Source organism: Streptomyces sp. NPDC043896, from assembly GCF_056435605.1.
This window is the reverse complement of record NZ_JBWKEE010000010.1, coordinates 56,449-113,079: the sequence shown is the minus strand read 5'-3', so window position 1 is coordinate 113,079 and position 56,631 is coordinate 56,449. Positions and strand designations below refer to the sequence as shown.

General features: G+C 70.1%; 61 protein-coding genes (2 of these 61 cut by a window edge). 27 read left to right on the top strand and 34 right to left on the bottom strand.

Annotated elements, in window-relative coordinates; translation table 11 throughout:
• The 8 genes from AC069X_RS17055 to AC069X_RS17020 all read right to left on the bottom strand — a co-directional run.
• A protein-coding gene (locus AC069X_RS17055) for a hypothetical protein (protein ID WP_478729375.1) crosses the window boundary here: on the bottom strand, positions 1-114 show its start. The gene continues 657 nt to the left of window position 1, outside the view; 114 of the gene's 771 nt are visible here — the first part of the coding sequence; it begins with the start codon at positions 112-114; its stop codon lies off the left edge, out of view.
• A gap of 31 nt (positions 115-145) precedes the next feature.
• Positions 146-1,636 (bottom strand): ATP-binding protein, encoded by a 1,491-nt coding sequence (locus AC069X_RS17050; RefSeq protein ID WP_478729374.1) that lies wholly within the window; start codon positions 1,634-1,636, stop codon positions 146-148.
• Between the two features lie 31 nt (positions 1,637-1,667).
• Positions 1,668-2,129 carry a DUF6238 family protein gene (locus AC069X_RS17045; protein ID WP_478729373.1) on the bottom strand — a complete coding sequence of 154 codons (462 nt, stop codon included), beginning with the start codon at positions 2,127-2,129 and terminating at the stop codon, positions 1,668-1,670.
• A gap of 57 nt (positions 2,130-2,186) precedes the next feature.
• Positions 2,187-3,647 carry an SCO6880 family protein gene (locus tag AC069X_RS17040; protein ID WP_478729372.1) on the bottom strand — a complete coding sequence of 487 codons (1,461 nt, stop codon included), beginning with the start codon at positions 3,645-3,647 and terminating at the stop codon, positions 2,187-2,189.
• 81 nt (positions 3,648-3,728) lie between these two features.
• Positions 3,729-5,051 carry an SCO6881 family protein gene (locus tag AC069X_RS17035; protein ID WP_478729371.1) on the bottom strand — a complete coding sequence of 441 codons (1,323 nt, stop codon included), beginning with the start codon at positions 5,049-5,051 and terminating at the stop codon, positions 3,729-3,731.
• A gap of 30 nt (positions 5,052-5,081) precedes the next feature.
• Positions 5,082-5,762: a hypothetical protein gene (locus tag AC069X_RS17030; RefSeq protein WP_478729370.1), complete on the bottom strand. Its 681-nt coding sequence runs from the start codon at positions 5,760-5,762 to the stop codon at positions 5,082-5,084.
• Positions 5,762-6,064: a DUF6112 family protein gene (locus AC069X_RS17025; RefSeq protein ID WP_399491196.1), complete on the bottom strand. Its 303-nt coding sequence runs from the start codon at positions 6,062-6,064 to the stop codon at positions 5,762-5,764. The genes AC069X_RS17030 and AC069X_RS17025 overlap by 1 nt, the downstream gene beginning before the upstream one ends.
• A 167-nt stretch (positions 6,065-6,231) precedes the next feature.
• Complete coding sequence (locus AC069X_RS17020) at positions 6,232-7,344, bottom strand: C40 family peptidase (RefSeq protein ID WP_478729369.1); 1,113 nt, start codon at positions 7,342-7,344, stop codon at positions 6,232-6,234.
• 772 nt (positions 7,345-8,116) lie between these two features.
• Here AC069X_RS17020 and AC069X_RS17015 point away from each other — a divergent pair.
• From AC069X_RS17015 to AC069X_RS16930, 18 genes are all read left to right on the top strand, one after another.
• Positions 8,117-8,872 carry a DNA-methyltransferase gene (locus AC069X_RS17015; RefSeq protein ID WP_478729368.1) on the top strand — a complete coding sequence of 252 codons (756 nt, stop codon included), beginning with the start codon at positions 8,117-8,119 and terminating at the stop codon, positions 8,870-8,872.
• A 132-nt stretch (positions 8,873-9,004) separates the two neighbouring features.
• Complete coding sequence (locus tag AC069X_RS17010) at positions 9,005-9,670, top strand: DUF4913 domain-containing protein (protein ID WP_478729367.1); 666 nt, start codon at positions 9,005-9,007, stop codon at positions 9,668-9,670.
• Positions 9,667-10,167 carry a hypothetical protein gene (locus tag AC069X_RS17005; protein WP_478729366.1) on the top strand — a complete coding sequence of 167 codons (501 nt, stop codon included), beginning with the start codon at positions 9,667-9,669 and terminating at the stop codon, positions 10,165-10,167. The genes AC069X_RS17010 and AC069X_RS17005 overlap by 4 nt, the downstream gene beginning before the upstream one ends.
• The gene (locus tag AC069X_RS17000; RefSeq protein WP_478729365.1) at positions 10,164-10,802 is read left to right on the top strand and encodes a DUF3631 domain-containing protein; all 639 of its coding nucleotides are present in this window, start codon (positions 10,164-10,166) and stop codon (positions 10,800-10,802) included. Before AC069X_RS17005 ends, AC069X_RS17000 begins: the two co-directional genes overlap by 4 nt.
• Positions 10,799-11,473 (top strand): hypothetical protein, encoded by a 675-nt coding sequence (locus AC069X_RS16995; protein ID WP_478729364.1) that lies wholly within the window; start codon positions 10,799-10,801, stop codon positions 11,471-11,473. Before AC069X_RS17000 ends, AC069X_RS16995 begins: the two co-directional genes overlap by 4 nt.
• 56 nt (positions 11,474-11,529) lie before the next feature.
• A complete protein-coding gene (locus AC069X_RS16990) occupies positions 11,530-12,237 on the top strand; it encodes a hypothetical protein (RefSeq protein WP_478729363.1) in 708 nt (235 codons plus the stop codon).
• 162 nt (positions 12,238-12,399) lie between these two features.
• Entirely contained in the window at positions 12,400-12,705 is a 306-nt protein-coding gene (locus AC069X_RS16985) for an SH3 domain-containing protein (protein ID WP_478729362.1), read from the top strand.
• Positions 12,706-12,743: 38 nt separating this feature from the next.
• A complete protein-coding gene (locus AC069X_RS16980; RefSeq protein ID WP_478729361.1) occupies positions 12,744-13,187 on the top strand; it encodes a hypothetical protein in 444 nt (147 codons plus the stop codon).
• Entirely contained in the window at positions 13,184-13,627 is a 444-nt protein-coding gene (locus tag AC069X_RS16975; RefSeq protein WP_478729360.1) for a hypothetical protein, read from the top strand. Before AC069X_RS16980 ends, AC069X_RS16975 begins: the two co-directional genes overlap by 4 nt.
• On the top strand, positions 13,628-14,041 hold the full coding sequence (locus AC069X_RS16970) for a hypothetical protein (protein WP_478729359.1): 414 nt from the start codon (positions 13,628-13,630) through the stop codon (positions 14,039-14,041). It abuts the gene before it with no gap.
• Positions 14,042-14,091: 50 nt separating this feature from the next.
• Entirely contained in the window at positions 14,092-14,949 is an 858-nt protein-coding gene (locus AC069X_RS16965) for a winged helix-turn-helix transcriptional regulator (protein ID WP_478729358.1), read from the top strand.
• A gap of 97 nt (positions 14,950-15,046) precedes the next feature.
• Positions 15,047-16,342, top strand: a complete 1,296-nt coding sequence (locus tag AC069X_RS16960) for an MFS transporter (protein WP_478729357.1) — start codon at positions 15,047-15,049, stop codon at positions 16,340-16,342.
• An 83-nt stretch (positions 16,343-16,425) separates the two neighbouring features.
• Positions 16,426-17,685, top strand: a complete 1,260-nt coding sequence (locus AC069X_RS16955; protein WP_478729356.1) for an MFS transporter — start codon at positions 16,426-16,428, stop codon at positions 17,683-17,685.
• A gap of 35 nt (positions 17,686-17,720) precedes the next feature.
• Positions 17,721-18,929, top strand: coding sequence for a hypothetical protein (locus AC069X_RS16950; RefSeq protein WP_478729355.1), 1,209 nt, complete (start codon positions 17,721-17,723; stop codon positions 18,927-18,929).
• Positions 18,930-18,994: 65 nt separating this feature from the next.
• On the top strand, positions 18,995-19,807 hold the full coding sequence (locus AC069X_RS16945; RefSeq protein WP_478729354.1) for an SPDY domain-containing protein: 813 nt from the start codon (positions 18,995-18,997) through the stop codon (positions 19,805-19,807).
• Positions 19,808-19,827: 20 nt separating this feature from the next.
• Positions 19,828-20,304: a hypothetical protein gene (locus AC069X_RS16940; protein ID WP_478729353.1), complete on the top strand. Its 477-nt coding sequence runs from the start codon at positions 19,828-19,830 to the stop codon at positions 20,302-20,304.
• A gap of 105 nt (positions 20,305-20,409) precedes the next feature.
• The gene (locus AC069X_RS16935) at positions 20,410-22,098 is read left to right on the top strand and encodes a SpaA isopeptide-forming pilin-related protein (protein ID WP_478729352.1); all 1,689 of its coding nucleotides are present in this window, start codon (positions 20,410-20,412) and stop codon (positions 22,096-22,098) included.
• A gap of 80 nt (positions 22,099-22,178) precedes the next feature.
• Positions 22,179-23,231 carry an MSCRAMM family protein gene (locus AC069X_RS16930; RefSeq protein WP_478729351.1) on the top strand — a complete coding sequence of 351 codons (1,053 nt, stop codon included), beginning with the start codon at positions 22,179-22,181 and terminating at the stop codon, positions 23,229-23,231.
• A gap of 344 nt (positions 23,232-23,575) precedes the next feature.
• On the opposite strand, the gene AC069X_RS16925 is transcribed toward AC069X_RS16930, so the two are convergent.
• The gene (locus AC069X_RS16925; RefSeq protein WP_478729350.1) at positions 23,576-24,694 is read right to left on the bottom strand and encodes a DUF3644 domain-containing protein; all 1,119 of its coding nucleotides are present in this window, start codon (positions 24,692-24,694) and stop codon (positions 23,576-23,578) included.
• Between the two features lie 302 nt (positions 24,695-24,996).
• On the opposite strand from AC069X_RS16925, the gene AC069X_RS16920 reads away from it, so the two are divergent.
• The 3 genes from AC069X_RS16920 to AC069X_RS16910 all read left to right on the top strand — a co-directional run bounded on the left by AC069X_RS16920 (position 24,997) and on the right by AC069X_RS16910 (position 26,623).
• Positions 24,997-25,359 carry an SPDY domain-containing protein gene (locus AC069X_RS16920; protein WP_478729349.1) on the top strand — a complete coding sequence of 121 codons (363 nt, stop codon included), beginning with the start codon at positions 24,997-24,999 and terminating at the stop codon, positions 25,357-25,359.
• Positions 25,360-25,529: 170 nt separating this feature from the next.
• Entirely contained in the window at positions 25,530-25,826 is a 297-nt protein-coding gene (locus AC069X_RS16915; protein ID WP_478729491.1) for a hypothetical protein, read from the top strand.
• A complete protein-coding gene (locus AC069X_RS16910; RefSeq protein ID WP_478729490.1) occupies positions 25,742-26,623 on the top strand; it encodes an SPDY domain-containing protein in 882 nt (293 codons plus the stop codon). The genes AC069X_RS16915 and AC069X_RS16910 overlap by 85 nt, the downstream gene beginning before the upstream one ends.
• A gap of 100 nt (positions 26,624-26,723) precedes the next feature.
• Here AC069X_RS16910 and AC069X_RS16905 read toward each other — a convergent pair whose 3' ends face one another.
• From AC069X_RS16905 to AC069X_RS16860, 10 genes are all read right to left on the bottom strand, one after another.
• Positions 26,724-27,083 (bottom strand): hypothetical protein, encoded by a 360-nt coding sequence (locus AC069X_RS16905; protein ID WP_478729348.1) that lies wholly within the window; start codon positions 27,081-27,083, stop codon positions 26,724-26,726.
• A 37-nt stretch (positions 27,084-27,120) separates the two neighbouring features.
• Positions 27,121-27,654, bottom strand: coding sequence for a hypothetical protein (locus AC069X_RS16900; protein ID WP_478729347.1), 534 nt, complete (start codon positions 27,652-27,654; stop codon positions 27,121-27,123).
• A gap of 237 nt (positions 27,655-27,891) precedes the next feature.
• A complete protein-coding gene (locus tag AC069X_RS16895) occupies positions 27,892-28,323 on the bottom strand; it encodes a hypothetical protein (RefSeq protein ID WP_478729346.1) in 432 nt (143 codons plus the stop codon).
• A gap of 103 nt (positions 28,324-28,426) precedes the next feature.
• The gene (locus AC069X_RS16890; protein ID WP_478729345.1) at positions 28,427-30,139 is read right to left on the bottom strand and encodes a relaxase/mobilization nuclease domain-containing protein; all 1,713 of its coding nucleotides are present in this window, start codon (positions 30,137-30,139) and stop codon (positions 28,427-28,429) included.
• Between the two features lie 14 nt (positions 30,140-30,153).
• On the bottom strand, positions 30,154-30,687 hold the full coding sequence (locus AC069X_RS16885) for a plasmid mobilization protein (protein WP_478729344.1): 534 nt from the start codon (positions 30,685-30,687) through the stop codon (positions 30,154-30,156).
• A 238-nt stretch (positions 30,688-30,925) separates the two neighbouring features.
• Entirely contained in the window at positions 30,926-31,117 is a 192-nt protein-coding gene (locus AC069X_RS16880; protein ID WP_478729343.1) for a hypothetical protein, read from the bottom strand.
• Positions 31,114-32,106: a DUF2637 domain-containing protein gene (locus AC069X_RS16875; RefSeq protein ID WP_478729342.1), complete on the bottom strand. Its 993-nt coding sequence runs from the start codon at positions 32,104-32,106 to the stop codon at positions 31,114-31,116. Before AC069X_RS16875 ends, AC069X_RS16880 begins: the two co-directional genes overlap by 4 nt.
• 82 nt (positions 32,107-32,188) lie before the next feature.
• Positions 32,189-32,836, bottom strand: a complete 648-nt coding sequence (locus AC069X_RS16870) for a WhiB family transcriptional regulator (protein ID WP_478729341.1) — start codon at positions 32,834-32,836, stop codon at positions 32,189-32,191.
• Positions 32,837-32,951: 115 nt separating this feature from the next.
• Positions 32,952-33,656: an ATP-binding protein gene (locus tag AC069X_RS16865; protein ID WP_478729489.1), complete on the bottom strand. Its 705-nt coding sequence runs from the start codon at positions 33,654-33,656 to the stop codon at positions 32,952-32,954.
• A gap of 47 nt (positions 33,657-33,703) precedes the next feature.
• Positions 33,704-34,843 carry a hypothetical protein gene (locus AC069X_RS16860; protein WP_478729340.1) on the bottom strand — a complete coding sequence of 380 codons (1,140 nt, stop codon included), beginning with the start codon at positions 34,841-34,843 and terminating at the stop codon, positions 33,704-33,706.
• A gap of 1,032 nt (positions 34,844-35,875) precedes the next feature.
• Here AC069X_RS16860 and AC069X_RS16855 point away from each other — a divergent pair.
• Both AC069X_RS16855 and AC069X_RS16850 read left to right on the top strand, forming a co-directional pair.
• The gene (locus AC069X_RS16855) at positions 35,876-37,225 is read left to right on the top strand and encodes a helix-turn-helix transcriptional regulator (protein WP_478729339.1); all 1,350 of its coding nucleotides are present in this window, start codon (positions 35,876-35,878) and stop codon (positions 37,223-37,225) included.
• A gap of 228 nt (positions 37,226-37,453) precedes the next feature.
• Positions 37,454-37,879 (top strand): acyl-CoA thioesterase, encoded by a 426-nt coding sequence (locus AC069X_RS16850; protein WP_478729338.1) that lies wholly within the window; start codon positions 37,454-37,456, stop codon positions 37,877-37,879.
• Between the two features lie 96 nt (positions 37,880-37,975).
• On the opposite strand, the gene AC069X_RS16845 is transcribed toward AC069X_RS16850, so the two are convergent.
• The 14 genes from AC069X_RS16845 to AC069X_RS16780 all read right to left on the bottom strand — a co-directional run bounded on the left by AC069X_RS16845 (position 37,976) and on the right by AC069X_RS16780 (position 51,477).
• Positions 37,976-38,764, bottom strand: a complete 789-nt coding sequence (locus AC069X_RS16845) for a 3-deoxy-manno-octulosonate cytidylyltransferase (protein WP_478729337.1) — start codon at positions 38,762-38,764, stop codon at positions 37,976-37,978.
• A gap of 4 nt (positions 38,765-38,768) precedes the next feature.
• Entirely contained in the window at positions 38,769-39,890 is a 1,122-nt protein-coding gene (locus AC069X_RS16840) for an adenosylhomocysteinase (protein WP_478729336.1), read from the bottom strand.
• Between the two features lie 27 nt (positions 39,891-39,917).
• Positions 39,918-40,868, bottom strand: a complete 951-nt coding sequence (locus tag AC069X_RS16835) for an NAD-dependent epimerase/dehydratase family protein (protein WP_478729335.1) — start codon at positions 40,866-40,868, stop codon at positions 39,918-39,920.
• A gap of 82 nt (positions 40,869-40,950) precedes the next feature.
• Positions 40,951-41,787, bottom strand: a complete 837-nt coding sequence (locus AC069X_RS16830; RefSeq protein WP_478729334.1) for a phosphotransferase — start codon at positions 41,785-41,787, stop codon at positions 40,951-40,953.
• Positions 41,784-42,440, bottom strand: coding sequence for a histidine phosphatase family protein (locus tag AC069X_RS16825; RefSeq protein ID WP_478729333.1), 657 nt, complete (start codon positions 42,438-42,440; stop codon positions 41,784-41,786). The genes AC069X_RS16830 and AC069X_RS16825 overlap by 4 nt, the downstream gene beginning before the upstream one ends.
• Positions 42,437-43,195 (bottom strand): phosphotransferase, encoded by a 759-nt coding sequence (locus AC069X_RS16820; protein WP_478729332.1) that lies wholly within the window; start codon positions 43,193-43,195, stop codon positions 42,437-42,439. The genes AC069X_RS16825 and AC069X_RS16820 overlap by 4 nt, the downstream gene beginning before the upstream one ends.
• Complete coding sequence (locus tag AC069X_RS16815; RefSeq protein ID WP_478729331.1) at positions 43,192-44,037, bottom strand: class I SAM-dependent methyltransferase; 846 nt, start codon at positions 44,035-44,037, stop codon at positions 43,192-43,194. Before AC069X_RS16815 ends, AC069X_RS16820 begins: the two co-directional genes overlap by 4 nt.
• Before the next feature lie 31 nt (positions 44,038-44,068).
• Entirely contained in the window at positions 44,069-44,581 is a 513-nt protein-coding gene (locus AC069X_RS16810; RefSeq protein ID WP_478729330.1) for a P-loop NTPase family protein, read from the bottom strand.
• Between the two features lie 96 nt (positions 44,582-44,677).
• Positions 44,678-45,742: a glycosyltransferase family protein gene (locus tag AC069X_RS16805; protein ID WP_478729329.1), complete on the bottom strand. Its 1,065-nt coding sequence runs from the start codon at positions 45,740-45,742 to the stop codon at positions 44,678-44,680.
• Positions 45,727-47,454, bottom strand: coding sequence for a carbamoyltransferase family protein (locus AC069X_RS16800; RefSeq protein ID WP_478729328.1), 1,728 nt, complete (start codon positions 47,452-47,454; stop codon positions 45,727-45,729). The genes AC069X_RS16805 and AC069X_RS16800 overlap by 16 nt, the downstream gene beginning before the upstream one ends.
• Positions 47,454-48,410: a thymidylate synthase gene (locus tag AC069X_RS16795; protein ID WP_478729327.1), complete on the bottom strand. Its 957-nt coding sequence runs from the start codon at positions 48,408-48,410 to the stop codon at positions 47,454-47,456. Before AC069X_RS16795 ends, AC069X_RS16800 begins: the two co-directional genes overlap by 1 nt.
• Positions 48,407-50,260, bottom strand: coding sequence for a hypothetical protein (locus AC069X_RS16790; protein ID WP_478729326.1), 1,854 nt, complete (start codon positions 50,258-50,260; stop codon positions 48,407-48,409). The genes AC069X_RS16795 and AC069X_RS16790 overlap by 4 nt, the downstream gene beginning before the upstream one ends.
• Entirely contained in the window at positions 50,257-50,967 is a 711-nt protein-coding gene (locus tag AC069X_RS16785) for an HAD family hydrolase (RefSeq protein ID WP_478729325.1), read from the bottom strand. Before AC069X_RS16785 ends, AC069X_RS16790 begins: the two co-directional genes overlap by 4 nt.
• 36 nt (positions 50,968-51,003) lie before the next feature.
• Positions 51,004-51,477, bottom strand: coding sequence for an ATP-binding protein (locus AC069X_RS16780; RefSeq protein ID WP_478729324.1), 474 nt, complete (start codon positions 51,475-51,477; stop codon positions 51,004-51,006).
• Between the two features lie 672 nt (positions 51,478-52,149).
• Between AC069X_RS16780 and AC069X_RS16775 the strand changes: the two genes are divergently transcribed.
• The 4 genes from AC069X_RS16775 (at position 52,150) to AC069X_RS16760 (ending at position 56,366) form a co-directional block, all read left to right on the top strand.
• Entirely contained in the window at positions 52,150-53,205 is a 1,056-nt protein-coding gene (locus AC069X_RS16775; RefSeq protein ID WP_478729323.1) for a Tat pathway signal protein, read from the top strand.
• Between the two features lie 75 nt (positions 53,206-53,280).
• Positions 53,281-53,766, top strand: coding sequence for a TrmO family methyltransferase domain-containing protein (locus AC069X_RS16770; RefSeq protein ID WP_478729322.1), 486 nt, complete (start codon positions 53,281-53,283; stop codon positions 53,764-53,766).
• A 1,017-nt stretch (positions 53,767-54,783) separates the two neighbouring features.
• Complete coding sequence (locus AC069X_RS16765) at positions 54,784-54,981, top strand: helix-turn-helix transcriptional regulator (protein WP_478729321.1); 198 nt, start codon at positions 54,784-54,786, stop codon at positions 54,979-54,981.
• Positions 54,972-56,366: a tyrosine-type recombinase/integrase gene (locus AC069X_RS16760; protein WP_478729320.1), complete on the top strand. Its 1,395-nt coding sequence runs from the start codon at positions 54,972-54,974 to the stop codon at positions 56,364-56,366. The genes AC069X_RS16765 and AC069X_RS16760 overlap by 10 nt, the downstream gene beginning before the upstream one ends.
• A gap of 161 nt (positions 56,367-56,527) precedes the next feature.
• On the opposite strand, the gene exaC is transcribed toward AC069X_RS16760, so the two are convergent.
• Positions 56,528-56,631, bottom strand: the 3' end of a protein-coding gene (gene exaC / locus AC069X_RS16755) for an acetaldehyde dehydrogenase ExaC (RefSeq protein WP_478729319.1). 1,420 nt of this gene lie beyond the right edge of the window; the window shows 104 of its 1,524 coding nt (coding positions 1,421-1,524); its start codon lies off the right edge, out of view; its stop codon occupies positions 56,528-56,530.

Below are 56,631 nucleotides of genomic sequence, written 5' to 3'. Positions count from 1 at the left end.
GGCGAACTGGTCCGGGTAGGTGTGATGTTGCTGGTAGTCGGTAGTCCACTGCCCGGGGAGGCGGGCGGCGAGCGCGGAGGCGAACAGGGACAGGTCGGCGCGTGCGGAGGGCATGGGCTCCCGGGTGGGTTGAACGATTCTGCGGTCAGTGCATGCGGGCGTCTGTATCGAAGAGCTGCAGCTCAGCGGGGTGCAGCTGGTGCTGAACCACGAAGCTGCGGCCTGCGACCTTCCACAGGCCGCGGCCCCGGCTGAGGTGGGACAGCGCGGCGGTTTCGACGCTGGTCAGTCCGAGGAGTCCGGCGGCGGCGTGCAGCTGGTCGGTCTCCTGGCGGTAGATCACGCGGGTGCTGCAGTCGGCGAGCAACCCCTCGGCCAGTGCCCGGCTTTGGCTGCCGGCGTCGCCTGCGGTCAGCAGGTCTGACAGCCGGTGGATGACCATGGCGTTGGCGATGCCCAGGCCGCGGGAGAGCTTCCACTGGGCCTGCATGCGCATCAGGAGGGCCGGATGCCTCATCAACCTCCATGCCTCGTCGTAGATCACCCACCGCCGGCCGCCGTAGGGGTCGGTGAGCGCGGCTTCCATCCAGGCCGAGGCGCACGTCATGGCCAGGACCAGGGCGGTGTCGTCGCTGCCGCCGAGGCGGGAGAGGTCGATGGACAGCATCGGGCTGTACGGGTTGAAGGCGCTGGTGGAGGGTGCGTCGAACATTCCGGCCAGGTCTCCGAAGACCAGGCGGCGCATGGCATGGGCGAGGTCGCGGGCGGCCTCCCCGAGTCGTCCCGCCAGCAGGCCGCCGGCGAGGTCGAGGCCGGGTCCGTCGGCCAAGGCGTAGGCGATGTCGCCGAGCAGCGGGGGCCGGCCACTGGCCGCCGCGCGGGTGGCGGCGGCGTCGAGTGCGACGTCCAGGACGGTGTGCTCCATGGGCAGCAGGTCCCGGCCCAGGACGGTGCGGGCCAGTGAGCCGAGGAGCAGCAGACGGCGTTTGCGGACCTCGCCCTCCCACTCCGCCTCCGGTACGGACGGCGGACGGGGCGCCGAGTCCAAGGGATTCAGTCTGCCGGGCAGACCCGGCCCCAGCGCAATGGCCGTGCCGCCCAAGGCGGCGGCTACCGCGCTCCATTCACCCTTCGGGTCGCACGGCACGTACACCCTGTGTCCGAACGCGACGCTGCGCAGGGCCAGGCTCTTGGCCAGGGCGCTTTTGCCCTGCCCGATCACCCCCGCGAGCAGCAGGTTCGGGTTGGTGAAACCCTCGACCTTCCCGTAAAGGCTGAACGGGTCGAACGTGAACGACCCTTCCGCGTGCAGGTCGCGGCCGATGTAGATGCCGTCCGCGCCGAGCCCGCCTTCGGCGAGGAAGGGATAGGCGGCACTGGCCACGGCCGTGGTCATGCGGTGGGCGGGCAGTTTGAGGCGGCTGCCGCGGGCGGACGCGGGTCCGGGGCGGCCGGCGAGCGGATAGATGGCGTCGGGGTAGGCGGCCTCGGTGGGGTGCTGGCCCGCTTCGGGGCCTGCGGCGGTGCGCGCTCGGGCTTCGGCGCGGGCTGTCTGCTTGCGAAGGGCCCGGCGCTGGGCGCGGTCGATGTTGTGCGGGGTGAACAGGGGGGTCGCGCTGGCGCGGCGGTGGGACAACGGTGCTCGCTCGTTTCCGGGGCGGGGGTGTTCAGGACGCCGGGGCGGCGAGGTCGGCGGCCGTGGTCTTGCGCCGTACGGCGTGGGAAGCGGCCAGGTGGCGCTGGCAGATGGTCAGTACACGCGGGCCTTCGGGGAGCCGCTCGGGGTGGCAGTCGCTGCCGCCGGGGGCTGAGGCGGGAAGCAGGTGGAACGCGGCGTGGACGGAGTCGGCTGCCTGCCAGAGGCGGGCGTGGGCGGTGGCCAGGTGCCGCCCGGAGGCGGGGCGTTCGGGACGGGTGCGTTCAGCGAGCTGGTCCAGCAGGCGGTGCAGGGCGGTGAGGTGGGCGTGCAGGCTGTCGAGGTGAGGCCGGTCGGCGGGTCGGCCGCTCTCGCCGGTGGAAGACTGTGCGGTGAGGGTGCGCGTGTGGTGGCGTAGGCCGGCGGTGGCCGCCCGGAGATACGGGTGGGCGTCGCTCGTGGGGAGGGCGTCGCGGCGGTCGTCAGGTGACAAGGGCTTCTCGCTGGGGATGGACGCCAAGATGGCGGACGGGCGGACGGGCGGGTCGGGTTAGAGGGTGTTGCGGGCAAGCGGGAGAGCGCCGGCGGTGAAGGCGTCCGTCTGCTGGTAGATCAGGCGCCGCAGGTCCACCTGGGCGCCGGCGGCAGCCGTTTCGATCTGTGCGCAGGCGGCGTCCAAGTGGGCGTCGGTGTCGGCGGAGACGGTGAGCAGTCCGGTCAGCGCCACGTCCGCGTGCCCGGAGATCAGCTGCTTCTCGCGGGTCTTGACGTCCGCGTACTCGACGTTGTCCGCCTCTGACTCCACCTGGCCGCGGCGGCGGCGCTCGGACGCGTCCGCGATGATCGCCGCCTTGCGGCGCTGGACATCGCGCAGCGCGGAGTCGATCCCCTGGGGGGCGTAGATGAGGGAGAAGGTCCGCCGCACGCCGGTGCTGAACATGATGTTGTGCAGGAATCCGGCGTGGGTTTCGGTCCTGGGCCAGTTCTCGATCCAGTAGGTGGTGTGCCGGGCGGAGTCGGTGATCACCCGGTCGGTCTCCTCGACCTGGGCGACGGGGCCTGCGGCGGCCGGGTCGGCTTCGGCGCGACCGGTGGAGGACCACTGCTGGAGACGGGCGGTGGAGGCGGGGTCGTAGGCGGTGCGCAGCACGGCTGCGATCTCCCGCGGCCCCAGCCAGCCGGTGACGGTGAGCCCGGCGGTGCGGGCGGCCTGGGTGACGGACGCGGTGGTCTGCGCCATGACGGTGAAGGCACCGTCGAGTCCGCCACCGGCCTGGCTGACCAGCCGCTTGGCGGCCTTGAGGTCCAAGGCGATGGCGAGGTAACTCTCGTGCGGGGCCGTGGCCGGGCCGGCGGATTCGACGAGAGCGGAGTAGATCTGTCCGGCGACGGGTGCCTGGGGGTTGCCGTGCTCGGCCCAGTGCCGGGCGAGGCTGTCTCCGGAGTCCGGCACCGTGCGTTCCAGGACCTGGACGGTGGCGACGTGCCCGGTGCGGGCGATACCCGCCAGCGCCCGGCCCCAGGCGGAGACGTTGCTGTTCTGGGTGGCGGGATCGAGCAGGGCGAAGGCGCGGGAGCTGACCTTGGCGACGGCGGTCAGGGTCTGCCGGTGGGGATCGTGGACGGCGGCGGCACCGGAGGCGGCCGTGGCCACCCGCAGCGACGCGGTCGTTCCCGGCAGGTGGAGGAGCCCTTCGACCCTGGGCCGGGAGACGGGCCGGGACCGCCACACCGTCTGCCCGGTCCGGCTGCGCTGGGCGTACCGGGCGACCAGCGGCGCCCAGTCGATCAATGACCGGCCCTCCCGTCGTACGCCGACCAGGACGGCGGTGGTGATCCACAGGGGAGCCAGGACGACGGCGCCCATCAGGCCGGAGGTCACCACGGTGACCAGGAGAAGCACGAGGGCCGAGGAGACGAGAACGAGCTGGGGGAGGCTCAGGCCCAGCAGGATGCCGCGCCGGGACCGGTGGGGGAACTTGACGGTGAGGGGGAGAACTTCGGAAGACAAGGTTCGGGTCCGGGTCGGGTCGGGCCGGGGCAGGGCGCGCGGTTGAGAGGGCGGGCCCTGCCCCGGGCGGGGCTGGTGGGGTTACAGGCCGGTCGGCGAGGAGGACTGGGTGCTGTCACCGGCGGAGGGGGCTCCGTGGGCCGGAGGCATCGGATCGGAGGGAGCACTGCTGCTCCACTCGCCCTGCTGACCGCCCCCGCCGCCCCAGCTCGGCGGACCGCTGTCCTGGCTGCCGCCCTGACCCGTGTTGCTCTGGTTCTGCGGGGTGCCGGACTGCTCCATGAGGTCACGGAAGCCGCCGCCGGAGCTGTCGCTTCCGGAGTCGCCCTTGTCCATGCTCATGCCGCCGGTGGGATTGGCGGCGATGTCGCCGGGGAAGCCTCCGCCGCCTGCGGCCTGGGTGCCGCCCGCGGCCCCGGCGCCTGCCGCCGCGCCGCCAGTACCTGCGGTGGCTGCTGCGGAGGCAGCCTTGCGCCCGGCGTTCTCGGCGTGCTGGCGGGCCATCTGGGCGCCCGCGCCACCGGCTCGGTGAATCGATTCGCCGTCGGTGCCTTCGCTCGCCCAGTGGACGAACTTGAACACCATGTACGGGCAGAGCAGTACCAGGAGCATGATCACCATGCCTGCGGCCATGTCGGCGAGGGCGGACACGCCGTCCTTGGCTTCGGTCTTGCTCATGGCCGCGATGCCGAGCACGAAGATGATCGTCATCAGCAGCTTCGACACCACGAGCGTGGCGGTGGCTTCGATCCAGCCGCGCCGCCAGCGACGGGCGACTTCCCAGCCGCCGCCGGCCCCCGCGAAGACCGCGAGGGTCACCAAGATCAGGATGCCGACCTTGCGGACCATCATCACGCCCCAGAAGAGGAACAGCCCGATCGCGCTCGCGCAGGCGGCGACGACGGCGACGAGCCAGCCCATGCCCGAGATGGCGCCGATCTGGGAGATCTTGACGACGCGCCTGACGGCGGTGGACATGTCTGTCCCCGATGCCTTGAACAGTCCGTCGGACAGCGCGTCGACGACTTCGAGGGCCACCGTGGTGAAAGCGATGGCGCAGAACGCGAACAGCACGCCGGAGGCTGTGCCGGTGACGGCCTGGGTCAGGGCCTGGCCGTCACGTTTGATGGCCGCCCGTACGAGCTGGGCGCAGAACGTTGCGACGAGGAGGAGCAGGCCGATGGGCAGGATCGTCTCGTAGTTGTCGCGGAACCAGCCTGCACCGAGGTCGATGTCGGTGGTCCGGTTGATGGCCTTCGCGGCGAGGTCGGCCGCGGCGGCGGCCAGGTCGCCGGCGCTCTTCGCCATCCAGTCCCCGATGGCGCCGACGGGGTCGGATGCGAAGTCGATCACGTCGCCGACTTTGCAGAGGTTGCCGGCGACGGGCAGGTCACAGAAGCCCACGCGGGCGTCCTTTCGGGGAGAGGGGAGCGGCTACGGGGCGACGCGCGGGGCCACGGCGACCAGGCGGCAGTCCTTGCCGGGGCGGCACTGGACCGCGAGGGTGATCTGGCGGTCCTCGGCGCCGCCTCCGCCGCCGTTCCAGGCGAGCTGTGCCTTGCCGCGGACGGTGACGGCGTAGATGTACGCCTCGGTGATCGCCTGCGGGTTCTCGGCCAGGGCCTGCTTGAACGCCGAGGGGAAGTGCGCCTCGGAGGTGGTGGCGCTGGCGTGCTGGGCGTTGTCCTTGAGGCGGGACCACAGGAGCGGGTCGGGAATCTGCGCCTGGACGGAATCCCAGTCCGCGTACGCGGTTTCGCCGGTCATCCAGGTGTGCATGCCGGCGAGCTGGTCGTCACGGCTGGTGGTGCGGGCGTCGAAGGTCCACAGCATCACCGCGCTCGCCCGGGCGAAGGCCAGCGGGTCGGCGATGGGCGGCGGGCCGGCGACCTTGGACCCGCCCGGAGGCGGCTTCGGCACGGGAGCCGAGGTGCTCTTCGGCGATGCCGAGGACCCCGTGTGCGGGGCGGACGCGTCGGTGGTCTGGCTGCGGCCTGTCCACCAGGCGACGGCGCCGGTCAGCACCAGGAGTGCGGCCAGGACGCCTGCGGCGAGCATGACGCGCCGGGGCGGGTGCCACCCGATACCGAGAGCGTCGAGGGAACGTTTCCTCATCAGCGGACCTGTGAACCGAGGGCACTAAAGAAGGCCACGATGCCGTTGGCTGCGCCCAGGCCGAGGGCGGCGCCCGCGCTGACGACTGCGCCCTTCTTGCCGTTGGCTTCGGCCTGGTGGCCGCCGGAGTGGTGGCCCCAGGCCCACACGCCGAGGCTGACGGCGAGCGCGCCGACCACCGCGACGATGCCGAAGAGGTTGATCGAGTTGACGACGGTGCGCAGGACTTCGAGGCCGGGCAGGCCGCCGCCTTTGGGCGAGACGCCCGGATCGTAGGCGAGCAGGGTGAGGCGTTCGGACAGGGGTGGGGTGAGGGTGGCGGGGGAGATGAGGGTGCGCTCCTTGCATGCGCAGGACACGACGGGTCCTGCCGGGGAACAGGAAGAAGGGGGAGGGGAAGGGGGCGCTCTGCGGCGCGAAGGTGGTCCGGTCCGCCCGGTGCCTCATGGGCCGGCCGGGCGGACCGGTGTCACGGGAGGCGGCGTGCGCTGTGCGCGGCGAAATCCGCGACGGTGGCGAAGCGGACCGGTTTTCCGGTGCGCGGGGCCTCGATGACGTAGCCGTGGCCGGCGTAGATACCGACGTGCTCGGGGACGGCGGGGGTGCCGCGGCTGAACAGCAGGTCGCCGGGGCGAAGCTGGTTCAGCGGGACCGCGTTGCCTTCTTTGACCTGGGTGTACGTGGTCCGGGTCAGGGTGATCCCGGCCTTCTTGTACGCCTGCTGGGTCAGCGAGCTGCAGTCGCACCGGCCCATGGGGTCCGGGCCGTGGGGCGCGAGGCAAGAGCCGCCCCACTGGTAGAGGGTGCCGAGCTGGTTCATGGCCCACGTGATGGCCGTCTTGGCGCGGGGATCGGCGTCGGCGGGGATCGAGTACCCCTTGGGGACGGCCCCTTCGGGGATCGGTCCGGAGCCGCTGCCGTCTTCGCCCGGAGTGCAGGGGTCCGTCGCCGGGAGGCCCGGGATCTGGCCGTCGGCGGGCGGCCGGGCACCCTTCAGCGTCGGGGCGATGGCCTGCTGGAGCGCGCGGGCGAGCGGCTCCCACTGGGCGTACGCGTCGGGGAAGCCGCTCAGCTGGACGGCCTGCGCGGCCTGCGTGATCGTCATGTGCTGCCAGCCGGGGACCTTCAGCAGGCCCTGGTAGAACTTCGTGCTGGCGTAGACGGGATCGCGGACCTGGGCGGGAGTGCCCCACCCCGCGCTGGGCCGCTGCTGGAACAAGCCCAGCGAGTCGCGGTCGCCGTAGTTGAGGTTGCGTAGCCGGCTTTCCTGAATGGCGGTGGCAAGGGCGACGATCTGGCCGCGCTCGGGTACGTCGAGTGTGATGCCGGTGGCGACGATGGTGCGGGCGTGGGGTATTTGCTCGTCGGGCAGGTCAAGGCCGTCGACGTGGACCTTCTGGGCGCCGGATCCGCCGAGAACGGAGGCGACTTGGCGCCGGACGGCATCGGTATCGACCGACTTGGTGAAGCAGGAGGTGCCCTGGCCCGAGGAGTCGCTCGCGGCGGCGGCGAGCACAGCGGTGCCGGCCAGCAGGAAGGGGGAGAGGCAGAGCGCGCCGATCGCGGCGGCGATGCCTTTCACTCCCGGGCGGCCTCCGGTCGGCGGGCCGCGGGGATGGTGCTCTGGGATGGGGAGGAACGGGTCACGGATGGGTCCTCGGGGGTGGGCCCCGGCCGCACGGTGTGGGAGGGGGAAGGGCCGTGCGGCCGGAGCGGTGGAGGCGGGCGGAGGGCCCCGGCCCGGGTGCGTGTTGCCTCACGCACCCGGCGGGACGTGGGGAGTTACGGGCGGAACATGGGCGGGCCTCCAGGAAGGTGCAGGGATTGGTCCGCGGCGGCGGGCCGGTGAAGAAGGGGGATGCGGGGGCGTTTTACGGGCGGAACATCAGCGGACTCCTGGAGCGGTGCGGGGCGGGAAGCCTGGGGATCTGGGTGTGCCGGGTGGGCGTTGCCTCGCGCACCAGGGCGGTGGGGTTACGGGCGGAACATCAGGGGGACCTCCAGGTCCTACGGAGTTGCGGAGTCGCGGGGGACGTGGGGCGGCGGGCGATGGCCGCGTGCGGGGTCACGGACGGAACACAGGGGCCTCCTGCGGGAATGGGAAAAGGGGGGAAGGGATACGCCATCGGCGGTGTCCGCCGGGCAGTGACATGACAGTAAGCCCGAATCCCCGGTCACCGAAATCGCCGCCGAAATCCGCGAGATTCCGGGCTTCCTGGCCCGCGATGCTTCCCAACCGGGGATTGTGACCTACAGTTTGGGCCTCCCCGCGTGCCACTGGCTTGTTCTGCCGTGTGCCTCTGCGCGGTCCGGAGCCCTTCCACCCGCATCCCTCATCGAATTGGGGTCCCCTTTTGTCGTTTTCCCTCCACCAGGGCGACGCGCTGACCGTGCTCGCGACACTGCCCGACGGCTGCGCCGACTCGGTCATCACCGATCCGCCGTACAACTCCGGCGGCCGGACGGCGAAGGAGCGCACGAGCCGCTCCGCCCGCCAGAAGTACGTCTCCGCGGACGCCCAGCACGCCCTGCCGGACTTCACCGGCGAGAACATGGACCAGCGCTCCTACACGCTCTGGCTGACGCAGATCATGACCGAAGCCCACCGTGTGACGAAGCCTGGCGGCACTGGACTGCTGTTCACCGACTGGCGCCAGCTGCCGGCCACGACGGATGCCTTCCAGGCGGCTGGATGGCTTTGGTTGGGCCTCCTGGCCTGGCACAAGCCGCAGGCAAGGCCGCAGAAGGGCAAGTTCCGCCAGGACACCGAGTACATCGTCTGGGGAGCGAAGGGCAAGATCGACGCCTCCGCGAACCCGGTCTACCTGCCGGGGATGTTCAGCGCCTCGCAGCCCTCGGGCAAGGCCCGCCGGCACATCACGCAGAAGCCCGTCGAGGTGATGCGGCAGCTGGTGCAGATCGCCCCGCCGGGCGGCACCGTCCTGGACTTCTGTGCCGGATCGGGCAGCACCGGGGTCGCAGCCCTGCTGGAGGGCAGGAGCTTCATCGGCATCGAGAAGACCAGTGAGTACGCGGCCGTCGCCTCCGACCGGCTCACCGAGACCCTCCAGCAGGTGCATTCCCAGGACGATTTCGACCTGACGTCCTGACCGGCCCGCATCACCGGCCGGATTGCGGCGGGGCGGAATATAGCGGCAGATCCCCGGTTTCCGAAACCGGGGATTCTCCGGACCATCGGAGCCACTGATTCCACGGCCCCGGCTGCAAGGAGAACCCTTTTCGTGTCCGAATCTGCTGAGACCCGTCATGGCGGGGAAATCGAGCCGGTCCGTCTGCCGGAAGGCGACCTCGAATCGATCGAGGCGTCCGTACGCAAGCTGCTGGACCAGTCGGCCGAGCAGGCCCGCCTGATCGACACGCTGGCCTCCGCCCCGCCGGCCGACCCGATGACCGCGAGCATGCCCTTCGCGGGATTCCCCGGCATGCCCCCGTACGCCGCTCCGGCCCCGCCGCCGGACCCCAAGCCCATCCTGGAGCTGGAGGGCGAGGAGTTCGAGGACGAGCTGGCCGCGCTCACCGACTGGGTGGACGACCACCTCATGGACGTCTACGGCGCTGAGATCACCACCGCCGCACCGTGGTGCGACCAGTGGCAGGAACACCTCGACGTCGTCGCGTGGCTGCACGCGCTGTGGCTGGCCTACCAGCAGCACAAGGACCCCGAGGCCGGCCTGAGCGGCATGGCCGTGTGGCACCGGGACTACCTCACCCACGCCCTGGCCTACGTCCGAGCCCCCGGCGGCCCCCTCAGCGCCTGCCAGACCGACCCGGAGCGTCTGGAGCACCGCCTACTGCGCGGCCCGGGCCCGTCCGCGAAGTCCGCCGCCCGCGATGCCGAAGCCCAGCAGGACGACGCCGGATCCTCGCCGGTCGGGGCCGCCACGTGACACACCCACCGCAGCCTCCAGCGGCGTTCGGGCTGTCCTTCCACCCCGAGGCACTGAACGACTTGTTGGCCGCCCCGGGCGACATGCGGGACCTGGGGCTCGCTCTCATCCAGGATGTGGTCCGCGCCGGGGTGAGGGGCGGCAAGCTGACCGGGGAGCTGTCCGGGTACCGCAAGCTCTACCTCGGCTCCCGCGTCGAGTGGCGCATCGTCTACGCCCACCGCCCGGCCCCGCCCGGGTCCAGCCACCCCACGGACATCCACGTCGTCGCCGTACGCCCCCGCGCCAAGCACGACATCTACGACACCGTCCGGGCCCGCGCCGGCCGCCCCCGCCCCGCAGCAGGGCCCCGCGCACACGCGGCTCGCTCCCTCTCACCGCAAGTCCGCCCGCGTCCCGGGCTCACGACGGCGCCTCCTGCCGCGGCGTACCCGGTCCCCGGACTCCCTGTACCCGCCCGCACCACAACGACTTCCCCGAAGGGTCCTTCGCGATGACCAACCTCACCGCCCAGTCCGCCCCCCTGCTCCAGACTCTGATCACGACTCTCCTCGAGCCCCGCCCGGCACCGCACCCGCGCCACCAGGCCCTGCTGGACGCGTACGAACGCCAGCTGGAACTGGAGGCGGAACTGAGCGACTGGGCCAGCCGACCGCAGCCCACCACCGACGCCGCGCAGGACAAGGAACTCGACGACCTGAGCAATCTGCTGGTCGAGCACGCCAAGGCGGGCCGGCAGGTCTCGCACCTCCTGAGCGCGGACAGCTGCTGCCCGCCGTGCGTCGACTTCGAACAGCCGCCGACCGACCCTGGCCACCCCGCCGACAACGCCGTCTCCGCCTTCGCCGCCCCATGCATCCTGGCCGCCTGCCTGGACGCCTTCGCCTTCCACGGCAGCCCCGACGCACTGCCCTCCGCCATCCTCGTCGCGGAGCTGCGCACGCTGCCCGGTATCGCCGAGGGCCGCTGGCCGTATGCGGAACTCACCCAGACCCGCCTGGCCACCCTGCTGCGCCCGTACGAAGTGGCCAGCCGCGACATTACCCACGGCGATGGCCGGCGCTGCAAGTCCTACCGCCGCTCGGCCCTCCTGGCCGCCATCCCGGCCGACTGCGACTGCCGGCCGTCGTGACCGCCCGCGAATTCCCGGCAACCGCCCTGGACGCCGCCATCGAGCAAGCGGTCGGCGACCTGGCCGTCCTGCACCACGACCACCTCCGCGGGCTGCTTCCGGCGGAGCGAGCCGCACTCGCTGCCGTGCACCGGGATCTCGTGACTGCCGAGGGCGCGGTCACCTACCACCGCAACGCACTGACACGCCTGTCGTCCGGCAGCTACCGCGTGGACATACCGCTCCTGGACCGCCTGCGCCGGACCGTGCACGATCTGGCCCAGGCCACGGCCGCCCGCGACCGGCTGCAGGAGGGCGTCGCTGCGGCCTTGGAGGCGGTCAAGGCCGCCGCCCCGGCCCTCGCCCCCGCTGACGAGGACCTGACGCCCCGCGACTTCGCCGCACTGCTCTCGCTCGCCGGCGGCGGCACGATGCGCGAACACCTCCTCACTCACCGCGTCTCGGTCCGCACCGTCCAGGGCCGGCTGGTCGAACTTCCGTCCTTCCAGCGCCTGGAGGCCCACGGGCTGCTCACCCGGGACACGTCCCGGGCTCTGACCGTCGGCCAGCCGGTCACCTTGACCGACACGGGCCGGACCGCGCTGCTCGGCACCCGCCGTTCGCCCGCCATGGCCACCCCCGTGCCTGCCCGCCCCGCCGGAGCCTGGCCGGCACCAGCACGACGCCACTGACCGCAGGTGCCCGCAGTCCGCCTTCTCCCGCCCCTGCAGAAAGCAGCCCGCCACACGTGCCTCTTCACCAACCCGACTACGAACTCGACGGTTTCGAGGCCGCCGATGACGGCCACCAGCAGCACAGCCGCGATCTCGGCATCTCTTCCTTCAAGGTGCTCGGCGCGTACCGCACGCCCGCCGACAGCTACTTCGTGCTGCTCGACGAGGGAGCCACCTGGGGCATTCCGGGAAGCCCGCAGCTGCGGGCCGTTCACGTATCCCGCGATCTACGCGCACGAACCTTCGAGGTCGACTCCAAGGAACTCCCGCTGTATGCGATGGCCCAGTCGTACCTGATAGCCCGCGGCTGTCCCGCCGACGCGCTCAGCCCGCCGGCGGGTGTACACGACCCCGCGGACGACCTCACCCGGGCCCTGGAGGCACGCGTCCGCGGAGACGGTGACCACTTCGCCCTGCTGGCCAGCTACACGGACGACATGCGCGAGTCCGTGGAGACGGTGGTGATGCTGCGCTCCCTTGATCCCCAGGCGGTGCCGGAGTTCCGGATCCTGCTGGAGCAGTTCGACTGGGACTCCAACACCCACACCCTGCGGGAAGGCGGCTTCGAGACGTACGCCGCGGCCGTGGATTGGTGGGAGGCGTGGTCGGACGAGGAGGCCCCGGCTCTGCCGCCGCCGGCTCCGGCCGTACGCCGCGCCCCGGCCCCAACGGCCCCGCCTACACCCGTGCCGCCGGTGTCCCGGCGACCTCAAGGACGCTGAACCCGGCTCGCGGCCAAGCCCGTTTCGGCCGACCTGCGGCGCGCAATATAGCCGCCGATCCCCGGTTTCGGAAACCGGGGATTCTCCGGACCCTTTGCAACACCACCGACCCACTGAGGGTGGTCACTTCCTGTTGTTCTGCCTGGTCTGGAGCCATCCGCTGTGTGCTACACGCCCGCGTTCATCACCGCCACCGTCCTGAGCGGAGCCCCATCCCGTTCCGCCGCCACCGCGGTACTCCGTCGCGTCGCTCCCCGTACGGCTCGGCGGGCCGAGCCGGTGCTCGCCGTCGTCGTCCACGCCCGTGCCGACGGTGGCTCTGCGGCTGTGGGTGTGCTGCGGCGCGGGCAGCCGTTCACGGCCTCGGTCACCGACGGGGCCTGGCTGCACGTCACCACCGCCTCGGGCGTTACCGGCTGGGTTGACGACGGCGACCTCCGTCGTGACGACCTGCTTCGCCCGAACTGATCCGCCCGTACGTTCCCTTCATTCCAGGAGCCCCTTTCGTGTCCGACATCCCCGACGTCTTCGACGGCGACGTGCTCGGCCTGTTCGCCGCGCGGATCGAGGCCCAGTTCGGCCTCGGCCTGAACGAGCTGGCCCAGGCCGTCCACGCCGCCCCCCAGGCTCATCCCGGTGCCACCCAGGCGGTCCACTGGTACGGCCTGCTCTCCCAGGCCCAGCAGGTGCTGGACGCTGCCGAAGACGCCCTGGTCGCGGCACTGGACACGGCGGTGGGGGATCAGCTGGACGATCCGGTGATGCAGCTGGCCCACCGGGTGAACCACGCTGTTGCCGCCCGTGACGGCCGGGCCATCACGCTCAGGTTCCTCCTGCAGGCCCCGGCCGAGACGGCCCGCATCCAGCATCGGTTCGGACCCCGGGTGACGACCACGCTGCCCACCCCCGTTCCGGCACAGCCCGCGCGGGTCCGGGGCGGTGTCCGATGAGCGACGGACGCAGGCCCAGCACCCAGGACGCCCGCCTGGAGGGCGTGTTCGGCAGCCCGCTGAACGAGCTCCACGAGCGCGCGGTCCGCCCCGGAGCCTCGCCGGCCCTGGTCCGGGCCCTGGAGCTGCGTGTCTTCCTCGCCCTGGCCGAGGCCCAGGTCGTACGGGTCCGTGACCGCGTTCACGCGGCGATGGCCCCCGACGGGGAGCTGGACTTGCTGAGCTCGGACGCGCTGCGTTTCGACGCCGAGTGGCTGGATGCGGCGCTGGCAGCGCGCAGCGGGTACCGGACCGCACTGGACAAGCTGCTCGCCGCGATGCCACCGCCAGCAGTCCGCCCGCTCGCCACAACGGGTCCGCTCCGGTCGGCAGCCGTGAGCAGCAGTCTCCCGCCGGTCCCCGCGGGGGCTGGAGGCGGAGCGGCAGTCCGGGGAGGCTGAGTGCCCGATCCGTACGCTGCCTCCCGTGCGGCGGGCGAGCGGATCGAAGCCCTCTACGGTCGCCCGGTTGCCGAACTCGGCGCGGACGCCGCACCCGGCAGCATGCGTCACGCCCTGCTCAACAGCTTCGACGCCCTCCAGTACGCCGACCACGCCGTCACCTTCCACGCCGAGCAGCTCCACCGGCTGACTCACCCCGACCGCGCGATCGAATCCGTGGACGTCGGCCACATCGCCGATGCCACCCGCCGCCTGGCCCACGCCGTCACCGTCCGCGACTCACACGCCCAGGTCCTCGGCGACGTGCTGAACAGTCTGGTCCGCGTCCCCGACGTCACCTCCCCGGCATCCGCCGCGCCCCAGGCTCCTGCCGTCGCACCGGCCGCGCCCTCCGAGCCCGCGCGCTCGCGCTGACCCTCCCTCCTTTCCCTTCTTCTCCACCATCCCTGTCTGGAGTTCTCGCCTTGGCCGCTGCCCGCCTGCCCTCTACCGACCTGCCCCGCGTAGCCGAGGCGCTGGAGATGATCGCGCCGCGCTGGAGCGTGTGGGTGCTGATGACGCTGGCCTCCCAGCCCGGCCCGCTGCGCTACACCAAGCTCAAGGAGCACCTGCCGTGGCTCGGCGACGGCCAGCTCCACCCCCGGCTGCGGGCGCTGTCCGATGCCGGACTCGTCGAACGCACCGCCCAGACCCGCCTGCACGTGACCTACGGCCTGACCGCCCGCGGCCGGGAACTGATGCCCTCCCTGACCGCCCTGGCGGGCTGGGGCGATGCGCACCTGGAGAAGACCCTCGTCCTCAACCGCGTGACCGGGAAGACCGAACCGGAGAGGATCTCGGCCGCGCAGAACGCCGAGGACACCCTCGCCGTGATCGGCCACCGGCACGCCACCGTGCTGCTGTGGACCCTCAAGGCCCGCGGGACCACGACCATGGCCGCGCTCTCCGCCGAGGCGATGGCCGACCACAGTCCCAGCGCGATCTACTCGCCGATCCGCCGGCTCATCGACGACGGCATCGTCTCCGTCTCCCGCGATGACGTCGCCTCCCTGCAGCTGACCGCCCCGGGCCAGGCTCTCGCCCCGATCTACCGGGCCCTGTCGTCTTGGGCCACCGCCCGCCCGCTCCCGGACGCCGAGACCCACCCGGTGTGGGGCGCACCCCGTATCCCGGCCGCCGCCCGCTCAGGGCAGTGGGCGGCTCACCAGGCCCGAAAGACCAGCCAGGCCGTCGCCGTGCGCCAGCCGCCGGCCCCCGCCCCGGCCACCGCCTGGCGGCCCGGCGAGCTGTTCTCCGCAGCCACCAGCGGCCCGAGCCGATGAACCCCCGCCGCTCCCTGCCACCTTCCGGCCGCCCGCCGCCGGTACCCCCTTCGCTTCCGGCGCCCTGGCGCTGAGCCCTGACGGAAAGCCTCGCCCGTTGACCGCTCGCTCGACCGCAACCGTTCCATCGGCCACGTACGGGGCCGTACTGGGCAGCCGGTACGTGGCCCGTCTGCTGGGCGGCACCCTGATCGGGCGCCTGCCCAACGGGATGGTCCCCGTCTCGCTGGTCTTGTGGATCACTGCGGGCGGCGGGTCGCTTGCCTTCGCCGGTCTCCTCGCCGCGCTCTACGGGCTGGCCTCGGGCCTCTCGCAGCCGGTCAAGGGGCGCCTCATGGACAAGTACGGGCAGACCCGCGTCTCCGTTCCGGCCGTCCTGCTCAACTCCTCCTGCCTGGTGGCGCTCCCGTGGATCGGGGCGGACGGACAGCCGGCAGCCGTGACCGCGGTCGTGGGGTTCGCGGGGCTGATCACCCCACCGCTGGAGGCCGGCCTGCGCGCGTTGTGGCCGACGGTCTTGCCCGATGCGGGGCGACGCCGCGTCGTGCAGGCCCTCGACACCGGCTCCCAGGGGCTGCTCTACATCGTGGGCCCCCTGCTCGCCTCGTGGCTGGCGACCGCGCACAACCCCGACACCGCCCTGTGGGCCACCGCTGTCCTCGGGCTCGCGGGATCGGCCATCGTCCTGAGCGCCGCCCCGTCGAGGTACTGGCGCCCGGCCACAGACGGGCCTTCGGGCACCGGACGGCTGGTGAGCGCGGGCTTGGTCCTGCTGTTCACCGCACTGGCCGGGACCGGGTTCGCACTCGGCGCGATGAACGTCTGGGCTGCGGACATGGCCGCCATGCACCACATCCCCACGCTCTCCGGGGTGTTGCCGGCCGCGTTCTCCACCGGCAGCTTCCTGGGCGGACTGGTCTACGCCCGCAGGACGTGGCCCGGCACCACGACCACCCAACTGATCACCACCAGCACCTTGTTCCTTCTCGGCTGGTTGCCCCTGCTGGCCGATCCTGAACCCCGAGCGGCCGTCGCCCTCGCCGGGATACCGGGGCTGTTCCTCACGTTGATCATCACCAATGGCTTCCACACGGTGGACGCCCTCGCCCCCGCCTCCCGCACCACCGAGGCGTACGCCTGGCTGATCCTGGCGGTCGGCACGGGACAGGCCGCCGGCACCGCGCTCGCCGGAGCCCTCTCGCACAGCCCGCAGGTCCTCGCCGCCCTGCCCGCGGCAGGCGCCGCCACCGCGCTGACCGTGCTGATCGTGGCCCGCCCCAAGCTCGGCCCCGGCCGTCGCCTGGGCCGCCACCGGCGTCCGCGCCGCTCCCGGCAGCACGCCCCGGCCCCTCACGAAGCATTCCCCGCGCCCGCTCACGGCCCTGGCCACTAACGGCCGTTGCCGCCCGGACCGTCGGTCACCACCCCGGTGGTCCGGCCCCCGAACGTATCCGTCCCACGCTCCCCGGAATCACGATGCCTCCCAAGCACGCCGCCCTGCGGCCACCCACCGGCCGACACGTCCGCGTCCCCGCCTTCGGACCCGTACGCGGTGTCTACGTCCCGCGCACCGCCGATGCCGGCGCCTTCGCGATGAGTACGTACGGCATCCCGCTGCTGGTCCTGGCCGTCACTGACTCGGCCACGCTGACCGGTATCGCCTTCATGCTCGAATGGGTGCCCCGCCTCGGCGCGTTCGCCCTCGCCGGTGCCGCCGTGGACCGCTTCGGTAGCACCCGCGTCCTGCGCATCGCCTCGGTCCTGCGCGCGCTCGTCGTCCTGGCCGCCGCCCTCGTGCTCCCCACCGTTGACGGCACGGCCGCCATCGCCACGGTCATGCTGCTCGCCGCGTTGACCGGCGTCCTCACGGAGTTCTCCTACATCGCGGCCGAGACCGCGGGCGGCGCCGCGAGCCGGGACGCCGGAGGCCACGCCCACCGCGTCCAGGCTGTCCTGCTGGGCATCGACCAGGGCGCCACGCTGGCCGGCCCGGCCCTGGCCGGTGTCCTGCTGCAGTACAGCGGCGCGACCGGGATGCTCCTGACCATCGCCGTCTGCTCCCTGCTCGGGGCGGCCCTGGCCCCCCGACAGCGCCCCGCCTGGCCCCAGGATGCTCCGGTCCCCGTCGCCCAGGGACTCCAGATCGGATGGCGGACCCTGCGCTCGCTGCCCGCTCTGGGCTGGCTGTGCGTCGGGCTTGTGCTCTCCAACACCGCGATCGGCCTCGTGCAGGCCGCCGGGCCTGTCCTGGTCATCCAGCAACTCGGCGGCACCAGCAGCCAGGTCGGCCTCGTCTGGTCGGCAGCCGCCGTCGCCTCCCTGGCCATGGTCGCCCTCGCCCGGTTCGCGATCGACCGGGCCGGTCTGTGGCCGGTCGGCGCCACCGCAGCCGCACTCGCCTCCCTGGCCTGCCTGGCACTGGCCGCCGCCGACACCTACACCACCTTCCTGGTCCTGGTGGCGCTGCTGATGGCCGGCGAGGCCGGCATGACCGTGGTGCTGCGCACCCTGCGCGCCCATCTCGTCCCCGCCGAGGTATTCGGCAGCACCCTCTCCCTGATCATCCTGCTGCTGCTTGCTCCGTTCCCCCTCGCTGGAGCCCTGGTCGCGCTCACCCCGCCTGACCTGCTCGGCCACGCCATCGCCGCCTGCGCCGTCCTGCAGGCCGCAGGTCTTGCCGTGTCCTTCGCGAAACTCCGCACCCATCCGGCCACCCGCCGGACGGTCCCCGCCTGACCGCCCCAGCCACCGAACCCTCGAAAAGGACCACGATGCCCTCGACCTCCGACTCTCCCCAGCCGCAGCACCGACGCCTGCGCCTGCGCGAAGTCGCCGACCTCGACGACACGGCGTTCACCGACTACCTGCAGGACCGTTTCGATCACCTGGTGGCGGCCGCGATAGCCGACGCCGCCGGCTACCTGCGCCCCGCCCAGCAGGACCTCCTCCACGCTCCCGGCCTTCTGCACGACCTGCGCGATGCGCTCACCTTCGCCGAGGGCGACCTGCAGGTTGCTGTCGAGCGGATGACCTACCGCCGAGACCTCCGCGCCGCCCGTACCTCCCGCCAGCTGCGGCAGGTACGCACTGCCCTCCACCAGGTCCACCGGGAAGCCGCTGCGCTGCGCCGAGCCGAAGCTCGTACGCGGGACGCTGCCGCGGGGACTCCGGCCACCGATACGGTCACCACCGCCCGCGGCTGGCTCGCCCACGCCTACCCGGCCCGCTTCGCCCAGCTCCTCGCCCAGGCCCAGGCCGACGCGGGCCTGCCCGCACGCCCGCTCGCCAAGGACATCTTCGACACCATCGAGGAGGGCTGGGCCGACGGTCACCTCACCGCCCCCAGCACGCCGGGCGTGGAGCAGATGCTGGCCAGGGGAGTTGTGGCCTTCCGCAGCGCCGCCGCTGACGACGCCCGCAACCAGAACGACCGTGACCCCGCGCTCCGCCACCCGCTGCTGCAGCGGCGCTGGAACACGGCACTGGAAGAACTCGCCACCCTGACCGTGCCGGTGGCCCACGCCTCCAGCCCCACCGCCCTGGGGGCCCTGCCCGGCGCCTTCTCCCACACGCCCGAACAGGACGCATTCAAGATCCTCAACGCGCGCCGGTTCCTGGTCGCCATCTGGCAGCGCCGAGCCGAACACACCCGCCTGGTCCGCCAGTACGCGGGGACAGTCACCGACCGGCGCCGCGTCGCTCCCGACCACGACCTTCGATCCCAGGCCCTGGACGCCGCCCTCGACCGCCTCGTCGCCGAGCACCCGGCCGCCGCCGCCCGGATCCTGGCCCGGCTCCGCCCGTACGCCGCCGCGGACGGCAGGCTCCAGGAGGACGTCTTCACCCCGGCCCTGCGCGCCCAGGCCAAGCGCGAGGTCCTCGCCGACCTGGCCGCCATCCGCAGGCCGGACGTCGTCCTGCCCTCCGTGATCGTGCCCCGCCCGGTCCTCGCCGCCACCGCTGCCCTCGCAGCCCGCTGACCGACACCCCTTCCGCCCTGGAGACGCCCTTGCCCGCACCCGCCCCCCGAACCACCGCCGCTCCCGTGGACGGCGATGTTCACGTCACGCCCCGATACCTCGCCGGATCACCCGGCCACGGCGATGTCGGCTTCGCGCCTGTCGCGCACTGGCCCCACCACCACCTCGACGAAGGCCCGCACCAGCTCGTCGTGACCAGCCCGGACCACCGCATCCGGATCGGCTGGGCCGGAGACGACTACGACCTGTGGACCATCAGCGCCGCGCCGGACGCCGTCTCCGGGCCCCAGTGGACCGCGATTGTCAACCAGAACACCCCGCCCGAGCTCGTCGCGGCCCTGACCGCCGCGCTCGCCCAGGACTGGGCCGACGGCCAGGACCGCTTCCTCACGGCCCCCTCGCCGACCTGGCGCGACGGCGTGGCACCGCTGGTCGCGGCCGGCTGGGAGCGTTCGGGAGCTGCTGAGCTGGGCACCGTGGAACTCGATTCCCCCGACGGCAACGCGGGGGTCTACATCAACCGCTCGCGCCGCGACCTGGAGCACGGAACGCAGCTGTGGGCCGGCCCTGCGGGCTGGGGCACCCGCGCGGACATCACCTTCAGCCCCCGTACGCCCTCCCACCTCATCGCGGCCACGGCGGCAGCCTTCACCGATCCGACTCCCGCGGCCCGCTGGCGTCAGAGCCTCCACCCCAAGCTCGCCGCCCTCGCCCAGCTCACGCCCGTCGTACCGCCCCGACCGCCGGTGTCCACCCCCCGCGACCTCCGCCCCCGCCTCGGAGTCCGTCCGCCCGTCCCGATCGGCAGCGTGCCGCGCTGGAGCACCGCCACCACACCCTCCGCCGCCCTGCCCGCGCGCCCCGCCGCCCGACGCTGACTGACCAACGAGGAAGCCCTGTGCCCCTGTTCACCGAGCAGCTGTTCGCCGACCACCTCACGCTGCCGTACCCCGAGGCCACTGTCGTCGGCGATGCCTACTACGCAGCCCCCGTGCCGGACCTCCCGCTGCGTCTGCGCATCGACTTCGCCCCCACGATCCGCTCCGGGCGCTACGACGGGCTGCGCCTGCAGGTCGTCCACCTGGAACAGGGGCGCATCGACACCGCCGTACTGTCCTTCGCTGACTACGGTGCCTTCGAGGCCCGCGACCGGCGCTGCGACAGGAAGCCCGGCCAGGACGGGTACGGCGCCTTCACCGACTGGAACCACAGCGAGCACCCGCCGTGGGCCGGCATCGCCGTCACCCGGCTGCGAGCCGCGATCGGCCAGTACGTACGCCTGTGGATCCCCGGCGCCCCGCCGGTACGCACCGGCCCGCATCCTGTCACGGCTCCGGTGCCGCAGGCACGGACCTCCCCGTCCCGGGCTCGGTAGGCGGATCCCTCCCACCAGGCTGCCGCCGCCTGCCCGCGGCATCCGCTAACGCACCTGCGTCCGCGCCCTCATCCCCTTCTCCACCGACAGGACCTCTTCGCACATATGAGCCTTCGTTTCGCCCGACCCGCTCACCTAGCCGTTGCCGTCGCGGCTCTGGCCGCGGGCACCCTGCTGCCCGCGCAGGCCATGGCCACCCCGGACGCCCCCGCGGTACTGGGCCCCGGCTACACCATCCCGGACTCCGAAGGACACGCCGCCTCCAGCCACATCGGCGCCTACGGCCCGCCCGGCCCGGCCGTCCACGGCGACACCGAGACCTACTGTGCCGACCCCGAGCGCAAGGGCCCGGCCGACGCCGGAGGCTACGGCGACCCGCAGCCGGTCCCGTCCTGGACGTCGTCGGTGACCGGGAAGCCCGTCACCAAGGAGAACCTGGCACAGGCCGCCTACGTGATCGGCAAGTACGGGCAGACCCGCGACAACGCCCAGGCCGCCGCGGTGGACGCCGTGGTGTACGAGTACCTGGCCGGCGGTACCTACGCCCTCGACGGCGAACGCGGCAAGCAGCGCCTGGCCTACCCGGTCGTCTCGCCGACCGCCCGCACCCTCGCCCAGGGCTACGTCGCCGAGGCCAAGAAGCTCGCTGGCCCCTACACCCTCCAGATCACGCCGTCGGTGAAGACCACCACCGCCGGGACAAAGGTCACCGTCGCGGTCAAGATCACCACCACCGCCGGCATACCGGTCCCGAAGATCGCCGTCACGCTCTCCGAGTCGGGCTCCGGCACAGCCTCCGGCAAGGTCACCACCAACGACAACGGCACGGGCGCCTGGGAGTTCACCGCCGAGAAGCCGGGGACCGCCAGCGTCACCGCGACGGCCGAGGGACTGCCCGCCGTCGGATTGCAGGTCCTCACGCCCAAGAACCCGGCCGCCCAGCGGATGCTGCTCGCGGGGGGCACCACCAGCATCGAGGACTCCGCCGCCATCACTGTCGGCGAGGCCACCGGCGGCGTGACGATCCGCAAGAAGGACCCCGAAGGCGCCCGCCTGGTCGGCGCCGCGTTCCAGCTCTTGGACTCCGACGGCAAACAGCTCGCCGCGGGCAAGACAGATGAACAGGGCAACCTCGTCTTCGACAAGCTCTCCGCCGGCACCTACCGGCTGCGCGAGACCTCCTCCGGCAGCCCCGTCCACGACCTGGTCCCCGAACAGATCATCACGATCACCGCCGGACGCACCGCCCAGGCCAACCCCCTCGACCTCGTCGACCCGTTCAAGAAGGCCCGCCTGTCGGTGAAGAAGACCGACAAGAACACCGGCAAGACCCTGCCGGGCGCGGTCATCGCCATCCGCGCCGACGAGACGGACAAGACCGGCAAGCACACCCCCGGCAAGGTGATCACCAGCCTCACCACCGGGACCGACGGCGCCGCGACGATCCCCCTCGACGTCACGCTCAAGGCGGGCACCCGCTACTGGGCCGGCGAGACCAAGGCCCCCGACGGCTACCAACTCGACACCACACCGGTCGCGTTCACCGCCCGGCCCGGCGCCGACGTCACCGTCACCCTCGCCGACAAGCCCACCCCGACCACGCCGCCGAGCCCGAGCACCCCGCCCGCGACACCTCCGGCCACCACCCCGCCGACGACGCCGCCCGGATCCCTCGCCCACACCGGCGCCGACGCCACCACCTGGCTGGCCGGCGGAGCCACCGTCCTGCTCGCCGCAGGCGGCGGCCTCTACCTGATCAACCGCCGCCGCCGTACGGGCGAAGCCCCCAGCTGACCCCCGGCGCTGCCGGGCCCGACTTCGGAGCCCGCGCCACACCGTCCCGCACCGCCTGATCCCGCCCGGAGCACCCCTTCATGAAGCACCACCCCCTCCTCTTCACCGCGCTCGCCCTGACCGCCACCACCGTCCTGACAGGCCCGGCCACCACCGCCACCGCAGCCCCCTCCCCGTCCGCCGAAGCTCCCAACGGCCAGGGCAACCCCGCGTCGGCGGACAAGGCAGGACTGCGCATCGTCAAGACGGACCCCGAAGGCCAGCCCGCCGCCGGAGCCTCCTTCCAACTGCTCGACTCCGCTGGCAAGACGCTCGCCGAGGGCAAGACCAGCGCCGACGGAACCCTGGCTTTCTCCGACCTCGCCCCCGGCGTCGTACGCCTCAAGGAGACCGCCTCCGGCAGCCCCCTGCTGGGCAACGTCCCCGACCAGGACGTCGTCGTCGCGCCCGGCGAGCCCAAGGTCCTGGCGATCACCGACCCGTACAAGTCCGCCAGCCTGACCCTCAAGGTCACCGACAAGGCCACCGGCAAGGGCCTGGCCGGAGCCGTCGTCAACATTGCCCCGAAGGACGCCAAGGACGACAAGGGCGCCTTCGCCCTCACCACCGGCCCGGACGGCACCGCCAAGGCTCCCCTCCCCGTCGGCAAGAAGACCGGCAGCGCCTACACCGCCACGGAGACCAAGGCCCCGGACGGCTACCGGCTGGAGACCACCCCGGTAGAGATCACGGCCAAGCCCGGTGCCGAGACCACCGCGGCCTTCACGAACGCGGCCACAGCCAAGCCCACCGAGGAACCGACCGGGAAGCCGACGGCCCAGCCCACCGGTGACCCCACCTCCCAGCCCACGCCGACCAGCTCGTCCTCGACCGGCACCGGGGAGCCGACCGATGCCGCATCCCCCTCCAGCAGCCCGGAAATCGGCACAGCCACCTCGACCCCCTCCGCACCGGATGCCAAGCCCGAGGGCTCCCTCGCCCACACCGGCGCCGACAGCACCAATGGATGGCTCCTGGCAATCGGTGGCCTTCTCCTCGCCGCCGGAGGCGGCGCCGTCTACGCCGCACGCCGGCGTAAGAACGACGAGGGCGAGACCGGCACCGGGCAGCACCGGCGCACCGACGACAACTAACCTCACCACCACCGGCCCCGGGAACCAGACAGGTTCCCGGGGCGGGCTGCGTTTCGGGGGGTAACGGTCCCCGGTGGGTGGGAGACGATCGAGCTGAGTCGGTCCACAGAGCCCGGCCTTGGACGCTTCAAGGGCCGCGGCCTGGCCGAGCGGTGGTTCGGGTCACCGCCAAGAGCAGGCCGTGCTTGGGCCTCTGCCAACGTGGGAGGACCAGCGCTGTCCTTGCGCCTGCCCCTGCCCTCAATGGCGTTCGACTGCGGACAGGGGGCGTTGACAGCCGGGGGAGCCGGGGAACCGGTTTGGAATGCGCCCGGCCGGTCGTTGCGAGTCGGGCGCTCAATAGCTCAGGCGCTCTTGCTATGCGGGTGGAGTTCGCCCTCCTCGGTGGGCGAGCCCGCCTGCTTCGGCAGCGGGACGACCTTCTTCAAGCACGGCTCCTTGCCGAAAAAGGCCCGATATTTCTCGGGCGTACCGACCTCTCTGACGATCTTCTCGACCCAGGCTGGCGTATATAGGTAGCAGTCGAAGGCCGTGCTGTAGATGCAATAGCGGGCGTCGGTGTCGTACGGCTTCGCGGAGCCCTTCGCGGGACGAACCCCGAGCCGCTGCCACATTTCGAGGTGCTCCCTGTACACACTGAACTCGAAGGGCAGCTGCTCCTCTACGGCCGCGCACACCTCCTTCGGGCGCAGCTTCGCCTTGTCCGCGACCTCTACTTGACGATCTCTGACGATGACGGTGCCCTTACGCCCGGCCTCGACCATGACCTTGCGCTCCTCCTCGGTCAGCTCGTCGAGCTTTACGAAGTCGATCGCCAGGTCGGCGTCGGTCTTTGAACCGACGATGGGCACGAGCCGTACCCGGTAGTCGTACTTCAGATCGTCCAGTACATCCGGGTCTATGGCTGCCTCGAACTTGGCAACCAGATCGCGGGTCTGCTTCGGGAGCTTCTTGGCGGCTGCCTTGAGCTGCTCGCGCCCGTCGGCTGTGAGCGACTGGAGGGAGATCGGGAAGCGAAGCCTGTCGGCGAGGCTGTACTTGGACCCGAAGTGGTCCACCATCTCCTGCTCGTAGTTCATCACGAGCGCCTGAGCTTTGCCGCCCGTGGCGATCTTCAGGTTGTGCTCGTACCGGTGCTCCACCTTGTTGCGGAGCGCGACGAAAAGCTCGGCGTTCAGGCGGACGGGGTCGCCGCTGTTTGGGTAGCGCTCTCTCAGGCACCGTTCCAGGTCCCATGCCTTCGGCTCGCCGTCGATCACGACGTGTTGACCGGTCTTTGGGTCCCTGTAGTGGTAGTCGATCTTGGCCTTGTGGAATTCCGCGTGAATCAGGTAGTGCCACGCCTTGTGCATGTGCGTCAGGAAGTCGGAGTAGTCGCCCGTCGAGCAGTTCCACTCGTCGACTGCCTTCAGGGCATGGCGCTGCGACTCCGTGAGGATGTGGTGCCAGCGAGCGTGTGCCATAGCGTGCGTCCTTCTCGTTTCTGTGAAGGATCACATTCACGGCAGCCCCGGGACAAGCAGAATTTCTCACGGGTCACCACCGGCATCGGGGCGATCGCGAGGCATAGCCGCCGCAGGTGTGAGACGGCCGTGGACCACGTGGTCAGTGCGAGCCGCTCGACTTGCTTCTCTGTCCAAGGACACGGTTCGCCGGTGGCAGACAGGAAAGATCCCGCGATGACTGGTGCAATGTTGCAGCGCATGTCAACCTAGACGACCTTCCCCAAGACTTGTGGTTTCCGCAGGTCAGATAGGTGGTGCTAATGACGGTGGAGCTTGCGAGTGCTGGGTTTCGCACCACGATCGAGAAGTTGCGACTGCATACCTGGCTTCTGGGGCCCGGCCAGCCGACCGAGGTCATCGACTGTTTCCCCGAGGCGAACGGCGACTTCACCCTCATCGTCGACGACCGGGCCGACACCCACATCTCTTCGGCCGACGGCCGGCTCTACCTCGGCTGGTTTCCCGAAGGCCGGCCCGGAGCTGAGGATGAGGGCTGGGTTCTGGCCGTCACCGGCACTGCGAAGGTTCCCGGCTACCGCGTGGTCTTCGATCCGCAGACCCCGGCACGGCTCGTGGCCGCTACCGTTTCCGAGGTGCTCGCCACCGCTCGCCGGCAGCGCTGACCCTCCGCCGCCTTGCGGCCGGGGCCTCTGCCTCCCGTCCTCCAGCGGCTCGCCCGTCTTCCCGTAGTCCGTTCCCGCGGACTGCGCGGCGCATTCCGTATCCGAATCCGACACAGCGCTTTCCACCCGTGAGGAGAACCGTGGCCCCCCAGCCCGAGCCCGGCGCCGAGATGACCGTCGCCGACCTGATCAAGCACCTGTCCGCGGTAGACCCCTCAGCCCGGGTCCGGCTCGCGATCAACCCCTTCTTTCCTATGGCCCACAAGATGGGTGCCGTGACCGTGGACACGGACCCGGACGGGCGACCGATCGTCTATCTCGCCGAGGACGCGGAGGCAGTGCAGTACGGGTATCTCCCCAGGCCGGTCGCCGAGGCCCTTACCTGGATGCCGCCGATCGAGCCGCCTGCACGGGGCCGACGGCTGCGCGCCGTTTCCGACGACGATACGAGCCGCGACACCCCCTGACGACAAGGAGCGCACTTCTGCCCCCGTCCCCTGACTTCCCTTCCTTTCTTGCGTACTGGGTCACCCCGCGCCATCTCGCTGGCGACGACGGCCTCCTTGCCGACCAGGTCGGCTCCCACCTCGCTGCTGCGGGCTGGACCAGCCTCACCCTCGTCCGAGGCCGACGTGAGCCCGACGAGTCCGACGACGCCCGGCAGGTTCTTCGCAGCACCGTCCTGTACGTCGCTCCGGACGCACTGAGCTGGGCGCAGTGGGTGCTGGCCGACGAGCCGATCCTCTTGGGCGATCAGCCGGTGGCATGGACGGTCTCGGCCCGCGCCACCCCCGCCAGCCTTCCCCAGTGGAATGCGTACTTCTCCGCCGGCACCCCGCCCGAGGCCGTCACCGACTTCCTGCTCGCCCTGGAGGACCGCCCGGATCCCGCCCACGGCTACGCCGGGCCGCAGGTCGTTCTCGACGCGCTGGCGGACAGCGGCTGGGTCCGCGACATCGACACCCCCAGCGCCATGTCCGACCCACGGCTGGCCGCCAGCATGGTCTTGACGACCTTGCCGGACGAGGGCATCCAGGACGGCGACCCGCTCGTCCTCGATCCCGAGACAGAAGCGGCGGGATGGCAGGCATGGTGCGAACCGAGGATGGGCGCCGGGCTCCTGTGGGCCGCCATGTTCTCCGCCAGCACGCCACATGATCTCGTTGCCGCCTTCGCCGCCTCTCTGTCCTCACCCGCACCGGTGCTGCGCCACACCCTGCCGGAGAGCAGCGAGGGCCAGCTCACCGTGCAACCGACTGTCTGATACGCCGACGGCCGGACCCCAATGGGTCCGGCCGTCGGCCTTTTGCGTTGTAGTACGGTCACGCAGTCGGCCAGGCGGCGACGGCGGCCTTGACTGTTGGTCAGCGGCCGTGGCCCGGGACACCTCCGCGCGGCTCATCACCGGGCTTGTGCCAGTGCACAGCCGGGAGAACCCCGGCTGCGGCCAGCCTTTCCGTGAGATAGGCAGCACGGGTACGGACGCCGGAGCGGCGCACCGCTTGGGCGTTGGCGGCGCCGAGCAGGGACTGCAGCTCGGCGAACGCCGCCGTGGCTCGCTCGCCTTCCGGAAGCGCGATTTCACCGCTGCGCCCGGTGGACCTGGCGCCAATGATCTGGCCCAGGTCTCCTCCTAGGGCAGCGAGCGCCACCATCAGCCGCACCTGCGGATCAGCGGTGGCCGCGAGACGGGCGAGGGCCTCGGCGGACACGAACTCGGTCACGGAACCTCCAAATAGAAGAATGAAGGGGACGGGGGGCTCAGCGGGCTGTTGCCTTGGCCAGGGCGGTCTGCGCGTGGACCGTGACTTCAGCCGGGCTACCGGAGACGACGAGGAGCACGGCACCGGCGCGAATCACGGTCTGCTGGACGATGATGCGCCGCCCGCCGGCGGCGACGGTGAGGACCTGCCCCCACTGCTCGTCACCGAGATGGGCCACCGGCACCGTCTGGGTGCGGACCTCTGCCACGGTGGTGGCGGTGACCAGCTGGTACGACGGGCAGGCGCCCATCGCGGTCATGATCCGCCCGGCCTCCGAGGAAAGGTCCTTGGGCGGTGCGGAGTACAGCTCCTCGGTCAGCTGGGTGCCGCCGGTGCCGGTGAAGACTCGCTTCCCCTGGTTCGGGAACATCGCGTACGGGTTGTCCGCGGCGCTGCCCAGCTGTTCCAGCTGCGGGCAGCCCTCGACGGACGCCTCGGGCGAAGTCGTGGTTGTGGCGGGGCGCGCGGCGTAGCCGGGGCCGAGATCGTCGGCGGTGAGCAGCCGGTCCGCCAGCCGCTCCGACGGCAGCACTTCGTGGTCGGCGGCGGTGGGTACGTGCGTCTCCGCCTGCGCCGCGGCGGGCGCGCTGTCGGAGGGCGAGGCGGAACAGCCGGTCAGGGCTCAGAGGGCGAGGCAGGTGTTGGTGAGGATGGCGGAATGGCGCAGGCGCATACGGGTTCCCTGGGTCGGATGCGAGTGGGCTGACCGTGGCCGCCTCCTCGGAGCGGCAGGGCAGGAATGCAGGGGGTCCAGGGGCGCGGTGCCGGATCATTGGTCGAGGGTGCGCAGGCCTTCCTCGAGCGTGCCGAACTTGCCCTTGCTCGGTCCGCTGTTGCGGTTGTACCAGGCCACGTCCAGGCGGGGCTCCAGGGTCTCGTGGCCAGCGCGGCAGCGCAGCCAGATCCGGCCTTGGGTGCACAGGATCACCCAGTCCCGATACGACGCGCACTGCGTGCAGGCTCGGACCTCACCGTCGACGACCAGGGGGCGCCGCCATGGCATGAACCGGCCGGCCAGCTCGTCGTCGGTGTCCATCCGGAAGTCCGGCGGCAGGAAGTCGTCCACTACGGGAGCGGCCGGAGCGGGTTCGGGCGCCGGCTGGGCGGCTTCGGGCCACTGCGGCTCCGGGTACGCCAGCCACGGGACACCCGCCGGCCCCATCTCCCCACGCTTCTGCTTCGACTTCCTGCGACCGAACACTTGGGCTCCCCTCCCAGAGTTGGCTCCCCGCACCCGGCGGCGGGTCATGAAGCGTGCCCCACCGCCCCCAGCTGCGGCAACTCACGAATTCCTGAAAGCCCGGTCACCTCCTGCGGCGCTGCGGGCCCTTCGCGGCCGGGTTCCCGGCCTTCCGCCCTGCGGAGTCCGACCGGACGGAGCCGCCGTCGGGCATCGGCGTCGCCTGGGCGTCGGCCGGCAGGTCCGCGGCGCGGCGCAGCCGCCACACCAGCACGTCGGACAGCGACTCGGCGCTCGCTAGCTCCCGGCGGGCCGCCGCATCAGCCAGCAGAGCGGTGGCGTCGTACCCGGCCGCCTCGGCGTCGGCCAGGGTCGCCGCCAGCGCCGCCCACCCGGCCTCCGCCAGGACCTGCTCCGCCAACGCCGACGGCAGAGCTTCCCGGACCCGGAGGACCTGTCGGCGGAGCACCGGAAGAGCCAGCGACCGGCCCCGTACGGCCAGCACACCCATCGGCTGCGCGGCGACGGTCCGGTAGGCCGTGCGCAGGTGCTCGGCGGCCAGCTGGGCGGCGGCGGCCTGCTGTGCGTGTGCCTTCTTCCCGTGCCAGTGCGCGGCCACGGTCACCATGAAGAACACGGCGTCGATCACCATGGCAGTCGTCGCCCCGTCCTCCCCCCGCCCGAGTGCCGGACCGCTGTAGACGAGGTCGCGGGCAGCCTGGCGAAGGGCCCGGTCGTGACCGCGTTCGGCCCGCACGTGGGAGCGGGAGGCCCGCTCGAAGACGAAGGCAGCTTCTCGCAGTTCGCGCCGGGTGTGGGCGGCGGACGTCTTCGCGAGCGCGTCCAGGACCTCACCAGCAGCCGCGATGTACGCCGCGGCCACCCCGTCGTCCGCCCCGTCCATGACCAGCACCGCCTGCCACAGAGCCTTGCTCGCCCGGCGCCGCGCCGATGCCGGCCCCGACCTCACCGTCTGCTCAGCGACCCGGCCACCAGTCCGGCGGCCGGACCAGCGCTCCCGGATCCGCGGCAGGGACAGGTCCGGGCCCAACTTTGAGCCGGGGTAGAAGACCGGTTCTCCTTGGGCGTTGACGTCTCCGGGCAGCGAGACCGTGTACCCCAGGAGGTCACCGGACGGTGCGACGCGCGTGCGCACCAGAACGCCGGCGGCGCCCAGGCGGTCGAAGAACTCCTTCTCGCTCTCGGCTCCGGCCACGGCCCGCCGGACGGTCTCGCGTAGTTCCTCTCGGGCGGTGCGCTCGCGGCCCTGGCGGGCGGCCTTGTGGCGTTCGGCGCTGGTGGGCCGCTTGGAGGCGGTGCCGTCACCTGGGTTGAGGCGGCGCAGTCCCAGTTCCTCTTCCAGGCGGCGGGCCTCGGCCTGGACGCGGACGGCGTCGAAGTCGAGTTCCGGCCGGTTGCCGTCCTCGCGCACCAAGGTGGCCAGGATGTGGATGTGGTCGTCCGCGTGCCGTACGGCGACCCAGCGGCAGCCGGAGCCTTGGTCGGGGTCGTCGATGCCGGCTGCGGCGACCATGCGGCGGGCGACGTCGCCCCATTCCTCGTCGGACAGGGTCCGGTCGGTGGGGCCGTTGCGCACTGACAGGTGCCATACGTGCTTCGTCGGCCGCTCGTCTTCGGCGAGCAGGGCCAGGGGCTGGTCGAGGAGTTGCTGGAGCTGCTTGTAGGTGACCTCCGCATCGCGGCCGGGGTCGGGGGCGCCATGGTCCCAGGAAGCCACCAGGTGAGGGTCGACGTGCTCCTCGGCTCTGCCCGGTCCGTACAAGTAGTACAGGAGGCCGATGGTGCGCTGCCCGCGCTTGTGGATCTTCGGGACCATGGTGGTGTGGAGTCCTAGGTGTGTTCGAGGAGCTGGTCGGTGGCGTCCTGGACGCGGGCGGATGCCTGGTGGACCGCGTCGAGCACGGCGTCGAGCTGGGCGTCGGGCGGCTGGGTACCGGAGTTGATCGCGCGGGTCAGCTGGTTCAGGTTGTTGCCGATCTGCCCGAGGTGCCGGCGCGCGGCGAACAGCTCGGCGACCATCTCGCGGCGCCCTGCGATGGCCGCGGCGCTAGTCTGCGGATCGCGGCAGGCGCTGAGGGCGGCGCGGGCGAAGAAGCCGGCGAGGGTGACGCCGGCTGTCTTGGCGGCGGTCGCGACGAGCGCGACCTCGTCGTCGCTCATACGGACACTGCACACGTTGGGGCGCTGACGGCGCTTGTACGTACGGCGTCGCGTACGGGCGACTGCGGGTGCTGACGCGGCTTCGTGCGTGGGCTGTTGATCCCCTGCTGGCTGCGATCCGCCCTCGGTCGCAGCCTCCTCGTCAGGCGTCCCCCGGCGCCGGACGAGGCCCTGCCCCCCAGGGGCAGGGAACCCTTTGGACACTCCGCCGATGGTGGAGTGTCCAAAGGGATAACTTGCTCCTCCTGGGAGCGACTTGTCGTCGGGGGAACCGTCGTCACGGCTGGGGGGTTCGGCCGCCCTGAAGGGCTGGTCCCGCTCTGCTTCGGGCGGTGTCTCGACGGAGGTCACGTGCGATTCGGCTCCTTCCGGGAGGCCAGGTGCAGGAACGGGGCGGCGGCCCGGGCGCTGGGCCGGGCCGCCGTACCGGCAGGGGCGCAGCTCACCCACACAGGGGGCAGCGCGTGTAATGGCGGGTGAGGGCCTTGGCCATGTTCTCCTTCACCGCCAGGGCGTGCCGCGTGCTCAACTTCGAGGCGGTGCTGCCCGCGTGACGGGCGGCGTGGTTGCGCAGGAACGTGATGTCGCGCTCGTATCCGGCCTTCAGGTCGGTGAATCGGTCGCACGTTTTCATCGGCGGGTGGCTCCTTCGGAGGATGTGGTGGAGGCGGTGGCAGCCCGAAGCGCGGTAAGGACGGGACCGATGTGCTCGTTGCCGAGGGGGATTCCGCGGGCGCGCATGATGCCCCGCAGCTGCGTCCTGGTGATCTGCTCGTTCCCCTCGGCCGCGAGGACTGCGGGGACGTCCGGGAGGACCAGCTCGACGACCTCGGCCTCGGACAGGCGACGCGGTCCGGTCCGGCGGTCCGACCGTCCGGCATGCACCTTCGCCCGGACGGTCCGGGGGCGAACCAGGTCGGTCCGAGTCTGACGCGGTCCGGGTTTCGGTCCGGGGCGGGGCGGTGCGGTGGGGGTGTCGGTCCGGTCCGGGTTGGGTCCGGTCCGGGTTTCCGTGCGGTCCGGTTGTCCGGCGGTCCGGCTTGGGTCCGGGTCCGGTCCGGGTTTCGGTCCGGGGCGGGGCGGTGCGGTGGGGGTGTCGGTCCGGTCCGGGTTGGGTCCGGCCCGGGTCTCCGTGCGGTCCGGTTGTCCGGCGGTCCCGCTCGGTCCCGGTCCGGTCCGGGTTTCGGCCCGGCTGCTTCGGACGGGCCTGGCGACGCGCTGCTGGATCTGCCTCATCAGGACTCCGAAGGCCAGCATCGCGCCGGTCGGTGGGACCGCTGCGACCAGGTAGTCCAGGAGCGGAACCGGGCCGGCGGTGGTCCCGTTCACGCCTGCCACGTTCAGGGCGATCGATCCGAGCGACCCGACAGCCGTCAGTCCGACCGCCCACCAGTCCGTCACCCTGCGAAGTCCGGCCCGCAGCATGAGCAGTTCGCCGGCGACGATGAACATGTCCAGCGTGGCGGGCCAGGCCCACTGCCGGATGGGCGAGCGGGCCAGGCCGTGTCGCCCTGCGACTTCGGCAAGGTGGGCGTAAGAGAGCCAGAATCCGGCGCCCGTCAGGACGATGATCACTGTCCCGGCAGCGATCAAGGCGTATCGGTCGGCGGTCTCCTCGGTCAAGGGCTCCCTTTCTCCGGGCTCGCTGGGGGATGTGGTGTGCGTCCGCCACTGGTGGGGCGGGCGGGAGGTAGCGTCGGGCAGTTCAGGCCGCCTTCTTCAGTGCGTTGATCAGTTCGTGCGTCTGGACCTGGCGGGGCACCTGGCAGAACGTTTCCTCTGGGGCGGTCTCGCTGCTGGCCTCCTCGCCCTGGTCCGAGGTGTCGGCCTCTTCGCTGTCCGCGGCCGGGACCTTCCAGTACCGGTCGCGGTCGGCCACCGCGTGGCGGGCCTCGCGCAGGAGGTCGCGGGCGTGGTCGAGGTCGACCCCGAGGGCGTAGGCCAGCCGCGATGCGCTCCATCCGCGTACGTGGGCGGCGCGAGAGACGGCGTCGCGTTCAGCGGCGGAGAGGTGGACATCCCGGCCCATGAGGGCGGCGCGGACCCGCTGGTAGTCGAGCCGCTTGGCGACCTTGGCACGCCAGGGCTTGCGTTCTGCCTCGGTCAGCCCGCCCCACAGGCCCCACCGGATGTCGTTGTCCAGGGCGTGGGTGAAGCAGGCCTGGCGTACGGGGCAGGCGCCGCAGAGGGTTTTGGCTTCGGCGATGGCGGTGTGGGCCCGCGGCGCGGGGAAGAACAGCCGGTCGGCTTCGGCAGGGTCGAGGTCGCGGCAGCTCTTCTGGTCGTGCCACGAGATGTCGGCGATGCCGCGCAGGTCAGGGACGGGCTGGGTGTTGGTGGTGATCTTGCGCATGGGATTGGGTCTCCAGGGCATGCCAGGCAGCACGGCGAGACGGTGCGGCACGCGGCGGCGGGTGCCGGCGGACCGGCTCGCGGGCCGGGCGGTGGAAGGTGGTGGGCGCGGCGGGTCAGGCGGCGCGGAAGCGGCGGTCGGGTCCGTCGAGGTGGACCGGGGTACACATGCCGGAAAGGCGGGAGATCACTCGGTCGCCGACCTTGTCCCGCAGCACCGGCTGCCCCTTCGCCATCCCAGGGGTACGCACCGGCGGCAGGTTCGAGGTGACGATCGTCGGCATCTGGTTCTGCGCACGCCAGTTCAGCAGGCGGAAGGTGATCTCCTCGGTCCACTCGGATGCCTTCGCGGCCCCGAGGTCGTCCAGGAGCAGCAGCGGGATCCGCACGATCCGGCGCAGCAGGTACTCCGGATCGGCTCCGCCCCGGGCCCGCATCTCGCCGTAGAGGTCGGCGGCGGTGGTGGCGTGCCAGCGCACCCCGCACCCGGCGGCGGTCAGGGCGCGTATAGCGCCGTACGCCTGGTGCGTCTTTCCGGCGCCGGTCGAGCCCCACAGCAGCAGGCTGCGGCCGTGGGTGATCTCCCGCTGCCCGGGCGTCCCCCAGTGCGGGATCAGCGGGCTCGCCGCGTGGCCCACAGCGCTGTTGGCGATGGTGCGGACCCATTCGGCTACGGCGGGGTGCTCGACCTGGGCCTCGCGGTAGTCGCGCGGGATGCGCAGCTGCGCGGCCTCCAGGGCGGGGATCGCTTCCGGGGTGTCCGCGATGGTGGCGGTGGGGTCGATGCCGCGCTCGGCGAGCTTGCGCTGCATCCAGGCCATTGCGGCGTTGTCGGCGGTCGTCTGCGGGTCGGCGAGGCGGGTGCGGTTCACAGGGCGACTCCGAAGGTGCCGGTGGGCTCGGTGGGGTTGAGGTACGGCGTGTAGGCGGGGGAGGCGCTGGCCCAGAGCCCCGCGCCGGAGGCGGAGGACGGACTCGAGTTCGACGACGGCGCGGGCCCGGCGTTGAGGAGCTCGTTGACCAGGCTCGGCAGGACGCTGGGGTTCAGCCCCTTGGCGCGCAGCCGTTCCAGCGCCGGCCGCAGGACGTCGGGACCGTAGCCCTCGTCCAGCAGCGTGCGGATCTCCTTGCCCAGGTGCCCGAGGACCTTCTTCGGCGGACGCCCTCCGGGGCAGCCGCGCAGGTACTCGGCCATCAAGACCTTCGCTGACCACTCGGTCGCGTCGGCCGCTTCCAGCACCGTTTCCGGGGAGGAGCCGAGCGCGGGCGCCTCGCGCCCCCTACGGGAAGATCCAGGATCCAAGATCCTAGATCCAGACGGTGAGGGCTCAGTGAATGTGGCGCCCATCACGTCGTGCGGTTGGGTCGCACTGCCCTGGCCTGCGGGTTCCCCCGCAGGGCTCGCGTAGGGCGGGGATACGGAAGGCGCAGGCTCGGTCTCGCCATGTTGGGCGGCAGTGGTGCGCGTCACAGCGAGGGAGGGTATGGGCGAATCGGATGGAACGGTTCGCGGGAGTGCTCCGTGAACGCTCACGGAATCGCTCTCGCCCAGCGGCTCGGCGGGCGCCCGGTGGGTGTCGGGGGCCGGCTGTCGGGGGCTGGCCGCCGCCTGGATCTGGGTGTGGCACTGAGGGCGGTCGCACTCCCCGCACGCCTTCGCTGCCTCGTGGGTCGGGCAGCGGGGCAGCCGGGAGTCCGAAGCGCGGTTGATCTTCTGGTGCCGGTCCCAGGTCACGATGTGCAGCCAGGTCTTGCCGTCGCAGCCCGTGTACCGGCACACCAGGCCGGCCTCGGCCAGCTGCTCCAGGTCTCGGGCGACGTGTGCGGGGGTGTGCTCCGGGCGCAGGGCCCACAGCCGCCCCGCGATGATGGCGGAGTGGTCGCGAAACCGGCCGGAGTCGTCCGCCTGGGTCAGCAGCCCGAAGAACGTGAGCACCGCCGTTACGTCGACGGAGGCCAGGTCCTCGGATTCGAAGGCCTCAGGCTTGATGGTGCGAATGCGTGCCATCAGACTTCACCCCGCTCGGTGCCCGGAGCGGGCGGGCGAGCGGTGTCCGCTGCACTGTCCGCGGAGGCGGCCAGAGGGTCCGGCCTTTCGCGCAGGGGCGTGCCCATGCAAAACTCTCCCTGAGTGATGCCGCAGCCGGTGTGCCCCGTAGGAAGGGCCGGCGCGGTGATGACGGGTCTCTCCGGCCGTTGCCTCGGCTGGAGATAAGGCTCTTCGCGTCCGGCGCCCGGGAGTTGCCTCTCCCGGGCGCCGACTGCTTTTACGGACTAGCCGCTCGGTGTGTCCTGCATGCGTTCCCTTCGCCGGTCACCGGATTGCCTCCCGATGGGGGACGACGAACATACGCAGACACCCGCACAAGATCCAGACCTGGCTCTATAGACCGTGAAAGCTTGTAGGAGCCACGCATTTCGGCGATGCGTGAAGGCGGGCAGATGTGGGCCGTTGAGGGGCAGTGTCGCCCGAGCGCACTCCGGACGCGCCGGAAAAGATCTTCAAAAGAGCCCCCACGTTCATGAACCGGCAGGCTGTCGCTCTGTACCGGCTGGTCAGGTCTGGATTTAAGCCCGCAGGCAAAGCCTTCGTCAACGGCATCTCCAAGCCGAATCCACGCGCGTAGATAGATGTGTGGGGAGTGTGGAGGCTAGGTGCATGGTTCTGGCAACACCCTTTATCTGCAAGGGGATTGAGGGTGCGGGGTCGACTTCATGAGAGTGGTCGACGATGCACTGAATGATCATTCGGACCCTTGCAATGAAAACCGGCAAGGATTTGCCGCTTTCTCGATCATGGAGAACTGCAGGTGAGGGAATGTCCAGATTCGTCATGGAAGGCGTCTGGGTGTGGGCGTGCGTGGTTGCACGTTTAACCAAATGTCCTGTGGTCGAGGCCACAAATTGTGGAAAGCCTTCAAGGTCGTCGTATCGTCTTTGTGGGAGACATTCGGCCGGGGGGCCAGCATTCGTGCTGTCCCCTCTTTTTTCATGCCCCCGTCCGGGTGCCGCCCTGGAGACGAGACAAAGGAAGAGCCTCATGGTTGCTCAGGGGATAGTCCCCTTCGGCGATGACCACGCCGGGAACAAGGGCGCGTACGGCGGAGAAATCGCCGGTCAGTTCATGGGGTTCGGCGGCTGGCTGAAGCGATGGCGCCAGGCGGCGGGGATCACCCAGGCCCCGGTGGCCAAGGCCCTCGGTATGGGGGTCCGGACCTACCGCAACGTGGAGAAGGGGGCCGTGCCGCCCCGGTTCACGAAGCCTCAGTGCGAGGCGCTGGCGGACCTGCTCGGGCTCGACAAGAGCGAGCGCCACGCCCTGCTGCTGTACAACATCGGCACCACGCTCGACGGTGACCCCCAGATCGACGCCAGTCCGGAGCTGCGCCGGGCGCTTCGCCTGCTGATCGATAGGCAGATGCCCTCGCCTACGTACCTCACCGACCGCAACTGGAACATCCTCGCGTACAACGCGGCGATGGCCGAGTGGTGGCCCTGGGTCATGGAGCCCCGCGCCAACCTCATGCGCTGGGCCCTGACGAGCCCCGAGGCCCGCACCCAATATCACGGCTGGGAAATGCACGCCGCGGCCTACGTCCGTCTGCTGAAGTTCGCCCAGGCGACCCACAAGGACAACGCCGAGCTCGTCGACCTGATCGCCGAGGTTCGCCAGAACCCCGACGTCGAACGGATCTGGCGCACCGAGGCCGATCTGGAAGCCGACAGGGATGGCCATGTCTTCCGGATGATCATCCCTGCCCTGGGCTGGGAGACCATCGAAGTCGTCTCCCACGTTCTGTACCCGGCGTCGATGCCGCATTGCCGATTCGTGGTGATCACTTGGGTCGAGGCCGAGTCTTCTGATGACGAGACTGACGCCCTGGGAGGCAAGCGCAACGCCTGGGCCCATGCTGAGCCCGGCTCGCCCACGATCCCGCAGCTCTCTGCCCAGGCCGAAGCCGATGCTGCCCGCCGCCGCGCGGCCCGCGCGCTCACTGCCCGCTTGGTCGTCGACAGCGCCGATGAAGCCGCAGCGCTCGCCGGCCCCGACGGCGTCCCGCTCCCAGCGCTCAGCGCGATGGCCGGGCCGGAGTGCCGACTCACCCTGTCGCCCGAGAACCACTCCGTGGTGTGGGCCATCCAGGAAGTCCCTGGAGAGTGGGGCATCACACAGCTGGGGGCCGGCGCCGTCGTCGACCGCATCCCGTCGCCGATCGACAGCTCTGAGGCCCGAGCGGAGCTGAAACTGGTCCTGCGCGCCTCGCTGCCGAACTCCGATCAGGCGGCGCTCAGCCGACTTGATGAGCAGCTGCCTCAGGTGAACCTCCGGGCGGCCCTCATGCGTGAGATCTTCGACGACCTCCAAGAGGGCGAGCACTCGCCCCACTAGCTGGTGTGGCGGGCCGATTGGCCATGAAAAGCAACTTAATGTCACGACTGGCGCTGTCTCCGTGTGGGAGGCAAGGAGCTGGGGCGTGGCCGTCCGGACGGCGGAGTACGTCCGGACGGCCGATCCGCGCAGACCTAGGCCTTACACGACGGAGCGTGCGCCAGTCCGTCCTCGGATCGGCCGGGCGTCTCGAAGCTACGGCAGATTACTCAGCCCTCAGGAGTCACCGTGTCCCGACACATCTACGACTGTCCCGTTCGCTGGTCGGACCTCGACGCGAACGGACACCTCAACAGTTCCCGCTACGGCGTCCTCCTGGAAGAGACCCGGATGCGCATGTTCAGCATGTTGGTCCCCCAGGATCCTGCCGAGCGCCTGGCCCGCAACTTCCTCCTGCGGGAGCAAACCATCCGCTACCAGCACCCGCTGGAGACGTGGGAGACCCCGGTCCGCATCGAAGCCTGGGTAACCGACGTCAGGCGTGTCTCCCTCACCTTCCACTTCGAGGTCAAGGACGACAAGCACACCTACGCCACCGCCACCTCCGTCGTCGCCGGCTACGACTCCATCCGGGGTGGCATCCGCCGCTTCGAGCAGGACGAACTCGACGTGTTCAACAGCTATGCCGACACGACCCAGGCCAGTGCCAACTGAAGCGAGGCCGAGCGGATCACGATCACCGGGTACGGCTCCGGGGCCGGGCGGTTGCGAGCCCTCGATGGAGGTAGATGCTCTCTGGGCCTGGAGTTCCTAGCACCGCCCCAGCGTTCGGCTACGAAGGACCGCGTGTGCCCTGACGAGGTCTTCCGGAGTGTCGACCGCTATACCGTTGTCTGTGACCGCGAGCATCCGTACGCCATGGCCCTGTTCGACGAAGCGCAGCACCTCCACGCTTTCGGCCCGCTCCAGCGGGCCCTGTGGCAGCTGCCGGAAGACGCTGAGAGCCGTTCCCGTGAAGCCGTAGAGCCCTAGCTGGCGCAGGTACCTGGGACGGTCCCCGCGCGGGTAGGGGATCGGTTGCCGGGAGAACATGAGGGCGTTGCCCTCGGCACTGACGACGACCTTGACGACATTGTGGTCGAGTACGGTGGCAGCGGTGGCCAGCTCCGTGTACGCGTTCACTGCGAGCGTTCCGGGCGGCAGGTGCTCCAGGGCCTCGGAGACTGCGTCGATCGCTGTGGAGGACACGAACGGTTCGTCGCCCTGGACGTTGATGTACGCGTCGGCGGGCAGGCGTTCCGCGCACTCCGCGACGCGGTCGGTACCGGTGAGGTGGCGTGCGGTGCGCATGCAGTCGATACCCAGCTTGTGGCATGCCTCCTCGATGCGTTCGTCATCGGTCGCGACGACTACACCATTGAGGCGTGTCGCCTCCATGCAGCGCTGGTGAACGTGCCACAGCATCGGCTTATCCCCGAGCTGCGCCAGGGGCTTTCCCGGAAACCGTGAGGCCCCCCAGCGGCAAGGGATGACGGCAATGTGGCGCCGGGGTGTGGTACTCGGCGGCGCTGGTGCGGACGTACTGCGGGACGCAGACATGTGATCACCTGTCGAAGTGGTCGAACCAGGCCCTGGCGATGGCCTGACGGTCGGGTGCCGGCATGTCGTGGAGGCCGGGTTGGAAGCGCCCCTGGCTGAGGGCCGCGGTGGCGGCGAGTACCTCGGCCTGGACGAGATGGATGTAGGTGCCGACGGCGGCGCCATGCACGAAGTTGACGGCGCCCCCATCAGCGAGGACGTAGAAGTACTGGCCGGTGATTTCGTAGCGAGTCAGATGTTCGCCGACGGTGGTGCGCTGGTAGTGCTGGTCGAGGCTGCCGAGTTCGAGCTCGTCCTCCGAGGACGTCACCGAGGCGAGGTACGCCCCGTTTCGAAGGGCGGAGAAGTCACCCTGGCGAAGGGCTAGGTTGCCGGTGGCGCACAGGACGAGTTCCGCGTCGCGGAGCGCCTCGATCGTCGACCTGCTCGTACGGAACCCCTGGGAGTGTGCCTGCACCCTCTTGACTGGATCGGAGTCGTGCACGGTGACGCGCAGGTCCTGGGCTCGCAAGGTCTGGGCGATGGCCCGGCCGACTTTGCCGAACCCGATGACGCAGGCGTTTCGGCTGGTCAGAATGTCGCCGCGGGCGCGGACGAGGGCATCAGTCGAGAAGACGATGGATCTGCCCACAAGGTGGTCTTCGCAGTCCTTCAGAGGGGAACGGGCCACCGAGACGACCGGGCAGGGCAGGTGGTCGAGTGCCGCGTACCTCTGGTGCCCGTTCTCGGTGTCCTCGACGACGCCGATGACGCGGCCGGAGAACTTCTCCACCAGGGTTTCGAGGCACGGCGCGAAGTAGCCGCCGATGTCCACCAGGACGACGTTCCGGCCGCCGGCCGTGTCTTCCAGGTACTCCAAGGCCCTGGTCGCGTCGGCGAACAGCTCTCGGCTGAGGTCATGGACGGTGAAGGCTTGGCGGACCCGCTCCAGCGTCGGATGGTCGATGGACCTGGGCTTGGGCAGGACGGCACCGACCGCGGACATGGAGGCCATCGCACGAAGGAACGCCGGTCGCTCGGCGAGCAGGTGCGTGATGATCAGTGTGGTGACGTCGTCGCCGGCCGGGAAACGTGCCGCTATCTGCTGGAAGAAGGCGTCCAGTCGCGCCGTCTCAGGGCTTTCCACTGCAACTCCTCTTGGGTGCCCCGCTGGTTAGGCCGCGTGGCCATACAGGGTGGGCTCGGCTGCCAGCGCCTGCATCTGGGCGCGCATGCCGTTGTGGAGGTCGACCTGGGGCTGCCACCCCAGGACCTCTTGGGCGCGGCCAGGGTTGGCGCGGGTGGTGCGAACGTCGCCGCTGCGCGGGTTGTCCTGGTGAACCTGGACCTCGCGCCCGGCGAGGCTGTTGGCGATGTTGATCACTTCGAGTAGGGAGGCGCTCGAACCACCCCCCACGTTGAGTACCCCGTTGGCCGTCGAGACGGAGGATGCTGCGATGGTGGCTGCCACCGCGTCGTCGATATAAGTGAAGTCTCGGCGCTGGTGTCCGTCTCCGTACAGGCGCAGCGGCTGGCCAGTGAGAGCGGCTGTCAGGGCGCGGTGCGTGAACATGTCGGAGCGCTGCCGAGGGCCGTACACGGTGAAGTACCGCAGGGCGACGACGCTGGTGGGGCAGTGGGCCTGGGCGGAGTGCGCGAGGCAGAGCTGCTCCTCGGCCAGTTTCGTGACGGCGTACGGAGAAGTCGGCTGTGGCCGGTCGCTCTCGACGCTCGCGCCGCCGTCGGTGGAGCCGTAGACGCTGGATGAGGAGGCCACCACGAGCCGGGGCACGCCCATGCGGGTGACGGCGTCCATGACGCGGTGGGTGGCGAGGACGTTGGAGGCGAGGTAGTCGCCGAACTTCGTTCCCCAGGACGGGCGTACACCGGGGATGCCAGCCAGATGAAAGACGGCATTCGCGTCGACGAGAAGCGGCTCGATCGCGCAGTTGAGGAGGTCGGCAGTGACGTGTATGTACCCCGGAAGCCCGTGCAGTACGGCGAGGTTGGCTGCGGCAGTGGGGTCGATGCCGGGGTTGCGCCGGTCAACACCGACGACGACGGTGCCGGCCCGAACGAGGGCGTGCGCGAGGTGAGAGCCGATGAAGCCGGCAGTGCCGGTCACCACAGCTCGGCGTGGGACGGCGCTGGTCGGGTGAGACGGTTGCTGTGACAAGGAGAGCTCCAGGAGTGTGTTCCGGGGTGGTTCAGGCGAGCCGGGCCAGAACGGTGCGGCCGTGGGCGCTGAGGGCGAGGTCGTCTTGCTCGTGTCCCCGCACGAGGGCCGTGACTGCCTCGATGGCGCCGAAGGAATCCAGCAGTCGCTCTTCGGTGTCGTTCAGGGGCCTTCCGTATCCGGCGAAGAACGCCGTACGGAGGTTCGGTGCGGCCTGCCAGCGGCGGAACTCGAGCCGCGCGAAGTCGCGGATGCGCGCGTCGCGGCGCATGTGCTCGAAGTCGCACAGCCCGAAGGGTTCGCCGAGTAGCCAGTTCCGCGGCTGGTAGTCGAGGTGGCATACCGCGCTGTCCATGAGCGTGTTCGCCAGGAGGTTCGCGTTGTGGCTCAGACTGTCCCGTTCGACGGCGGAGATGAGGTCGGCCTGGTCCGCGCGAGAGATCCAATCGCGCAGCCGCTGGGCGAGTTCCGTGCCGACGGCACCGGTACGCGCTACCGAGGTGCCCTGGTGGAGCCTGCCCAGCGCACGTCCGGCCTCGTAGTGGGCCTGTTCCTCCTCGGGTGAACCGGGCGCGACCGTATCGGCCCGCACGCCCGGAACAGCCGTGAGCAGCAGGGTGTACGTCCTGTCCTGTCGGCCCACCACGCGGGGGACGCTGCCGAGCAGGTGGGATCCCCAGGCGCGGTAGGCATGTAACTCCCGCATGTAACGGGTGCGTTCCGTGTGCTGCTTGGCGAAGAACTCGTTGCCGTCGGCGTCGACCAGGTGCAGGACGCGGGGCGGGAGCGTCGGGTCGTACACGATCCGAACGGTTCCGAGTGCGCCCTGGGCCAGGTTCAGGCGCGGGTCGTCGAACTCGGCGATCACGAGGCAACCCCCTGGGCTAAGGCGGCCAGGTGCTCTGTGTCGTTGTGGCGGTCGAGCATCCACCGTCTCTGTCCGAGCCGGTTGAGGTGACGCTGCCAGCAGGTAAGGGACCCGTGGGAGACCGTGAACCCGGCCGGAGAGCCGAGCGGGATTCCCAGGAGGAGGGTGTGGGCGACGATCACCGTCTCGCCGTGTGCGGCGAACAGGACACGGTTCCCCTCGTGCTGGTCGATGAGTTCGCGGAGCAAACAGCCCGCCCGTTCCAGATAGCCGTTCCATGTGTCGGATCCAGCGGCCCATGGGATGTCCGGGTGAGCGTGCGGCCCGCCATCGGCGGCGGTCTTCACCTCGGTCCAGGGTCTGCCGTCGGCGGTCCCGTGTATCGGACCGTCGAGACGATGGTCGGTGACCACGGGGATCTGAAGGGCCTGGCTGATGATCTCGCCGGTCTGACGCAGGCGGATGCGCGGCCCGGCGTACAGTGCGTCGAACGGCTTGTTCAGGTGCTCGGTGACCAGGCGGCGCGCGGCTTGCTCGACCTGTGCGTATCCCCGGTCGGTCAGTCCGGTGCAGGTACGCGGGCCTCCGACCAAGCCGTCGAGGTTGCACTGGGCCTCGCCGTGACGGACGAAGACGAGTTCGGTGGTGATCATGCGGAACCTCGGGAGTAGGGTCGGGGCCAGTTGTAGCGGTAGCCGTTGCGCCCGACGTACGGAGCTGTCAGTACGGCGTGCAGGGCGAGGAAGTCGTCGAGCCGTTCGCGGCTGGTCGTGCCGAGCCGAGCGGCATGCCCCTTGGCGGCCTCGTTGTAGGCGTGAAGGGCGGAGTCGATGGCCGAGGCCGCGAGAGGCCCGTACGTCAGGACCAGCGTCGCGATCAGCTTCGCGAGGTCATACCCCATGGGTGCGAGCGTGAGGTCGTCGGTGTCGACGGTGTAGACGTCGCCGGCCTCGGTGATGATGAAGTTTCGGGGGTTACTGTCCTTGTAGAAGGCGGTCGGCCCCTCAGCGGTCTTTTCCAGCAACGTCAGCACCGCGTTGAGGGCACCTCGGTCCGCCAGGTACCCCTGCTCCAGCCTTCTTCGCAAAGCGGTCCGCCGGGGCCCGATGTAGTCGCCGAACGGGGTGCCGTCGCGAAAGCGGTGCGGCGTGTTGAGCGCGGCCGGCCGGAGGTCGGTGGTCCAGGCGGTACCGTGGGCGTCGCCCAGCAGCGCGGCGAGGGCCGGCAGATTCTCGGGCCTGGCCGGGCGGCCGTCGATCCGCTCGTACGTCAGGCTGGTCGGCCCGACCACCGTCAGTGCGGGCAGGCGCAGCGGTTGCACGTGCTGGGCGAGCCAGGAGTGATGGCGGGCTGCTGAGGCCACTCGGCCAGGCGTTTCGTAGTGCTTGGTGAAGTAGCTGGCTCTCACCCCATGCCTCCCCGTGACTGGGCAACGACGAAGGTGACGAGGGACTTGGTGGCGAGGGGCCGGTCCGGCAGGGACTCGTGCAGGGTCGCCGCCAACGCGCCCGGGTTGCCGTACAGGCCCGGGGCGAGGTCGTACTTCGGGTTGGTGGCCAGGTATTCCGCCACGTGGTCGTGCCCGTCGAAGGTGAAGCAGTGCTCCTCGTGGTCCACGGCGACTACGTCGAGCGACACTGCGGCCAGATCGACGAGGTTGCCGCTGTGCGCCGAGACGTACAGGCTCTCGTGCTGCTCGGCGAGCGGGTCGAGGCCCGCGGCAGCGACCAGCCGGTCCATCTCCCCGTAGCTGTCGAGCCCCTTCGTAACGAGGACGGCCAGCCCGCCGGGGGCGAGCGCCCGGTCGATCTCCGCGATCACCGTCTGCGGGTGTGCCGAGTGGTACAGGCAGAAGGCTGCGACGACGACATCGCAGGATCGGGCGGGCACGGGCAGATGGTGGAAGTCGCCCTGAAGGAAGCTCACCGGTAGGCCGGGCAACCGCCGGGCACGCTGCCGGGCCTGCTCGATCAGGGCCGGCGCGGCGTCGAGGCCGACGACGCGCTGCGGCCGCAGTTCCTGAGCGATGGTCAGGCTGCTCGTGCCGCGACCGCAGCCGAGGTCAAGGGCCAAGCCGAGGCGATCCGGTCGCTCGTGGTGATTGCGCACTAGTCCGACGATCACGTCCGGTACAGGACGCCCGGCGGTCTTTGCCCGCATCAGGGAGTTGGACCGGCCGGCCAGCCGCGAGGCTTGCCCGTACAGCTCCGCCTGCCGAGCGGGGTCCAGGAAGGGGTTGGTGCCGTTCATGCCGCGCCCTCCCCTCGGGGGCGCAAGGGGCTCAGCGGTGCTCGGCGGCGATCTTCCCCAGCCACTGGCGTGTCTGCCGTCGGTTGGACAGCAGCACCACGTCGGCACGGCCCGAGGCGAACTCCTCGATCTTCGCCATGACGCGTGGGCGCATCTTGCGGCGGTACGTCGCCACGTACTTGATCACGCCCCAGTGGATGCGGTTGTGTACACCGTTGCCCTTGTGCCCGGCTCCGTGCCGGATCTGCCGGGCGAAGATCCCGTACAGCGCGGCCATGGTCGAGACGTCCATCAGGACTACCGTGTCGCAGGCTTCGAGCCGGATCTGCAGCGTCGAGTTGTAGTTCCCGTCGATCACCCACTTCGGCTGCGTGACCAGCTCCCGCTGCAGGTCGCCGAATCTCTCCGTGGGCAGCGCGTTCCAAGCGTCGTCGTAGAACTCGGCGTCCAGGTGCGTGACCGGGGCGTCGAGAATCCTGCCCAGCTCGCGTGCCAGGTAGGACTTGCCGCTGCCTCCGCAGCCGACGATGGCGACCTTCTTCATGGTGCTCCAGCGTAGAGTCGTTCGGGCGTCCGGTCGGACCGGTTCCCCGGACACGTTCGGATGATCCGCACGCCTTGGTCTTGGTAGTCAGATGCATCACGCCGCTCCTCGGTCCACCGCGCCGGATCCGGCAGCAGAGTCGAGGACGGCTTCCAACGCGTCCACCTGTCGGCTCAGGCGGAACAGGTCCAGGCGATCCAGACAGGTCGCGATCAGGTCGGCGTGCTGCTGGGTGCCGGCGATTCGCTGGAGGTGGGTCAGCCGCTCGATCGCCGCACTGCCGGAGCTGACGACCAGCTCCTCGGGTACGAAGCGGTCGGCATGCAAGATGTCGGCAGGGGCGAGCGGCAGGCAGCCGGCGAGTACGGCCTCGAAGATCCGCTGTGTCATCTGCCCGACGGCGGCGTACCGCTCGGGCAGCATGAGCACCGTTGCCAGGGACCTGCTGTACACGCCATGGGCCGCCTCGAAAGGGATCCTGCCCAGGAACCGGACGTGCGGCCAGCGGCCGGTCGTCGTCCACTTGCCGCCGACCAGGTGATCGAAGCGGGCGGCAGCCGGCGCGAGGAAGCGGTCGAAGTGCTCGTCGCGGTCGTACTGGTTGCCGACGTACCCGAGGACGAGGTCCCTGGGCTGCTTGGCGAGCGCGAGCGGATCCGCCTCGGCGAGGAGGCGGTCGTCGACCGGAAAGAGCAGACGGTGGGCGCCCGGCGTCGGCTCGAGAGCGGCTTCGCACACGGCGGCACGGGGCGACCGCCGCCACGCGCTCTCCGGCCGGAGCTTGCGATCCTTGTCCCAGATCACGGTCGGTGTTCTCAGCCGCACGGTGTACCGGTTGACCAGCTCTGCTTGACGGTGCAGGTCGCAGGTGTGCCCCTTGGCGCCGCACGAAGTGGTGTTGCGCCCGTCGATCGCCCACCGCCACTCCAGGAAGAGGACGTCGATGTCCGGGCTGCCACTGTGGAAGGCGTAGGCGTCGCCCAGGCTGTCGCCGGCTTCGATCAGGTCCCGGTTGGCCTGCAGGAAGACGATCTCGTGACCGCGGCCAAGGAGGGCGTCGATCAGGGGGCGGCGGTGGCTGCGGCCCCCGTCCGGGGTGTCGGTAACCCCGTTGCCGAGGAATCCCCAGAAGCTGTAGCCGATCTTCACTTGGTGATCCACCGGCCTTCCAGAAGCAGGGCGTCCAGTCCGGAGTTGGCCAGGCAGTCGAGGGCCATCTCCGGTGTCCCGCAGATCGGCTTGCCCTTCACGTTGAGCGAGGTATTGATCAGCACCGGCACCCCGGTGCGGCGGGCGAAGGCGCTCAGCACGTCGTGCATGAACGGGTTCTGCGACCGGGTGACTGTCTGGAGGCGGGACGTACCGTTGGCGTGCACGATGGCCGGCACGTGCTCGCGGGCCTTGTCGGTCACGCCGGACGCCATCGACATGTACGGCGCCTCCTGGCCCAGGGTGAAGAACTCCGCGGCGCGCTCGGCCAGGACCATGGGGGCGAAGGGCCGGAAACCTTCCCGGAACTTCACGGTGGCGTTCAGCCGCTCGACGACCCCGGCCTTCAGCGGGGATGCGAGGATCGAGCGGTTTCCCAGGGCGCGGGGGCCGGCCTCGACACGGCCCTGGAAGAGCCCGACGATCGTGCCGTTGGCGAGCTGGTCGGCGAGGAACTCGGCGGTCTCGCTGCCCAGCATCTTCTGTCGGAGCTGGGGCCACGGCGCGAGGCTGGGGGACCGGTCTTGGTACGACGGGCCGAGGTAGCAGGCCCCGGCGATTCCGGACACGGGACGGCGGCTGCCTCTGTCGACGTGTACGGCGACGGCGGCCCCGATCGCGGTGCCGGCGTCGCCGGGCGCGGGTGGCACGAAGACCTCGTCGAAGATGCCGTCCTCGATGATCCGGCCGATGCTCACGCAGTTCGTGGCGACTCCACCGCCGAGGCACAGACGGCGGGATCCGGTGATCATCCGTGCCCGGTGGGCCAAGTGCAGCATCACCTGCTCGGTGCGCTCTTGGAGCGCTGCGGCCAGATCCCGGTGGGCGTCTTGAAGCGGTTCACTCGGGTGACGCTCGGGGCAGGTCTCGGAGATGAAGCGACGGGAGGTCCGCGGGTAGCCCGAGGCCAGCACGCGTGGCGGGAAGTATGCGGGGTCGACCAGGAACCCCGTGGGTGTGGTGCGCACAGCCCGGGTGAAGAGGTTCCGGAACCGCTGCGGGTCGCCTAGGGCCGCGAGCGCCATCACGGTGCCCTCCTCGTCTCCTCGGCGCCACCCGAGGTGCTCGGTGACCGCGCCGTACACGTACCCCAGGGAGGCGGGGTCCTTGATCGCCTCCAGGGTGCGGGTGGAGGGGTGGAGCGCGTCGTTCCCGCGGGCGATGGTCGTGGTTTGACGCTCGCCGAGGCTGTCGACGATGAGCACGGCGGACTCGTTCCACCCGGAGGCGGCGAAGGCCGCCAGCTGGTGTGCGCGGTGGTGCAAGACGGGGACGACGCGGGCGGAGGGGAACAGCCGGCTGAGTGCGCGAGTGCGGAGTTGCGTGCGCACCGCCACCTTGGCGAATCCGTGCGCCCTCGGCAGAGCCCGGTTTCGCGTCGTCGGCGACAACGCCAGACGCAGCGCGGTCGGGGACTCGGCGAGGTAGCGGGCGGGCTTGAAGTTGTAGGCGACCGCACCGACGTCGCCCGCTGCGAGGCCGGCCTCTCCCAGCAGCCATTCGATGGCGTGGTGCGGGTAGTCCTTGGTGTGCTTCCGCTGCGAGAGCCGTTCTTCCTCGACGAAGCCGATCAGCTTCCCATCCACCAGCAGGGCGGCGGACGAGTCGTGCGTATAGGAGCAGAGGCCGAGGACGACCGAGGGTGCGCGGTCGGTGGCGGCCATCACCGCCTCCCCGCCATCTCGTGCGAGGTCGTGATGCCGGAGCGGAGGTTCAGCTCGCCGTACCACGTGGTCAGTGCCCCGCCCAGTGGCCCGTCGATCTCGTCAGCCACCAGCGATGCCTGCTCGCGCAGGCCGTCCTTCCACAGGCGATAGCTGCGCAGCGTCTCCGCCGCGGTGTCCCAGCCCGGATGACCGGTGCCGTCTCCTGCCTCGACCTTCTCGAGGAGGCTGTCGAAGCCCAGCCATGGTGTGGTGAGATCCGGCATGACCGCGCTGGCGGTGACCGAGGTCAGCTCTTCGGCCTGGTCGAGGTGGTTCTCGTAGATGTGCAGAGATCCCACGTGGTGGTGGAACTCGCCCAGCTCGACGCCGAGCCAGCCCGCGACCAGTTCGTGGAGCACGGTGTAGAAGAACAGGTCGTACGGCATGCCGATCCACACGTCCTGGCCACGCATCGTGGTCGACATGTGGAGGCGGCCGGCGCGCAGATGGAACCGGAAGCCCAGGGTGCAGGGCACGTCTTTGTGCCCCGCCGCGTCCTGGGCCGGGTCGTAGAGCTGGATCAGGGCCCGGCGGGAGTCGGGATCCTCCTCGAGGATCTCGATGACACGGCTCAGCTGGTCGACCTTGCCCGCCCATTTCCGCATCCGCGGCCCGTACGCGCCCCGCAGGATCCCGTCATCGGCGTACTGGCGCAGGCGTGAGTTGAAGTCGAAGATCCACGGGGAGTCGGAACCGGAGAGATGCCATACGGTCTCCGCCACCGCGAACGCGGGGTTGATGATGCGGGCCGGCGGCGCGTACAGCAGGCGGGCCCGCGGCTGAGTCAGCCGCATGTGAACATCGAGGACCTCACGGGTCGCCATGCCGCGCGGGCTGACCTTGTCGCCGCTCTTGGCCAGCGCGACGGCGCCGACGAAGAGTTCGGCGACGCTGTCGGCGGTGAGATGTGTCATCGGGCGAGTCCTCCTTCGCCCCGAGGCAGCCCGTAACGGGTGCTGTGGGCATCGTGTCGGATCTGGTGGGCGTGCGGGACCTGTCCGTCGGCACGGTGGGTGATGATGCGTGCGACCTGGGCGGCGCTGTCGCCGCGCCACCGACACACGGCGTCCAGCGCCGCCCGGTCAGCAGGCGGATGCGGACCGCGCAGAGCGACGAGGGCGTGGGCGACCTCGTCGGCGGTACCGCACCGCTGCGCGAGGCCGTGGTCGGAGAGTCCGAGTGTGCGCTCGCCGGGCAAGCCGAGTTCGAGCACCGGAACCCCCACCAGCGCGGCTTCGATACCGCACGTCGAGTATGTGCTCGCCAGCGCGTCGGCACCGGCGAGACAGCCGCGAGCGCCGACCTGGGGGGAGGCCACGGCCACGAGCGGGCGACCGTCCCGTTCGAGCAGGGGGACGAAGACGTCGACGTTCTGAGCCGGGTGCGGTGCGATGACGAGGCCCCAGTCACCTCCGGCCTTCCACACACCGTCCAGGAGGAGATCGGCCTGGGCCTTGAGTCGGTCAGGTCCGAAGGGCTGGCAGGCCCACACCGCGATGCGGGCTGGGCTCCGTCGTGATCCGGGAGCCAGCAGATCTTCCAGGTAGCGCCGCTGGACGTCGCGGTCGAGGTCGGCGAGCGCGTCGAAGCGGGGCTGGCCCAGGAGGTGGACTTCGGCGTTAGGGTGGCGCACCCATGCCTGCGCGAGGGGAGCATCTCGCCCGCCCATGACCACAATGTCGCGGCTGTGCAGCGCGGGCCATGCGACCGACTCCGCCGTCCAGGCTCCGTGCTGGACGTGCACCGTGTTCGCGCCATGGCGCTCTGCCACATGTACGGCCAGTGCGCCAATCGGGCTGGTGTCGTTGCTGACGAGAACAGTGTGCGGTCGGGTAGCGGCGAGCACGCCCTCCAGCCACGTCTCCGCCTCGACCAAGGATCGCCACGAGGGCTGAGTGCACCCACCGCTCGTCTCCAGCGCTACGGACAGAAGGCGGAACAGCCGGGCCAGTTGAACCTCGTGCTCGTTCACCCGGACGATGCGTCCGTCGTCCGGCAGCCGCAAACCAGGCACGGCGCCAGAGAGCTGGAAGAGGCTGGTCGGTGGCGAGAAGAGGTTCACCCCCTCGCTTCCCCGGACCTGGCATCGCTCCGTTGGGTCGGTAGCCATGTCCACCACGAGGCTTGGGCGTCCGTCCTGGGCCAGCTGCTCCAGCACCGGCAGCAGGGTGGCCGCGTGACGAGAGGACCACGACAGCGCCATCACCTGGCTCAGCGGCGGCTCGGAGGCGCCCGGGCTCGGCACCGCGTCAGCCGCCGGAAGGTGAGGGAGCCTGCGTAACTGCGCGCAACGCAAAGGGTTATGGGAAGCTGCGGCTCCGAGTAGGTAGGCGATTCCCGACCAGGTGACGGTGTACGCCCGGTACTCGCGTGAGCTGTTCGGCCGCAGCCCAAGGAGGCCTTCGTACGGAGCAGGCTTCATCGGCCCGGGACTCTTCGCGAACGGCTCCCACGCGCTGAGCGCCGCCAGCTTGTGTACGACCTGCGCCACCAGGCGCCGCACCGGTACCTGCTGGACGTACAACCATCCCGCACCACCTGGCGTCCTGGCGAGGTCCGCGCCGTACATCTCGAGGGCCTCCATCACCTGGTCGACCCGTGCTGCCACTTCGCCCTGGTCGAAGGGCAGGCCCTCCAGTTCGGACGCGGTGATCCAGTCCGACATCATGCTCGTGAGAGCGGCCTCGTCAACCAGCGTCCACAAGGACTTGCCGTCCGATGCGGCCCGAGCGATGCCGAGGGCGCGGCGACTGGGCGGCGTCATAGCAGGTTTCCTTCGAGGAGCGGGCCGGTCTCCAGGAGTCGCAGCAGGTCCGTCGGAGAATTGGCCACGGCGGGGGCCGGGGCACTCGGGGTGCCGTAGCCCCAACCCGCGTGCACGTACGCGACGCCGGCACGCCGGGCTGCTTCCTGATCGACGGCCATGTCCCCGACGAACAGCGCATCTGCCGGGTCTGCGCCGAGGTCGATCAGGGCGAGCAGGATCGGGTCCGGGGCCGGCTTGCCCCGCCCGACACCGTTGGGCGTGCGCACCGTGGCGAATGGGACACCGAGCTGGGCCAGGAGGGGGGCGGCTCGGTCCAACGGCTTGGACGTCACGATTCCCAGCCGCCAGTCGGCAGCGGCGAAGGCATGAAGCACCTCCGGGACGCCGTCGAACTGCCGAGAGAGGTGAGAGGCGGCCGTCGAGGCGTTCGCGTACGTCGTGTGGATCGAGCACGCCAGGTCGACGAGCCCGAGCTGTTCCATGATGTCGGGGAAGGGCCGGCCCAGGTGCCGCTCGTAGTCCTCGAACGGTACGTCGAGGCTGTGATCTTCACGGACCTGTTGCCACGCGCTCGCCATGACCGGGCGGGTGTCGATGAGCACTCCATCCAGGTCAAGCAGGAGTACGCGGACGACGTCGGTGTCGCAGTCCGGCCGCCTTCGGCCGTGGATTGGCGTAGGTGGGGGTGTACGTCGGGATGGCATTGAGAGGTCTCCGAGGGGGAGTCAGGATGCGAAGCGCTACCCAGGGCGCTTCACGAGGGCGATCACCCGTTTGCCGCGCCCGTCTTCCTTGGGGCAGGTGGTCCAGGCCTCGGATGTGGCCGACACGAGGCACAAGCCGCGTCCGCTCGTCGCGAGGAGCGAGGGGTTCTGAGCCACGGGGAGCTCAGGGGAGTTGTCCTCCACCTCGATCCGCACGGTGCTGGCTTGCAGGGCGATCGTCAGCGTGATCTCGTCGACGTGATCACTGGTGAGTCTGGAAGTAGGTCGTTCTCCTGCCAGCGGTGCTTGGCCGTGCCGCTCGGCGTTGGTCGTGAGCTCGCTGACGATCAGCACAGCACGGTCCATGAGGTCTTCCAGTCCCCATGCCGTCAGCGCCTTCCGGGTGAAGGCACGGGCCTTGCCCGGAGCCCTGTCGTTGGCCACGAGCGTCAGGCGCTCCTGGTGTTCCGGGGCGTTGAATGCGCTGCCCAAGCCTTCAATGCGTTCCATGCCGGCCTTCTCACAACTCGCGCTGAGGCCCACGGAGGACTCGAGCGGTGGTTTGTCGGAGGGGTCGAGATAGCGGAGGTGTTGCACGCGAACGGTCACGGGCGGGGGCCGAGCGGTTGCCTGTCTGACGTAGGAGCCAGAAGCGGGCCTGTCGCCTGAGGTGGTCCAGGGAGCGGTGCCCGTGCTGTGGCTGGTCTTCACCTGTTTCCCCCCGGGCCTCGGCAGTTGGTGGTTTCGTTGACCACGAGCGAACCGCGAATCAGATCGCAGCGGTATCTCCGAGTGGCTGCCGGGGCCGTCAAACCCGTCAAAGATCGTTTTGGTGAACCGAGGTAGACGATGGCGCACGAGCGGAACGTGAAGCTGGCCGCCGCGATCGCGGAAACAGGCTGGTCGCAACCAAAGGTTGCGGCTGCCTTCGTGAGGGTCGCTGCCGAGGTCGGAGCGCGGGAGCTGCTGACCATCAGTCGCTCGCACATCGCCATGTGGGTGGCAGGGACGCAACCGTCTGGCAGGGCGCGCCTAGTCTTGTGCGAGACGTTATCCCGGCGGCTTCAACGCCCCGTCACCCCGGCTGAGATCGGGATTTTGCCGTCGGATACGGGCACGGTCCCGGCATCCGAGTGGAACGTCGATACTCTGACTGCGCTGGTAGACCTTGGGAGAAGCGACGTGGATCTCGAACGCCGCCAACTGCTGGCCGGCGCTGCCTATTCGGTAGGCGGCTTGGTTCTGCCTGGACAGCAGTGGTGGGACGATGCTGCGCAGCTGGCGAAGTCTCGCCCGGCTGCGACGAGTCGCAGGATCGGGGCCCCAGAAGTCAGCGCCGTACGGGAGATGACCGAGTTCTTCTCTCGGCGGGATCAGCGCCACGGTGGCATGGACGGTCGTACGGCTCTCTACCAGTACCTCGTCGACGACGTTGCCAGGTATGTCGGCGGGGTGTTCACCAGTGACGACGTCCGTCGTGCACTTCTTGCCGCCGCCTCGGAGGCGGTGTATGTCGCCGGTTGGATGAGCTTCGACGCCTCCCGCCACGAGACCGCGCGGCGGTACTTCACGCTCGCCCTCAAGCTTGCGGCGGAGGCCGACGACGCTCCGCTCGCCGGCCACATTCTCCGGGCGATGGCTCACCAGGCAACGGATCTCGGTCATCCGAAGCCCGCCGTCGAACTCGCCACGGCTTCTGTCGAACGTAAGCGGTACACCCTGGCAACGCCTCGTGAACGCGCGCTGCTTGGTGTGGTGCAGGCGCGGAGCCTCGCGGCCGACGGGCAGAAGCGGGCGGCGATCGCAGCGCTCCTGCGGGCTGAGGATGACCTCGCTGCGGCGGATGCCGGTGATGAAGACCCGAGTCGGGTGTGGTTCTTCCAACGGGCTTCCCTGGCTCACGAGACTGCCCGCACCTTGTGGACTCTCGGGGATCTCGACGGAGCGCTGAGAGAGTTCAACAACAGCGTGTTGACCAGGAAGGCCGACGCCTTCAGTCGGACTCATGCGGTGACGTTGGGCTACATGGGCAGCGTGCAGGCCCGCCAGGGAAACGTGGAGGCCGCCTGCCACACGTGGGCGCGGGCGCTGGATGCGATGGAAGGCGTTCAGTCGGGGAGGGCGCGAGACGCCGCCGTGAACATGCGCCGGGTGCTGTCGCCCTTCCGTAATCGGGGAATCGGTGTGGCGGCGGAGATCGACGAGCGCGCGAAGGCCGTACTCGAACGAGTAGCCTGACGACGCCATGGTGGTGGGGGCGGGCACACTGTGCGACCGCCCTTTGCCGCACTGCGAGCGGAGCAGGGGGAACGCATGTCCACGAAGTCCATCGAGGTGCCGGTGATCGCCGAGGTGGTCGGAGGCCACAAGGGGAGGCTCGACGACTTCAAGGGCGGTGTCGAGTCGATCATCCGACTGCGCCCGGAGTATCCGGAGGAGACACTGCAGGGGATCGAGGAGTTCTCCCACCTCCAGGTCACCTGGTTCTTCAACTTCGGGTCTCCTGACGATGTCGCCCTTCACGCGCGCAGTCCTCGGGACAACCCCGCGTGGCCGGCGACGGGTACCTTCGTGCACCACAACCACCGCCGCCCGGCCCGGCTCGCGACCTCGTTCCCACGGCTGCTCCGCGTTGACGGACGAGACCTGTACGTCACCGATCTCGATGCCGATGAGGGGACCCAGGTGGTGGACTTGGTGGCGGTCTTCAAGGAGTTTTTGCCGCGGGGCACGGTCACGCAGCCTGCATGGCCTGGCGAGATGCTGCAGGACTACTGGGGGGACGCCGGCGAGCGCTGACTCAGTGACGGTTGCCGACGCTGTATGAGGTTGGGCATGCAGGTCCTGCGAGCTCAAAGGCCTGTAGCGGACCAGGGGGCAGGTAGGGGCCTTCCGTTGGAGTGCAGGGGGATCTCGTCGACGCCAAGGCCAAGGCCCAGCCACATCGGTCCGGCTCTGCATGCGCGAGGTAGCACCCGTCGGCGCGCGGTTCTGGCAGAGCTCGTGGTGCGTCGGGTGTCGGCGCCTGCGCTGCCACTGACCCGTCGAATTGACTCAGCGCGTTCGTGAGCGGGGCCGGATCGCTCACGGCAGACAGGAAGTCTTCCGCCAGGACTGGAATACGTCGCAGGAGCATGTGAACCTACAACATCCCTGGTCAGACAGCTGACCGGGGATGACTGTGCTCCAGGCCCGACCCCAGTGTCCCAGGAGGGAAACTGTCCAAGAACCTGCTTCGCTCGATCCGTCACACCGCTTCCGGCACCTTCGCGCTCGGTTCGCCAAACGGCGCCACAACTGAGATTCATGGAGGCCGAGGGGCCGATGTCACCGAGCTCTGCCTGTGCGTGTGCGCCGGCGGTCTCTTCGGCGAGGGCCGACTTCAGCATGAACCGCGCGGCGACCGGCGTGTCCTCGCATACCTGGCCACTCAACCCATGACCTCCGTGGTGGGCGAGGCCTTGGGGTCTCCCCACGCAGGGTCGAAGCAAGCCTGGAAAGCCTCGTAGCCGACGGCATCGTGGTGCACGCCGTCCCGATGCAACGGTCCGCACGTACAGCCTTTCCGGCTGATCCGCTGCTAGCGGCAGCGCGCAATATAGCGGGCGATCCCCGGTTTCCGAAACCGGGGATTGTCCGGACCATTGCCTTCGTTCGCATGTCGCTGTGCTTGGCGGTGGAGCGACGCGAACGCAACAGTCCATTTGCTGCGCGGGTTGGAAAGCAACCACAGAATGACCACGCGGTCGTTCGTGCCTATTGCCTGTCCTGTCTTATTCGTGCGGCCGTGTCGTGTGTTCACGCGAGGAGAAAGAAATGGCTCGGCCGCCCGCCTTGAAACTTACGGAGGTCCTAACGGAGATCCGTATGAGTCCGTCGGCGTTCTACCGCATGCGTGCGAGGGGGCAAGCACCCCAGATGATCAAACTGCCCAATGGTGAACTCAGGTGTCGTCGTTCCGATCTGGACGCCTGGTGGGAGGCTTGCGAGAAGGATTCTGACACTTGGCGCTGAGTTACAACGTCCGCTTCTGGGAAATACGCGAGCGTGCGGGACGGCGTAAGCCGTTTATGGTGCGTTGGACGGTTAGTGGGCTCGAAAAGTCAGAGTCGTTCATGACCTCCGGTCTCGCCGACAGCAGACGCTCTAAGCTGATGACGGCGGCACGGGACGGTGAACCATTTGACGAGCATACGGGGCTTCCGGCATCCGAGTTGCGGGCGCTGAAGCAGAGAACGACATGGTACGACCTGGCCCACGAATACATTGACGATCGATGGGAGCGCACGCCGGGCAACACGCGTCGCACCCTTGCTGATGCGTTTGCCACCATCACCCCCGCGTTGGTTCGCCCAGGTGCAACGTACGCGGAGCCGCGTGTCTTGCGACGGGCTCTGTACTCGTGGGCCTTCAACAAGAAGGCCTGGGAGCAAGAGCCTGCCGATGACTGGCAGCAAGCACTCGACTGGATCAAGCGCAATTCCCTCCCCGTCGGTGCCCTGACGGAGGCGGACGTCTTGCGGCGAGCACTGGACGCGCTGTGTCGCAAGCTTGATGGCAAACCGGCTTCGGCGAAGACCGCGCGGCGTAAGAGGGCAGCACTCAGCGAGGCGTTGAACACGGCAGTGGAGAAAGGATACTTCGCGGACAACCCCCTGAATGGTCTCAGGTGGAACCCTCCGGCTGTCAATGACGAGGTGGACCCGGCCGCCGTGCCCAATCCCCTCCAGGTGGCAAGGCTGCTGTCCGCAGTTGGGCAGCAGCGGGGCCGCGGCCCCCACTTGGAGGCGTTCTTCGGCTGCATGTATTACGCCGCCATGCGGCCGGCGGAGGTGATTCACCTCCGCGTCGAGCAATGCCACCTGCCCAAGACGGGATGGGGGTTGCTCAACCTGTCCGGCGGTGTCGTTGCTGCGGGCAAGGGCTGGACGGACGACGGCGAGGTGTACGAGGTGCATTCCCTTAAGCGCCGTGCTGCTACGGCGACGCGCCCTGTACCCATCCCGCCCCAATTCGTGAGCATGCTTCGCGCGCACATTGACCGTTTCGGCGTAGCTCCGGATGGGCGGCTGTTCCGCAACCAGGCGGGCAACTACGTAGAGGCCGGGGCCTACGGCATCACTTGGTCGAAGGCGAGGAAGTACGTCCTGACCCGGACGGAGCTCGCCACGGGTTTGGCCAAGCGGCCGTACGACCTTCGGCACGCCGGGATCTCGTTCTGGCTGCACTCCGGGGTAGACCCTGCCGAGTGTGCGCGGCGGGCGGGCCACACCATCCATGTCCTGTTCAAGCACTACGCCAAGTTCCTGGACGGCGTTCAGGAGCAGGCCAACCGCCTCATCGAGCAGTCGATGGAGGAGTGGAACCGCGTCAGTCAGGGCGCTGGGCCTACGAGGTGAAACGCGGTTTGGTCCGTGACTGGTCCGGAAGCGCTGGTCAGAAGCGGGATAGGAGTGGGAGAAACTGGGAGGAACAGAGTAAATCGATTCTCGCTTTGAGCGAGTCGAGCCGAAGGCGCCTGCCGGGCAAAAGCCCAGGTCAGGCGCCTTTTCTCGTGCCTCTAGAAGAAGCCGAGCTTCTTCGGGGAGTAGCTGACCAGCAGGTTCTTCGTCTGCTGGTAGTGCTCCAGCATCATCTTGTGGGTCTCTCGGCCGATGCCCGACT

What these genes read in the sequence shown, in the direction of transcription:
- AC069X_RS17030 (WP_478729370.1), bottom strand. Translation starts at nt 5,762, where the DNA reads ATGAGGAAACGTTCCCTCGACGCTCTCGGTATCGGGTGGCACCCGCCC.
- AC069X_RS17000 (WP_478729365.1), top strand. Translation starts at nt 10,164, where the DNA reads ATGACCAACCTCACCGCCCAGTCCGCCCCCCTGCTCCAGACTCTGATC.
- AC069X_RS16975 (WP_478729360.1), top strand. Translation starts at nt 13,184, where the DNA reads ATGAGCGACGGACGCAGGCCCAGCACCCAGGACGCCCGCCTGGAGGGC.
- AC069X_RS16955 (WP_478729356.1), top strand. Translation starts at nt 16,426, where the DNA reads ATGCCTCCCAAGCACGCCGCCCTGCGGCCACCCACCGGCCGACACGTC.
- AC069X_RS16950 (WP_478729355.1), top strand. Translation starts at nt 17,721, where the DNA reads ATGCCCTCGACCTCCGACTCTCCCCAGCCGCAGCACCGACGCCTGCGC.
- AC069X_RS16935 (WP_478729352.1), top strand. Translation starts at nt 20,410, where the DNA reads ATGAGCCTTCGTTTCGCCCGACCCGCTCACCTAGCCGTTGCCGTCGCG.
- AC069X_RS16930 (WP_478729351.1), top strand. Translation starts at nt 22,179, where the DNA reads ATGAAGCACCACCCCCTCCTCTTCACCGCGCTCGCCCTGACCGCCACC.
- AC069X_RS16925 (WP_478729350.1), bottom strand. Translation starts at nt 24,694, where the DNA reads ATGGCACACGCTCGCTGGCACCACATCCTCACGGAGTCGCAGCGCCAT.
- AC069X_RS16920 (WP_478729349.1), top strand. Translation starts at nt 24,997, where the DNA reads ATGACGGTGGAGCTTGCGAGTGCTGGGTTTCGCACCACGATCGAGAAG.
- AC069X_RS16915 (WP_478729491.1), top strand. Translation starts at nt 25,530, where the DNA reads ATGACCGTCGCCGACCTGATCAAGCACCTGTCCGCGGTAGACCCCTCA.
- AC069X_RS16890 (WP_478729345.1), bottom strand. Translation starts at nt 30,139, where the DNA reads ATGGTCCCGAAGATCCACAAGCGCGGGCAGCGCACCATCGGCCTCCTG.
- AC069X_RS16880 (WP_478729343.1), bottom strand. Translation starts at nt 31,117, where the DNA reads ATGAAAACGTGCGACCGATTCACCGACCTGAAGGCCGGATACGAGCGC.
- AC069X_RS16870 (WP_478729341.1), bottom strand. Translation starts at nt 32,836, where the DNA reads ATGCGCAAGATCACCACCAACACCCAGCCCGTCCCTGACCTGCGCGGC.
- AC069X_RS16865 (WP_478729489.1), bottom strand. Translation starts at nt 33,656, where the DNA reads ATGGCCTGGATGCAGCGCAAGCTCGCCGAGCGCGGCATCGACCCCACC.
- AC069X_RS16860 (WP_478729340.1), bottom strand. Translation starts at nt 34,843, where the DNA reads ATGGCACGCATTCGCACCATCAAGCCTGAGGCCTTCGAATCCGAGGAC.
- AC069X_RS16855 (WP_478729339.1), top strand. Translation starts at nt 35,876, where the DNA reads ATGGTTGCTCAGGGGATAGTCCCCTTCGGCGATGACCACGCCGGGAAC.
- AC069X_RS16845 (WP_478729337.1), bottom strand. Translation starts at nt 38,764, where the DNA reads ATGTCTGCGTCCCGCAGTACGTCCGCACCAGCGCCGCCGAGTACCACA.
- AC069X_RS16825 (WP_478729333.1), bottom strand. Translation starts at nt 42,440, where the DNA reads ATGATCACCACCGAACTCGTCTTCGTCCGTCACGGCGAGGCCCAGTGC.
- AC069X_RS16815 (WP_478729331.1), bottom strand. Translation starts at nt 44,037, where the DNA reads ATGAACGGCACCAACCCCTTCCTGGACCCCGCTCGGCAGGCGGAGCTG.
- AC069X_RS16810 (WP_478729330.1), bottom strand. Translation starts at nt 44,581, where the DNA reads ATGAAGAAGGTCGCCATCGTCGGCTGCGGAGGCAGCGGCAAGTCCTAC.
- AC069X_RS16800 (WP_478729328.1), bottom strand. Translation starts at nt 47,454, where the DNA reads ATGGCCGCCACCGACCGCGCACCCTCGGTCGTCCTCGGCCTCTGCTCC.
- AC069X_RS16795 (WP_478729327.1), bottom strand. Translation starts at nt 48,410, where the DNA reads ATGACACATCTCACCGCCGACAGCGTCGCCGAACTCTTCGTCGGCGCC.
- AC069X_RS16790 (WP_478729326.1), bottom strand. Translation starts at nt 50,260, where the DNA reads ATGACGCCGCCCAGTCGCCGCGCCCTCGGCATCGCTCGGGCCGCATCG.
- AC069X_RS16785 (WP_478729325.1), bottom strand. Translation starts at nt 50,967, where the DNA reads ATGCCATCCCGACGTACACCCCCACCTACGCCAATCCACGGCCGAAGG.
- AC069X_RS16780 (WP_478729324.1), bottom strand. Translation starts at nt 51,477, where the DNA reads ATGGAACGCATTGAAGGCTTGGGCAGCGCATTCAACGCCCCGGAACAC.
- AC069X_RS16770 (WP_478729322.1), top strand. Translation starts at nt 53,281, where the DNA reads ATGTCCACGAAGTCCATCGAGGTGCCGGTGATCGCCGAGGTGGTCGGA.
- AC069X_RS16765 (WP_478729321.1), top strand. Translation starts at nt 54,784, where the DNA reads ATGGCTCGGCCGCCCGCCTTGAAACTTACGGAGGTCCTAACGGAGATC.